Source organism: Bacillus sp. M13(2017), from assembly GCF_002218325.1.
Classification (GTDB): domain Bacteria; phylum Bacillota; class Bacilli; order Bacillales; family Bacillaceae_G; genus Bacillus_A; species Bacillus_A thuringiensis_K.
The window spans coordinates 57672-115342 of record NZ_KZ268511.1; the positions used below are offsets into that span (position 1 = coordinate 57672).

Genomic DNA, 57671 nt, shown 5'->3' on the forward strand with positions numbered 1-57671 from the left:
CGGCTCTAGGTGCAGCATACTTAGCTGGTCTTGCAGTTGGATATTGGAAAAACCAAGATGAAATTAAAGAACAGTGGCATATGGACAAACGCTTTGAGCCAACGATGGAAGCGAAAACAAGCGAAGAGCTATATGCTGGATGGAAAAAAGCAATTGAAGCAACAAAAGCTTTCAAATAATCATAAACAGTGTTATAATGGTGACAAGTTAATAATTCGGTAGGAGATTTGGAGAGACCACAACGCGCTATAGAGGCGAAATCTATAGCGGAGTTTGTGGTCTCTTTTTTCGTTATCAAAGGGAGGAATTACCATGAAATTTTCAAGTAAACAACGTAAAGACGTATTAAACGGAGTAAATAAACAAGAGTTAGATGTGATCGTAATTGGTGGAGGTATTACTGGTTCTGGTATTGCATTAGATGGAGCAACACGCGGGTTATCAACAATTGTGTTTGAAATGCAGGACTTTGCAGCAGGTACATCAAGTCGTTCAACGAAGCTTGTACACGGTGGTCTACGTTATTTAAAACAACTTGAAGTGAAAATGGTAGCAGAGGTGGGTAAAGAGCGTGCGATCGTATATGAGAACGGTCCCCATGTAACAACACCAGAGTGGATGTTACTTCCGTTCCATACAGGCGGTACGTTCGGATCATTTAGTACATCAATTGGTCTTCGTGTATACGACTTCTTAGCAGGTGTAAAACGAAGCGAGCGCAGAAAGATGTTTAACCGTGAAGAAACATTAAACAAAGAGCCTCTTGTAAAAAAAGAAGGATTAAAAGGCGGCGGTTACTACGTAGAATATCGTACAGATGATGCGCGTCTTACAATTGAAGTAATGAAAGAAGCAATTGAGCACGGCGCAAAAGCTGTTAACTACGCAAAAGTAGACAGTTTCTTATATAAAGATGGAAAAGTATGCGGTGTACGTGTAATCGATTTACTAGACGGTGAAGTATATGAAGTGTACGGTAAGAAAATTGTAAACGCAGCTGGCCCTTGGGTAGATACACTTCGTGAAAAAGATAACTCGAAAAAAGGAAAAGTACTTCAGTTATCAAAAGGTGTTCACTTAGTAATTGACCAAAAACGTTTCCCATTAGGTCAAGCAATTTACTTCGATACACCAGATAAACGTATGGTGTTCGCGATTCCTCGCGGCGGAAAAACATACGTAGGTACAACAGATACGTTCTATGATAAAGACGCAGCTGTACCACAAATGACAACAGAAGATCGCACATACATCATTAATGCGATTAACTACATGTTCCCAAGCGTGAAAATTACAGAGAAAGACATTGAATCAAGCTGGGCTGGTGTACGTCCGTTAATTTATGAAGAAGGTAAGAGTGCATCTGAAATTTCTCGTAAAGATGAAATTTGGACTTCTGAATCTGGTTTAATTACAATCGCAGGTGGTAAATTAACAGGATACCGCAAAATGGCTGAAATGGTAGTAGACTACGTAACGAACTTACTACAAAAAGAAGGTCATAGCGCATATCCGAAGAGCGACACGAAACATATGCCAATCTCTGGTGGACATGTAGATGGTTCACACGGATTCCCAGCATTCGTTGCGAAAAAAGCTGGCGAAGGTACGAAATATGGTTTAACAACAGCACAAGCAGAAGAATTCGCGAAATTCTATGGTTCTAACGTTGACGTACTATTTGACTTAGCGAAAAAACATAAAGACGAAGCGAAAGAATACAACATGCCGCTTGACGTTCTAATCCCGCTTGTATACGCAATGGATTACGAAATGACAGCAAAACCAGTTGACTTCTTCGTACGCCGCAGAGGCGCTGTATTCTTCAACATCCACTGGGTATACGAGTGGAAAGAAGCAGTAATCAACTACATGGCTGCGAAACTAGGCTGGAGCAAAGAAGAGCAAATGAAATACACAGCTGAATTAGAAAAAGCATTAACAGACGCTGTCATTCCTGTAGATCAACAAGAGCAGGCGGCTGCGTTAGCGTAAAATAGAGAAACACCTGAAGGGAACCCCTTCAGGTGTTTTTTATCTTGACTAAAAATAAATAAAATGTGTTACAATGATGATAGAGTATGTAGTATGAATTTTGCATAAAATAAAGAAGACAGAAGCCTGAGAAACTTCTGCCTTGTGTAACCTAACTTGCTATTGTGGTGGTAGTAGGTGCGGTTATAAGACAATTACATTAACGTTTTAGCCGAGAAACGCCCTTACCTTTTCCACGAAGCAGGGTGGTTCTCGCTTTTTTGTATACAGAAATTAGCCACGGACCGACGTATCTTCTACCGATGACAACGCCAGCTCCGGTTAGGATACCGTACACTAATTTAATGACAAACATCGCGATCATTTTATCACCTCCCCCCTTTTTTCAAAATGGAAGAGATGATTACCACACCTACTAGTTATAGCTTATTAAGTTACATTTCAATTGTATTATGTTTTAAAATAGGGAACAAGACAAATGAATACGGATATGAGGTGTATCATAAAAAAATTAATTACTTATGATCCTAAAATCTAGATGGTATCTCTGTATGTAATTCCGTTCACTTCAGAAATTGAGGTTGAATCGACTGAAGAGTTAGCAGAAAATCCAAAACTAAATGTAGATATTGTAAAATGACAATAAAGTTATTTAATTTAAAAGCCCAAACAAGTATAACCCCGTTCTAAATTTAGGACGGGGTTAAAAATATAGTTGTTTAATCTTGATGTAAGATACTTTACTACACTAAAAAAATATAACAATAAAGTGGTTTGGAAATTTAGGTTTTATTCAAAAAATGGCACCCGTTTGTTAAACAAGAAAATGTAGTATTCCCTATTAATCGAAAGTTGCGATCACTTGATTTAATTCATTTAAGGCCTGTGGTTCAAGTTTTAAAGTAAATGTTGATTGACCAGTACCTCCGTAAATATAATCATAATGGAAAAGTCGTTTGTCTATCACACAAGGTAAATCAAGACCTACCATACGAACACTTCCTACCTGAAAGCCTGTAACTTTTTGAACTTCCTCTGGAGATGCTAATTTCACTTTACTACAACCTAAAATATTAGCTATTTTCTCAAAATTAATTTTACTACGGCTTCCAGATACAATTAACCCAAAGAAGCCTTTATCGGTTTTTAGTATCATCGTTGGAGCTGTTTGCCCAACTTCAATCCCAAAATACTCTGAGCCCTCTTGTCTTGAGTGTATCGGTTTTTCGTGTTGAATTATTGCATATGTATAGTTGCTTTTCTCTAAAATTTCTTGCAATTCCTCCATAAGAAACACCTCCAACATTAATTTTAACATAGAAAATTGCGGTAATATTTAAAAGGCGAACTCTTAAATTAAATGAGTTCTCTTTTTAATTTAGCGGAGGATACACCCTGCTCAAAGAAAATTACCTAGAAGCTTTTGGATGATGAATTTGATAAAAACATTTATGAAGATCCAGAACTACTAGAGCACTACGATAAAACCCTTATCACAAACTGAAAGAGCGCCTTGGGAGAGAGGCGCTCTTTCAGTGAATGTATTGTAACGACTATTCGGTTTATTATATGTAAGTGGCTGGAAAGTGTTTTATAAAAAAACGTTATTGCCATCCGTATTTTTTTATACATTTATAAAACTTTTCTATACAGTGCGTCGTCTAATATATGGGAAGGAGGAAATGATGTGGATGAATTAACGGTAGAAGCGTTTGAAATAGAAGATAAGGAACTCCTTATCGATGAAATCATGAACAAGTATGGACAAGAAGTCCTGCAGCTTGTGTATTCATATGTAAACAATAAAGAAATCGCTGAGGATGTAACGCAAGATATATTTGTGAAATGTTATAAGTCTCTTCATACATACAAAGGGAAGTCGAATGTGAAAACGTGGTTATGGAGAATTGCGATTAATCAATGTAAGGACTATATAAAAAGTTGGTATAACAAAAAGGTGATCGTGACAGAGGATGAATCTGCTTATATGGGGGTTCAAAATGATAGTGTCGAACAAACTGTTATGCAAAATGCGGAGGATCGTGAGCTCGCTTCTGCGGTAATGAATTTACCGATAAAATACCGAGAAGTCATTTATCTATTTTATTATGAAGAATTATCAATTAAAGAGATTGCTACTGTAATAGACGTGAAAGAAAACACGATAAAAACGAGACTGAAAAAAGCGAAGGAGCTTTTGAAGAAAGGATTGGAGGGATAATCAAATGGAAGATCGATTAAAAGGCTTGCGAAAATCAATGGAGAACACAACGTTTAAACATTTGAGTTTTTCTGATCAACACCAGAAGCAGGTGCGCGAAAAAATTAAGCAATCGTCCGAAAAGGAAGAAGATATCCTTTTAGCAGTGTTACAACTTCTTATGAATGAAAAAACAGGTTATGAATTGATGCAGTTACTAAGAGGGAGAGGGATTCAAAAATTCGAAGGTGATGAAGGGTCTCTATACACTTTATTACATCGTCTAGAACAGAATCGCTTTATCCAATCTAGCTGGGATCACGCGGGAGCTAAATATTATCAATTAAATGATAAAGGAAATAAAATGCTGCGAAAGGCAGAGAAGAATGCTACGAAGGCACGATTTATATTAAAAGGATTAGTACAGGAGTGAGAAAAAATTGAACAAAAAAGGGGAGCGTTTTTTAAAGGAAGTTACGAACCATATTAAATCAAAAGAAGCGAAGGACTTGGTGGTAACGGAACTAGAATTTCACTTAAAACAGACGAAGAATATGTGGATAGGGAAAGGGTTAAGTGAGGCAGTTGCGGAAGATAAGGCCGTTGAACAAATGGGAAGTCCGGTCAAACTTGGCGAAGAACTTAACAAACTGTATAAACCAAAGGTGGATTGGTTTTTAATTGGTTTATTAGTGGCTGCGATGGGGTTAGGGTTTTTGCCGGTTATAACTTTTGGACATGCTGACTTATTCATGAATAAGGTGATATTTGTTATTCTCGGTGTTGTAACAGCTGTTGGGATAATGCTGATTGATTATCGGAAGTTAGAGAGGTTTGGATGGTTGTTTTATACAATTGGGGTACTGATCTTATTAATGATAAAATGTTTTCCGACTGGTTACGTGATTGGAGAGGCAATCATAAAAATTGGTCCCATCACAATTGACTGTTTAATGACGATACCATTCTTCTTTCTGGCTTGGGCTTCTTTTTTCAATAATAGTAGGTTAAAGCTTATGCATCTTCTCATGTTGTACGTATTTTCTTTATATCTATTTTCAACTACATCAATTCTTTTACCAATTTTCATCTATATTACGATGGTATTTGTTATGCTTTGGTGGAGTAAGTTAGGAAAGAAAACGGCATGGCTCATTACGATTTTACCTATTGTACCATTGATTATTAGGGATCTACTTTCCTGGTCTGCTGTAAAAGAATACCGTATGGCCAGAATTTTAGGAATGTTAAATCCAGAGCATGATCTATGGTATTTACGTTTAAAAGAGGCGATGTCTTCAGCAGGTTGGTTTGGTACATATGAAAATATAAAGTCTATCCGTGCTGCCCATACTGATTTTGTATTTGCAAGTTTGACTTACTATTATGGATATGTACTTGCGCTAGTTCTTGTCGTGATTCTTTCTCTTTTTGCAGTAAGAATAATGAACATAGCTTATAAAATAAATGATGGTTATGGTAAATTGCTTCTCGTTGGCGGAGTGACTCTTTTTGTAATCCATTTTATTTGTAACGTTGGCATGACCCTCGGGATATTACCACGTGTTTCTATATCATTACCTTTTATTAGCTACGGATTGATACCAACTCTGTTTCATGCATTTATAATGGGGATTGTGCTGAGTGTATATCGTCGTAAAGATATGTCGTTTAGAATGAGAAAAACACCTTGAATCATCAAGGTGTTTTCGTTATAAGCTCAAAACTTTCCGAATTAGCCCCAAGTATAAAAGGACTAACCTCGCCAACGCTATAAAGTTGCAATTCATGCATTGCGCGTGTGCAAGCAGTGTAGAACAATCTACGAATGCTCTCATCGCTGTACACATCTTTAGAAGCATCGTAAATAATAACAGCATCAAATTCAATACCTTTCGCTAAGTAAGCAGGGATCACGACAATGCCTTGCTCATACTCGGCTGAGTTACTCTTCACGAGTTTAATATTATCGATATGATTAAGTGCTTCGTATGCAGCGGCGCTTTCAGCTGCGGATTTACATATAATTGCGATTGTATTGTGCTGCTCTTTTTGTAGTTCAGCAACTTTGGCAGTAATATGTTCGTGCAGTTCGCTCTCATTCGCTACTTTCGTCACTGTGGGTTTCTCGCCGTCACGTTCAAAGGCGTGAATGTTCTTGCCTTCCGGTACGAGAGCGCGTGTGAATTCAATAATCGGTTTTGTGGAGCGATAGCTACGAGTTAAGTTAATGCCGTTTGTTTCGTCTGGACCGTATAAATTTGTAAGTGTATCGAAATTAACTGTTTCACTCGCATGAGCAAATATCGCTTGGTTAAAGTCGCCGAGTACTGTCATTCTCGCGGCAGGGAAGAGACGTTTTAAAAACTCGAACTGAAACGGCGAGTAATCTTGCGCTTCGTCTACGAGTACGTGTTTAATCGATCTGTTCGTTTGGAAGCCTTCAATTAACTCTTTTAAAAGTAAAAATGGCGTCGCATCCTCGTAATATAGCTTTCCTTCATCAAGCATGTTTACTGTTAATGAGCAAATGTCATCCCATTCTTTCGGTTTTTCCCCAGTAACCCATGATGCATCTGTGAAGAGTTGTTTATATATGCCTGTGAAATTGATGAAACGTAAAGTTTGAACACCTTTACGAAGGGGCTTCAATTTTTTACGGACAATCATACGTCCAAGTACTTTCGTTTCTTTCTCAAAATCATGGAAGGAGTTGTCGTCAAACTCGCCCTTTTTCTGTAAATATTTATAAGCCTTTTGGTATTCATCTTTACTAAGTAATTCAATTTCCTCTTCTACCCAAGGTTTTTTCAGTTCTGTTTTTTCAATCTCATCTATTTGTTTATTTAGCCAATCTGTTAACTTTTCAATTCGATTATGGAAGCGGAGGGAGGAATCAGTATTGTAAAACTGCTCTGTAATTTCTTTAGCAGAGACAATTAACTTTCCTCTAAATTTCATTCCTTTAAATAGCATGCCTGAAGATTCAAGAGATTGTCTGTACGTTCTAATCATCTCGAAAAATTGAGTAGATGCTTTAAATCGAATGCTCGCATTTCTCGTTTTATAGATAGGGCTATTCGTTTCAGTTAACATATATTCTAATTGTTCATAAGGATCTTCAACGTCAAATGACTTACTTAGTCTATGGTTTAAATATTCTTGAAATGTCACTTGCTGCATATTTTCTTCACCAAGTTCAGGTAGTACGTTAGAAACGTAGCTATTAAACATAGAGTTAGGGGAGAAGAGAATAATTTGATCCGCTTTTAGCCATTCGCGATATTTATATAGTAAGTAGGCGATTCGTTGCAGGGCAGCTGACGTTTTACCACTACCAGCAGCTCCTTGCACGATAAGAAGTCGGCCTTCATCGTGACGGATAATTTCATTTTGCTCGCGCTGAATTGTAGCGACGATGCTTTGCATATGTTTGTTCGTACCTTTTCCGAGCGCTTGTTGCAAGATTTCATCACCAATTGTAAGGCTCGTATCGAACATAGAATCAATCTCGCCATTTTGAATAATGTATTGTAATTTTTTCTCCACATTACCGTGGATTACGCCGCCTGGTGTACTGTATTCAGCCGGTCCTGGTGGATAATCGTAGTACACACTCGAAATAGGTGCGCGCCAGTCATATATAAGAAAGTTTTCTCCGCTTGCATCAGTAAGTGTAGCGACGCCGATATAAATTTGATCTGCGGCAGATTCTCCTTCTTCTTTAAAATCAATTCTTCCGAAATAAGGTGCTTTATGCATACGTCTTAATGCGGCAAGTCGATTAAAGGTGTGCTTATGGGTAATTTGTGTAACAGCTAGTGACTGAGCTTGTTGTCTTAAGTTGATAACTGTTTCAAGGTAATCATCAAAAGTATCAGTATTCACTTTTACGTCATCCCAAAAGTGTTTACGAATATTGATTACTTCTGCCCGGCGTCTGCCAGTTTCGTTTTCCAGTTTATCAATTTGCTGCGTAATCGTTTCGATTACGGTATCCAATCGTTTTTGCTCTAAATCAAGTTTTTTATTCATACGGTAAGCACTCCTTTAAAAGTGAAAAATAGAGGTTGACTGAAGATGTGTTTTGGTGTACAATTAAGATACGGATAAATACGTTCTTTGCATTTTGTAAAACGTGTTTCTGTACTAATTTAACATAGTTTTTTCATTTAATCAATGATAATAAGATAAACCTTGGTTCCGTGTGGCGTGAATCGAGGTTTTTTTGTTTTTCTTTAAGGGAGAATTGTAATTTTATTAAGGAGAATGTAAGTAAACCAAAGCAGAAAATCAGGAATAGGGGGATACTGATGGAAAAATATTTTGAGGAAGCACATCGTTTTTGTTCTCGTAATAGGAAGCACTTAGAAAAGGATGTTATATGTGGTTGTTTCTATTGTTTAGAAATTTTCCATCCAGAAAAAATTACAGAGTGGTGGGATGATGATAACACAGCAGTTTGTCCGCATTGCGGGATTGACTCTATTATCGGAGAAAGTTCTGGATGTAAAATAACAGAAACGTTTTTAAGTGAAATGCATAAAAGATGGTTTTAGTTAAATGAATGACAAAATAAACTTTCGTTAATGAAGAGGATACATAAAAAAAGCTCGGGCTAATCCCGAGCTTTTCATTATTTCTTTTCGTCTTTCTTAGCGTCAGCTTTTTTCTCTTCGAAAAGATCTTTTAAATCTTTATCGTCAACTTTTACGTCAGCTTTTTTGATTTCTTTCATCATAAGATCATTCATGAATGCAGCATCTTGTGCTTTCTTCTGAACTAGATCTTTTTTGATGTCGCCTTTTACTTCATCAAATGGTTTTTGTTCTTTAATGTCTGTTACTTTAATGATGTGGTAACCGAATTGTGATTTTACAGGCTCGCTTACTTCATCTTTTTTCAGTTTATAAGCAGCATCTTCGAATTCTTTAACCATTTTACCAGCAGTAAAGTAGCCAAGGTCTCCACCTTTTTCTTTTGAACCAGTATCTTCAGAGTATTGTTTCGCTAACTCTTCGAAAGATTTACCTTGTCCAAGTTCTTCTTTTACCTTTTTCGCAGTAGCTTCATCTTTTACAAGGATGTGGCTTGCTTTAATTTCAGGCTTGTAGTTTTCTTTTAGTTCTTTATCAGTGATTGTTTTCTCGATAGCTTTTTCTTGAGCTAATTGAGCACGCACACCAGTTTTTATAGTTTCTTCTTTAATACCTTGTTGTTTTAATAGTGTATCGAATTGATCACCGTATTGTTTTTTCATTTCATCGAACTTTTTGTCTACATCTTTGTCTTCAACTTTGTAGTTTTTAATAAGTACTTTTTCCATAACCATGTTGTTTAGTACTTGTTTACCAGCTTGTGTCTTCATTTGATCGTAGAATTCTTCTTTTGTAATGTCACCAGCTTTAGATGTAACGATTTTGTCTGATGATGATGTTCCACATGCTGATAATGCGATTACACTTGTTGCGGCTAAGGCAAGCATAGCTTTCTTCATTCAATAAACACTCCTACTATTATGTATTTTTAATTTATCCTACACCAATGAATTTTGATTCATAAGAGCCCGATTAAGTCTCACTGATACTTTTGCTTTTTTATATTGGTAAAGCGCGCTTAACAGGGCTTACCGTGGCTGAGGATAAAGTTTTGATGAATGTTTTGTTCTATAGTATAAGCAATATGTACAAAATTTAATATATCATATTTCGAACCGTTTTCATATTGATAAAGAAAAATTAACTAGCACGTGTCAGATTTTGAAAGTGTGCCATATTGGGCGCATGCCGCATATACAGAATAGAGGAGGGGATGGGGATGAATTCTCAACTTATTTTATTACTTGTACTGTTTATTTTATTGGTTATTGTAGGTATAATTTGCTTATAGAGGAAAAAAGTGAGGAAGGGGCTTTCCTTCCTCACTTTCCATGAAATATAATTTCTATATAACTAGAAATTAATAAAATTGTTATACATACATTAATAACCCGAAAGACACCGGGCTGGCGGCTCGCAGCTATTTGTTTTCGTTCACACAGTGTATGTGTCATGAAATTCGTGTAAAATATAACAAGAAGTGCGAATGCGACAAAAACAACTGTTATAAGTGTCATGAGGCGAGACCTCCTTTTGGCTAAAATACATATACATATATTGTATCACACGATATTTTGTTCGTGTTACAAAATTCAGAAATAGAAGACTTTGTGTTAGAAAGTGAGGGAGAAAATGGACGTTGTTAGAAGATTAGAACAAGCTGAATACTATGTAGACCTACTATTTAAAATGATTGATGAAGAGAAGTGTCCATTTTATTCTTTGATCATAAAGAAAAAAGCTCGTAAGAAAGATATTGAACGTATACTAAATCTTTGTGAAAAACTGAACGAGCAATATGTAGTGGAGAAAGCAGAAGGGCTTCTTTTGTTCGATGCGCTGTTAGATCAATTTGAAAAAGCGCTTCCACATCAGCTCGAAGTACACGAAACTGCGGAAGCGCTAGCAAAACAAGGTTTATTTAAGCCGCTTATGAATGAATTCTTAAGCATGATTGCGAAAAAATAAATAGATTATTTCTTAACTAACTTTTGATCGGATTCTGTAAAGTTCTCTTCAATATCTTCTAATGATTTCTCAAAAATATCGATAAAGTCTTGTCCGTAAATATTACGCAGGATTGCAATCAGTTCGATATTTTCTGGGAACTTCCCATAAAAATTACGAAGTGCAAGAGCTCCATTAAACACTGAATTATTTTCAGGATCATACTCCTCCATTAAGCGAAGTAGTAATTCTTCCCCTTTGTCTGTAATTTCAATGTACGTATTTCGTTTATCATCTTCCTTTTTTGAGAATACAAGATAGCCGCGTTCTTCCAGCTTTTTAGAGAAGTTAAACGCCGTTGATACGTGCATAACTCCAAACTTAGCAATCTCAGAAATAGAAGCCCCTTTTAAATGATAAGCGATTGTTAAAATATGATGTTCATTAATATTTAAATCGTAAGGTTTAATCCACTGCTGCCAATCTTTCTCTACACATTTCCATAACGCTTTCGATAATTGAGCAATGCGTTGGCTGAAAATCATCGCTTCTTTTACCGAGTAATCTTTTTCTCCACTTTTCATTTACTCACCCACTTTAACATTCTTTTTTCATTACTATCTATTATGCCAGTAAAATAAAAATTAATAAAGTCTTTTTGTGAGAATTGTGAAAATTTTTCGGAAAAATGACATTCTATACAAATCATGCATAACTATGGAAGCGTTTTATGAGTCGTGAATACATACGTTGTCCTTACATGTTAAGTGATAACATATATTGTAAATGCATAAAAACACGGCATATCTATACGATATGCCGTGTCAAGGTCAATTTATATAAAAAATATTTGTTATATGCAAAAAACTAAGCAGGAATTTGTTTACGCTTTTTCTGGAACAGCTTCTTGTAGTTTCTCAATTGACTTTTGGATGTCCAAAATTTCTTTCTCAATATGGCGCTTGTTTTGAGAAATATCTTGCTTCCAGTTAGAAAGTGTATCGTGCATATCGTCTTTTAATTCTTGAAACACTTCTTTACCTTCTGAAGCAGTTTCAACGATTTGACGTTTTAATAATTTCGTATCAGCTGTAATATCAGCTAAAGTCTTTTTAATATCATTTCCTTTTTCTTTTAACTTGCCGCGCATGTCTTTACCAGAAGAAGGAGTTGAGAAAAGAACAGCTAGTCCAGCAACTGCTCCGCCGCAAATAACACCTGTAATAAAGGATTTAGCTTTTGACATAAAAGGAGACCTCCTTATTTTTTGTTCGTATTCATGATGGAAAAAATATGCATATCTTTCTTATCTGTGCTATGCACAAACAATCATCCCTGAGCATTTTAAGTGAAGAAACAAGCCATGCGGAATTTGATGACTTCAGGGAAGTGGCTTGTTATGTATTACGCCTTCTTATAGTGTCATTATTTCACACTATTTGCAATTGTACTTGCGATGTTTTGTAAATTTTCCATAGTGTATTCATTTTGATGTGATTTCCAAACAGCACCGAAACCATCTTTTTCACCGTAGCGTGGAATTAAATGAAGGTGGAAGTGGAACACAGTTTGTCCAGCTTTTTCACCGTTATTGTTAAGTAGGTTAAAGCCAACTGGATTAAACTCTGCTTTAATCGCATTTGCGATTTTTGGAACGACAGAAAAAATGTGTGATGCGATTTCTGGCGTTAACGCAAAAATGTCTTGTTTGTGAACTTTCGGAATAACAAGAGTATGTCCTTTTGTTACTTGACTAATATCTAAAAATGCAAGCACATGTTCATCTTCGTATACTTTTGAGCAAGGGATTTGCCCGTCAATGATTTTACAAAAAATACAATTGTCTGCTGTATGATTCATTGATCTCATCCTTTCAAATATCCTTAGCCGTATTTTACCATAATTACATAAGAGAACAAACACGAAAAACAGGAAGCTGACTCAGCTTCCTGTTTTCTGAAGAGGGATTGAAAAAGCATTATCGTAATTTACGTTTCGCAGACACCTCATTTATTTAAGAAATGCACGGTAAATCGGCTAAAGTTTCTGCCGTAGACACCCCATTTTCAAGTGAAATGAATTGCAATCTTTTTTAAAATGAAATTGTTTATTTTTTAAAACAGTATATGCTCTTTCAGAGACACCCCGTTTCGAAAATGAAACAAATGATCTGGTTATGTGTAAATTTCATTGTCCAACTTGGACACCCCATTTCATGATGACTTCACTATGTTGTTGTACTCATCAATTGGTGGTTGCTTTTTCAATGTGTTCCTTCTTCAATAATTATGATGTCCGCTTTCGGAAAAATATATGCTAATAAATTTTAAAAATTTTTTTGAGTACATGGATACTATGTAGTACGGCATAATTTTTGGTAAGATGAATATAGAATGAATACTAATGAAGAAAGTGGTGTCGTATGAGCGAGTTATTGCGTGTAGAAAATGTTACAGGAGGATATACGAAACGACCTGTATTAAAAGACGTTTCGTTCTCTGTTAATAAAGGCGAACTTGTCGGCTTAATCGGTTTAAATGGAGCTGGTAAAAGTACGACGATTAAACATATTATCGGTTTAATGGAACCGAAAAAAGGAACTGTCACAATTAATGGGAAAACAATTCGTGATGATATGACAGCGTACCGTTCCAGCTTTTCATTCATTCCAGAAACGCCGGTATTATATGATGAATTAACGTTAGAAGAGCATTTGAAATTAACAGCTATGGCGTATGGTGTTGATGAAAAACAATATGAAGAACGTGTAGGACAACTACTACAAGAGTTTCGTATGAAAAATCGTTTAAAATGGTTTCCATCTCATTTCTCAAAAGGGATGAAACAAAAAGTAATGATTATGAGCGCATTTTTAGTGGAGCCATCTCTTTACATAGTAGACGAACCTTTCGTTGGATTAGATCCGTTAGCGATTCAATCGCTTCTTCAAATGATGGACCAAATGAAAAAGAGTGGCGCGGGTATTTTAATGAGTACACATATTTTAGCGACGGCAGAGCGTTACTGTGATTCGTTCATTATTTTGCATCAAGGTGAAGTAAGGGTGAAGGGAACGTTATCTGAACTGCAATCACAGTTTCATATGCCAGGTGCAACGTTAGATGATATTTACATCGCGCTAACAAAGGAAGAAGATTATGAATAGCACAGCGTTATGGAAAGAACGATTTCGTCACTTTCTAAAAGAAGTTCGTACATATAGTAAATACGTATTTAATGATCATTTGAAATTTATTTTCGTGTTCATCATCGGTGCGGGAGCGTATTATTACCAGCAATGGTTACAAACGTTAACAACTTCGTTTCCAACTGCGCTCGTAATGGCAGTATTAATTGGACTCGTGTTAACGGCTGGATCCATTCAAACATTATTAAAAGAAGCGGATCTCGTTTACTTACTGCCAGTTGAAGAAAAGTTAAAACCTTACTTCACAAAGGCATTTCTTTTTACATTTATGATTCAGTTATACATAATCGCAATCGTAGCAGCTGCGCTTGCTCCGTTATACTTCCAACAAATGAAGCAAACAGGAGCTGGCTACATATGGATCGTACTCGCATTTGTCATTGTAAAAGCGTGGAATTTATTTGTAGCGTGGGAAAAGTCATTTTTAACAGATCAAAATATACAAAGGGCTGATTGGTTTATTCGTTTTATCCTAAACGGTTTATTTGTATATTTCCTTGTAGAACGTACTTCAGTTCTTTTCATTGGTGGAATCGTCCTTCTCATGGTTTTATACCTGGCTATCATGCATCAAATGGTAAAGGGAAAGCCGCTAAACTGGGAGTATTTAATTTCTGAAGAAGGTAAGAAGATGATGTTGCTGTACCGCATTGCGAATATGTTCGTTGATGTACCAGCATTAAAAGAAAGAGTATCTCGCCGAAAATGGCTTGATTTCATTCTTTCGATAATCGGCGAAAAGCGTACATATTTATACTTATATACGAGAACGTTTTTAAGATCAGGTAACTATTTTGGATTATATGTGCGTCTGCTCGCTCTTGGAGGAGTTATTTTGTACTTCATTCCATTTTTATACGGGCGATTTATCGTAAGTTTTATTTTCCTATACTTAATCGGTTATCAGCTATTAACTTTATGGAAACATCACCGTATGAAAATTTGGCTTGATTTGTATCCAGTAAAGGTAGATGAAAAGAAGAAAGATTTTCTTACTTTATTAAATGCGATTCTAATCATCGGGAGCGTAATCTTTACAGTTATATTTGCACTAGCAACGAAAGATTTCATGATGACAGGAATTTTACTTATCCTAAGCATATTATTTAGTATCGGTTTCGTTTACCAATACGGGGCGAAGCGCATTGAGCGTTTAAATTGAAAGGAATGAACCTATGATTACATACGAAGAGAAGGTTATAAAAGAATTGGAGCAGTGGAAAGCTACATTCATGAAAGATTCTTCTATGATGACACGGTTCTCCAAAAAAGTGCAGACGAAAGTGCAACAGCTCATTCCGGCGAAAGTACAAAAGGTACTAACAGAGACGATTCGTATGATGGTGCAAACGATCAGCGCCGGGTCAAACTTTATAAAGCCGAAGCTAAAAGAGACGACATGGTCACTGCAAAGACGTGACGATGAAGTGCGTAAAAAAATGGATGAGTACAAAAAAATAGCAGCGGCAGAAGGAGCAGGGACGGGGGCTGGCGGTATTCTCCTCGGTCTTGCTGACTTTCCGCTTTTACTTACAATTAAAATTAAATTTTTATTCGATGCAGCAACGTTGTACGGATTTGATACGAGTAAACAAGAAGAACGTCTTTTTATCCTTCACGTTTTCCAACTCGCCTTTTCAAGTGATGATCATAGAAAAGAAATATGGAAAGCAATTGAAACGTGGGATACAGAAAAAGAAAATCATATGGACTGGGAAAAGTTCCAAACAGAGTACCGAGACTATATTGATTTAGCGAAAATGCTTCAGCTCGTACCAGTAATCGGTGCCCCAGTCGGCGCATATGCGAACTATCAATTGCTGCAAAGACTTGGAGAAGTGACGATGAATTGTTATCGTATGCGATTGCTGAATAGGGATTAAAAAGAAGGCGTCCTACATGTGTAATGTGGGACGCCTTTTCTTAGAAGCCAAGTCCGATATAGTTAACTCCAACTATAATCAATACGATAAAAAGTACAATGATTAATGAAAATCCGCTCTTACCAGCTTGTCCCGCTTCACCGCCGCCATTACCCCCACTACCCCATTACCACCAAGTCCCATACGATATCCTCTTTATTGTTATATATTGCTTTTACTTTATAATTTTCGGTATTTTCCTATAAATACCTTATGTAGTACTAATTAAATTGAAAATCATTTCGTTTTGTTTTATAATTTACTTACCGACCGGTAAGTAAAAATAAGTGAGGTACAGTATGACGAAGAATTTACAAACATCGCAGAACATTGTAGAGGCATCATTTAAACTTATGGCAGAACACGGCATTGAGAAGATGAGTCTTTCCATGATTGCGAAAGAGGTAGGTATTTCAAAACCGGCTATTTACTATCATTTTTCTTCTAAAGAAGCGTTAGTTGATTTTTTATTTGAAGAGATTTTTTCTGATTATCATTTCGCAAATTACTTCGATGAAGAGCAGTATACGAAAGAAAACTTTGCAGAAAAGCTAATCACAGATGGTTTACATATGCTCTCTGAGTATGAAGGGCAAGAAGGAATACTACGCGTTATCAATGAATTTATCGTAACTGCATCGCGAAATGAAAAGTACCAGAAACGTTTATTTGAAATACAAGAGGATTTCTTACATGGTTTCCACGATTTATTGAAGAAAGGCGCGAGACTGGGCGTTGTGTTACAACATGAAACGGAAGAAAATGCTCATACGCTAGCACTCGTGATCGATAATATGAGCAACTATATGCTCATGGGATTCCAGTTAAAGTATAAAGAAATTTGGATTCGAAATGTGAAAAACGTAATGAAGGAGGAGTAAAAATGAAAATGCAAAAAAACTGGTGGCTCGGTTTTCTTGGATTTATTGGGGTTTATAAAATACCAGGTATGATTGAAGCTTTTCAAGCGGATGGAAATTGGATGAAGTTAATCGGTTTCATTTGGCTACTTTGGTTCGGATATTTTATTCCTGAGAAGAAAGAAGATTGAATTTCAATTTTCTGTAAAGTTACGTAAAATATAGATTAAGAGTATTCATATATTAGATTACTAGATTTGGAGTGGTTACATGGAGCCATTGAAAAATGAAATTCACCCTGACATGGTCAAGGTGTGGAAAGTTCGTGCTGTAATTGAAGAAGGGATCGGTATTCTCGTCATTTTAGCTTACCTTTTCCTCATGATAAAGTTTGATTGGTGGGCATGGATTTTGTATGTGATGATTGGGCTAACAGTTGTGTTCGCACCATTTTCGTACTTCTTATTCCCGAAACTACGTCAACGTTATTACAGTTATCAATTAAATGAAGAAGAGCTTGAAATTCAGCACGGTCTTTTCGTCGTAAAGCGCGTATTAGTACCGATGATTCGTGTGCAGCACGTGACAATTGAACAAGGACCGATTATGAGAAAATATGACTTAGCAGAATTACATATTTCTACAGCGGCAACTTCTCACAGCATCCCAGGCTTAACGATGTATGAAGCAGAAATGTTGAAAACAAAAATCGCAGAATTAGCGAAAGTGAGTGATGAGGATGTATAAGAGGCAGCATCCAATCACGATGTTATTGGAATTAAAAATAAGAGATTTTATACCACTCTTTATTTTCATGTTTAGCTTAAATGGAAAATTCCCGTTTTGGTACTTAATTCCCGCTGCATTTGGTTTACTCACTGTCTTTTCAGCGTTTGAAAAATGGTATTACACAACATACTGGGTTGAAAATAACGTATTACATGTGAAGCAAGGTCTCTTTGTGAAAAAGGAGAGCTACTTAAATAAAGAACGTGTTCAAACAATCAATACAAGCTCTAACGTGTTATATCAAATGCTTGGCTTAAAGAAAATCCAAATTGAAACAGCTGGTGGGGGCGATGATGCGGAGGTTAGCTTAGCCGGTATTACAGTAGAAGAGGCAACTGAGCTTATTGCTTTGCTAAATGAGCCAACTCCAGAAGTGAAAGCAGAAGGAACGCTAGGCGAAAAAACGGAACATGAAGTAGAAAAAGAAATCGTTACAGAAGAAAAACAAACGACAGAATATAAATTGACTTGGAAAGAAATTTTACTAGCCTCTGTTACATCGGGGCAGTTTGGACTATTATTCTCGTTAATCTTTTTCGTGTATCACCAAGTACAGGAGTACATTCCGAAATGGATAGAGAATAGCGTAAAGTCATATGTAATGGAGTATGATATATATGGCTGGATTTTCATGGTAGCTATTTTGCTCGTCCTTTCGTGGATTATATCTACAATCGGTTATGCGCTAAAACATGGAGATTTCACAGTGAATCGAAGAAATGATGAAGTCCGCATTTCGCAAGGATTACTTGAGAAAAAAGAACTCGTACTAAAATTGCACCGTATTCAAGGTATTACCATAAAAGAAAGTATTTTACGTCAGCCATTCGGCTATTGTGCTGTGCAAGTAGAAGTGATTCAAAGTAAGGGAACGGATGATGAAAAAGAAAAAGTTACACTGCATCCAATCATTCGAAAAGATCGAGTACAACAGTTACTCGCGCATTTACAACTACCATACGAACTGGATACAAATATTATTTCATTACCAAAAGCAGCATTACGCCGCTATCTCATTGATAGTTTAATCTTTTTCGCTATGCTCGCAATCCCGCTTACTGGAATAAGCATATACTTTGAAAAGTATTACATCATGTGGGCATTACTACCGCTCGCAATCCTTATCTTTACACTTGGCTACGCAACATTTAAAACAAATGGTTACAGTGTTAACGGAGAACAAATTACACTTGTCTATCGTAGCGTCGGAAAATATACAGGACTTATTAGAAGAAGACACGTCCAATCAATGGAGAAGACACAATCATATTTCCAGCGCCGTGCGGATTTATGTACGTATAAGTTTTCGAGTGCATCATCTAGTTACAAAATAGAGCATACGAGAGTAGAAGATGCGGAGAGAATGCAGGATTGGTATAAGAAGAAAATAAATGAGAAATAACCAGAGAGAGCTTGCCTATTATGAAGGGCAAGCTTTCTCTGGTTATAGGGAAAAGAGTGGTTTAATCCATATATCAGTACAACTACAGCACACATGTACCAATACGTATGAAAAAAGGTAATATGCTTCTGTTTTAGGAAAATATGTGGGATTTTTGATATAAATGGTATAATAAAATGGAAATAGTATTAGGAGGTTATATATGATAAGTCAGTTGAAAAGAGAAGCACTTGATGCATTAAAAGGAAGATGGGGATTAGCGGTAGGGGCAACCTTATTAATTGGAATCCTTATTGGCGTTGTTGAAATGCTAACAACAGGTATTTTCTCGATATTTTGGGGTTGGGAAGAAGCAAGTGATTCATTTACAGTAAGTATTATTGTAATGCTTGTTATAGGTCCATTAACAATAGGTGCCTATTATCTTGTTTTAAATGCAATTCGTGGGACTGATGCTAGCATTGGTCATATATTTAGATGGTTTAGCGATGGAAGTAAGTTGATGAAGTCGTTTTTAACATATTTACTAATGTATGTATACTTGACTCTATGGACATTACTTCTTATTATCCCAGGTATTATTAAATCATTTTCTTATTCTATGACATATTTTATTTTGAATGATCATCCAGAATATACAGCGAATCAAGCGATTACTGAGAGTCGTCATATGATGAATGGACATAAAATGGATTACTTTTTACTATGCTTAAGTTTCTTAGGGTGGTTCATTTTAAGTATTCTTACTGTAGGAATTGGTTTCTTATGGTTAGTACCTTATTTCTACTCGACATCGGCAGCATTTTATGAAGAGATTTCAAAAGAATATTATAAAAAAGTGAGCACTACTTTCTAATAAAACATATAAACCACCTGTTCCCTATATTCTTTAGGGGATAGGTGGTTTTCTTTTTTGAGGAATTCGTCTAATAAATAGGTATAATTCTTTTTAGGAAAAATAAAAGGAGTAACAGAAATGAAATATACTTATCTATTTTGCGAATATAAAGTGAAACTTTAATCAGTGGGGATTTTGTTCATTCCCTACTAATTATTAGTTCTCACCAATCGGGCATTTATGGGCAGCCCGCCCCCGCCTAACTCCTTTGTTCTAGCTGAATTTTGAGGTGGGAGTTTTACTGCCCGTTAATGCGGGGTAAAACATTAGAAGAAGAACCACCAGGTACATATGAAATTTGTAATATATGTTATTGGGAAGATGATCCGGTTCAATTTGAAAATCATGACTATGAAGGTGGGGCAAATGAAGTCTCGTTAAGGCAAGCACAGAAAAATTTTATTGCATATGGTGCTTGCGAGGAATGTTTTATTGGATCAGTTAGAAAACCGACTAGTGAAGGATGCTAGTTGGCAGCGAATTTGTTAAGTAAAATGTTATTACTCAATTCAATGGGGGTAATAACATTTTTTATTTAGTGCTGAAAGAATTACTGCCGTCTTAAAGTAATAAGAAGGACTAAATCGGTAAATTTTATTAATGGATATATTTTCAATAAATACAAAAGTATAGATGTATAGTCAACTTTGTGTATTTAATGTTATCATATTGAATGATATGGAAATTTTTAATAGAATAAGTAACTAAAAATTCAAAGGTAATGCAGCTTTTGTTGTATAAAGAAAATACTTAGTAGTAATCAACAATATTAAAAATAAGATTCGTATTTATATAAATTTAGTAGAAATGGGGTTTTAAAAAGGAATGAGTATAAGCATAACGCGGCAAAAGATTTTAGCAGCTGCTTCTCAAATTGTACAATGTAAAGGGGTTGCTAAATTAACCTTAGAAGCAGTGGCAAAAGAGGCGGGTTTAAGTAAAGGTGGATTATTGTATCACTTTTCAAATAAAGAAGCTTTAATAGAAGGTATGATAGTCAGAGGGGTAGAGGATTATGAAGGGGCCATTTACAATAAAGTAGCGGAAGACTCAGAGAGGAAAGGGAGATGGGTTCGCTCTTTTGTAGAGGAAAGATTAAGTAATGAGAGAAGAACAGAAGAGTTGTCTAGCAGTATGATGGCAGCACTCATGTTAAAACCTGAATTACTTGAGCCGTTACAACAATCATTTCAGCAACTGCAAAAGAATATAGAAAATGATGAGATAGATTCAGTGTGTGCAACAATTATTAGATTAGCAGCAGATGGATTATGGTATTCGGAATATTTAGGGGTTGGAAGACTAAGGCCAGAGTTAAGAGAAAAAGTGATTCAAGCTCTTATTAGTAATTCATATAAATAGAATATACGAACTATATAATTTTAAAATAATTCACCATTGCTTCTTTAATGTAGTGGTGAATTGTTTTTTTTATTAGAAAAATAGAACAATTTTATAGAGTATTGAATTATAACCGTCCAGACGGTATAGTAATATTTGGTTTAAGAGGAAAATGAAACAAAAAAAGAATAAAAGATATTTTTAGCACACTATTCGAAAGGATAGGCCGCAAAGCTTAGAGTCTACGGTAATACATATTGGTTACTAAGATCGTCTGGTTGCACATTTTTGATGCAACCGGACGATCTTTTTTTGTTATATAAATATAAAAATTTAGGAGGGAACTATGCAAATGAAAAGTACTAAAAGGCACATTTCAATGGTTTCATTAGTTTTTCTAGTATTATTTTCAGTGCTGAATGTATGGGCTCCAGTTATTCAAGCTGCTGTGATGAAAAGTCCAGTGGACGAAATTAATATTTCCCGTACTGATGGCACGACATCTGAACCGTATCAAGCCTCAGATGGAATGAAAGTAGAAGTGAAGTGGTCAGCTAAAGAAAAAATAAAAAGTGGAGATCAGTTCACAATTGATATGCCAAAAGAGTTTCGAAAAGACCTTATGAATATGAGTTTTCCCTTAAAAGATGCTGAAGGAAAAACAGTTGGTACATGTGAGATGAAAAAGGGTTTATTAACATGTACTATGGGTGATTACGTAGAAGGAAAGAATAACATTAAAGGTTCTTTATTCGTAGAATTCTACTTTGGTCTAGAAGCATATGATGGTGTTAAAGAAATTCCATTAGAATTTAACGTTGATGGTCAAATCGTCAATAAAGAAGTAAGTGTAAATAATACGACAGAGAGACCGAAGCCACAGCCCAATACGGAAAATTTATTGAAATGGGGTTCTTATAATCAAGAAGATCCTTCAATTGCTGATTGGCTTGTATATGTAAATGCAACTGGAACAGAAATGCAAGATCTTAAATTAACAGATACATTAGGACCTGGGCATGAGTTAATTACAGACAGCGTAGTATTAGAAGAGGCTGTATTTGAAGATGGTTATGCACCAACAAATATTAAGCCAGCAGATTTATCTAACATTAAAATTAATGCAACAAAGACTGGATTTACAATTGAATTTCCAGACAGTTCAAAAGGCTATATTTTAAGATATAAAACAAAGGTTACAAATCCTGCTGCAAAGCCTCATAAAAATACTGTGAAATTAGAAGGTAAAAATATTGTAACTGAAGAAAAAGTAGGACAAGTATTTGTAAGTGGTGGGGGAGGATCCGGTTCAGGTGACGATAATCCACCTAGTATTGAAAAAAATATAGTTGATGAGAATGGCAAGCTTGTAGAGAATGAGCAGCTAACACAAATGGATCAAGTTATTCAATACCAAGTTGGTACACATATACCAAAAGATCCTCTTAAATACACATCAATGGTAATTAGTGATGATTTAGAAGATGTTTTAGAAGTATTAGAGGCAAAAGTGTATGATCAAAATGGCCAAGATATTACATCTAAAGGAACGTTAAATATAGATAAACAAAGAAGTGAAGTAACATTTACGTTTGGTGAGAATTTTGACTATAAGTCATATGAAGACCAGATAATTAATCTCAGTATCAAGGCGAAAATTAAAAATGATGCAGACTTATCTTCTTACGTAGATAAGAAGATTCCTAATAAAGCGGAATTACATTTTGATGATAAAACATTAACATCAAAAGAAGTAACTATTACGCCGCCTGAAGCTCCAAAAGATGGTACAGTATCGATTCATAAAATAGATTCTGAGAATCCGAACAAAGGGTTAAAAGGTGCCGAATTTGAAGTTCGAAATAGTGCAAATGAAGTTGTTGCAAAACTAAAAACGGACGAAAAAGGTTTTTCAGTACCTCAAACTTTAGCTCCTGGGACGTATAAAGTTTATGAAACAGTAGCACCAGAAGGATATCAAAAATTAACAAGCCCAGTAGAGGTTACACTTCAAGCTGGAGAAACAAAAACAATTGAAATTAAAAATACTATGCAAAAGGGTCAAATTGAAGTAAAGAAAATTGATTCGGAAAATGGTGAAAAACCATTAGCAAATGCAGAGTTTGATATAGTAAAAGACGGTGTAGTAGTCGAACATATTGTTACAGATAAAGATGGTAAGGCAACTTCTAAACCGTTAGCACTAGGAAAATATATTTTAAAAGAAACGAAAGCGCCTGAAGGCTACCAATTAAAAGAAATAGAGTTCGAAGTAAATGTAACAGGGGACGGCATATTTCCAATACAAGTGGAAAATGCAATGATAGACAAAGGTAATATAGAAATTACAAAAGTGGACAAAGAAAACGGGGCAGTATTAGCGAGTGTCGAATTTGAAGTCCAAGATGAGAAAGATGGAGTAGTAAGAAAAGTAGTAACAGATAAAGATGGAAAAGCAAACGTTTCAGATTTATCAGTAGGAAAGTACAAATTAGTAGAGACGAAAAGCTTACCGGGTTATAAAAAGCTAACAGAACCAGTACCATTTGAAATAAAAAAAGGTATGACAAAAGCTTTAGCAATAAAAGTAGAAAATGAGCAGTTAGACAAAGGCTCAGTAGAAATTACAAAAATAGATAAAGATAGTCAAAAAGTATTAGAAGGCGTAGTCTTCGAAGTGCAAGATGAGCAAGGCAAAGTAGTAACAGAAGTAAAAACAGATAAAGATGGTAAAGCAAAAATCTCTGATTTATCAGTAGGGAAGTACAAATTAGTAGAGACGAAAAGTTTACCAGGCTACAAAAAGCTAACAGATTCAGTATCATTCGAAATTACAAAAGGTATGACAACGGTCCTATCGTTGAAAGTAGAAAATGAACAGTTAGATAAAGGTTCAGTAGAAATTACAAAAGTAGATAAAGACAGCAAAAAAGTATTAAAAGGCGTAGTCTTTGAAGTGCAAGATGAAGCTGGAACAGTAGTAAAGGAAGTAAAAACAGATAAAGATGGTAAAGCAAAAATCTCAGATCTATCAGTAGGAAAGTACAAATTAGTAGAGAAAGAAAGTTTACCAGGTTATAAGAAACTAACAGATCCAGTATCATTTGAAATAAAAAAAGGCATGACCGAAGTTCTATCATTAAAAATAGAAAATGAAATGGTAGATACGGGAAATATAGAAATTACAAAGATAGATAAAGATAATAAAGCACCGTTAGCGGGAGTAACATTCATCGTCCAAGATGAAAAGGGTAATGAAGTTACAAAAGTAACGACAGATAAAGATGGAAAAGCAAATGTTTCAGATTTACCTGTAGGAAAGTATGAATTAGTAGAGGTAGAAAGTTTACCTGGTTATAAAAAGTTAGAAAAACCAATATCATTTGAAATAAAAAAAGGCATGACCGAAGTCCTATCATTAAAAGTAGAAAATGAAATGGTGGATACAGGGAATGTAGAGATAACAAAAATAGATAAAGATAGTAAAGCTCCATTAGAAAATGTTGTATTTGAAGTACGTGATTTAAAAGGAAAAGTAGTTGCGAAAGTAAAAACGGATAAAGAAGGAAAAGCAAACGTTTCAGATTTATCTATCGGGAAGTATGAGTTGGTAGAAGTAGAAACACCGGCAGGATACAAACCACTAGAAAAGCCAATTTCATTCGAAATTGAAAAGGGTAGAGTAACAGCGCTAAAGCTAACAGTAGAAAATGAATTAGTGGATACAGGAAATGTAGAAATTACAAAAGTAGACAAAGAAACGAAAGATGCTTTAGCTGATGCAGTCTTTGAAATTCAAGATGAAGCAGGACAAGTAGTCGCTAAAATAACGACAGATAAAAAAGGACAAGCACAAGCTACTAATTTATCAGTTGGCACATACAAGTTAGTAGAAGTAAAAGCACCAAAAGGATATAAACAATTAGTAGATCCGATTACTTTCCAAATTGAAAAAGGCATGACAAAATCTCTTGCTTTAACAGTAGAAAATGAAATGTTAGACAAGGGAAATGTAGAAATCACAAAAGTAGATAAAGATAGTCAAAAAGTATTAGCAGGTGTAGTCTTCGAAGTACAAGACGAACAAGGCAAAGTAGTAACAGAAGTAACGACAGATAAAGAAGGAAAAGCAACAATTTCAGATTTATCAGTAGGAAAGTATAAATTAGTAGAAAAAGAAAGCTTACCAGGCTACAAAAAATTAACAGAACCAGTATCGTTTGAAATTAAAAAAGGTATGACGAAAGTTTTATCATTGAAAGTAGAGAACGAACAGTTAGACAAAGGTTCAGTAGAGATTACAAAAGTGGACAAAGAAAGTGGCGCAGTATTAGCGGGCGTAACATTCGAAGTGCAAGATGAAAAAGATAAAGTAGTAACGAAAGTAACAACAGATAAAGAAGGAAAAACAACAATTTCAGATTTATCAGTAGGAAAATATAAGCTAGTAGAGGTAGAAAGCTTACCAGGATATAAAAAACTAGCGAAACCAGTATCATTCGAAATCAAAAAAGGTATGACAGAAGTCTTATCACTAAAAGTAGAGAATGAACTAGTAGACAAAGGCTCAGTAGAAATCACAAAAGTAGATAAAGATAGTCAAAAAGTATTAGAAGGCGTAGTCTTCGAAGTACAAGACGAACAAGGCAAAGTAGTAACGGAAGTAAAAACAGATAAAAATGGTAAAGCAAAAATCTCAGACTTATCTGTAGGAAAGTACAAATTAATAGAAAAAGAAAGTTTACCAGGTTACAAAAAATTAACAGAACCAGTATCATTCGAAATTAAAAAGGGTATGACAGAAGTTCTATCATTAAAAGTAGAGAATGAACAGTTAGACAAAGGTTCAGTAGAAATTACAAAAGTAGATAAAGATAGTCAAAAAGTATTAGAAGGCGTAGTTTTCGAAGTACAGGACGAACAAGGTAAAGTAGTAACGGAAGTAAAAACAGATAAAAATGGTAAAGCAAAAATCTCAGACTTATCTGTAGGAAAGTACAAATTAGTAGAGAAAGAAAGCTTACCAGGCTACAAAAAATTAACAGAACCAGTATCGTTTGGAATTAAAAAGGGTATGACAGAAGTTCTATCATTAAAAATAGAAAATGAAATGGTAGATACGGGAAATGTAGAAATTACAAAAATAGATAAAGATAATAAGGCACCGTTAGCAGGTGTAGTCTTTGAAGTACAAGACGACAAAGGCAAAGTAGTAACGAAAGTAACGACAGATAAAGCTGGAAAAGCAATAGTTGCAGATTTATCAGTAGGAAAGTACAAGCTAGTAGAAGTAGAGAGTTTACCAGGCTACAAAAAATTAGAAAAGCCTGTACTATTTGAAATTACAAAAGGTATGACAAAATCTTTAGCGTTCACTGTAGAAAATGAAATGGTAGATACGGGGAATGTAGAAATCACAAAAATAGATAAAGACAGTAAAGCACCATTAGAAAATGTTGTATTTGAAGTACGTGACTCAAAAGGCAAAGTAGTTGCGAAAGTAACAACGGATAAAGAAGGAAAAGCAGACGTTTCAGATTTATCTATTGGAAAGTATGAGTTAGTAGAAGTAGAAACACCAGCAGGCTACAAACCACTAGAAAAGCCAGTTTCATTCGAAATCAAAAAAGGTATGACGAAAGTCTTATCATTGAAAGTAGAGAATGAACAGTTAGACAAAGGTTCAGTAGAAATTACAAAAATGGCTGCTGAAAGCAAGGAAGTCTTATCAGGAGCTGTGTTTGAAGTTCATGATGAAAAGGGAAAAGTAGTAGTGAAAGTAACAACAGATAAAGATGGAAAGGCAAAAATCGCAGATCTATCTGTAGGTAACTACACACTAGTAGAAGTAGAAGCACCAAAAGGATATGAAAAATTAACTAATCCAATTCCATTTGAAATTACAAATGGAATGATAAATGCAGTTCAATTAGAAGTATTAAACAAATTGAATCATTTAGCACCACCAGATCCAGAAACACCAGATCCAGAAAATCCTGGAACACCAGATCCAGAAAATCCTGGAACACCAGATCCAGAAAATCCTGGAACACCGGATCCAGAAAATCCTGGAATACCAGATCCAGAAAATCCTGGAACACCAGATCCAGAAAATCCTGGAACACCAAATTCAGAGAAACCTGGAACCCCGAATTCAGAAAATCCTGGAACACCAGATCCAGAGAAACCTGGAACACAAAATCCAGAAAAACCTGAAAAAGAATTACCGAAGACAGGGCAGAAAATGCCTGTGGAACCATATATGGGAGCACTTCTTGTAATGATGAGTTTTGGATTACTCGTATTAGGTAGAAAACAGCAGAGATAATAAATGTGAAAAGGTATCCTCAAAGTATTTGAGGATACCTTTTTTAGCATAAAAAAAGGCATCTAGCAAAAGTACTAGATGCAAATAAAAACACAAGGGAAGACAAAATTCTTCCCTTTTCCCGTATGTAATTATATCAAAAAATTTATAAAAAACTAGCTATATTTCAAATATAATTTTTAAAAAAGTTATATACATAAATAATTGCAATACACGCAGTTTTATCTTTCTGAAAAATCTATTTCTTTATTTTTGAATATTAAGACTAATGTTGATAAATCTTCAGATAATTAGAAAAAATACCCGAAAGGATATATAATATTGCTTAATAAATAATTTTAATGAATTACGTATATTTCATTTGGTGTATTAATTGAATATCATAATTTTAAATTTTATTAAGCAAGAATCTCGGTTACTTATTGCATTTCTAACATAGGGTGAGATAGAAAAATACAATAGTGTGGAGGTTTTTATAATGACGTTTGTTCTTAGTAAAATGAGTGGCTTTAGCATAGAAGAAAAGGTACATGAATTTGAATCTAAAGGATTCCTTGAAATCTCAAATGAAATCTTTTTACAAGAGGAAGAGAATCATCGTTTATTAACACAAGCACAGTTAGATTATTATAATTTGGAAGATGATGCGTACGGTGAATGCCGTGCTAGATCTTATTCAAGGTATATAAAGTATGTTGATTCACCAGATTATATTTTAGATAATAGTAATGATTACTTCCAATCTAAAGAATATAACTATGACGATGGCGGGAAAGTTAGACAGTTCAATAGCATAAATGATAGCTTTTTATGTAATCCTTTAATTCAAAATATCGTGCGTTTCGATACTGAATTTGCATTTAAAACAAATATAATAGATACAAGTAAAGACTTAATTATAGGTTTACATCAAGTAAGATATAAAGCTACTAAAGAAAGACCATCTTTTAGTTCACCTATTTGGTTACATAAAGATGATGAACCAGTAGTGTTTTTACACCTTATGAATTTAAGTAATACAGCTATTGGCGGAGATAATTTAATAGCTAATTCTCCTCGGGAAATTAATCAGTTTATAAGTTTGAAGGAGCCTTTAGAAACTTTAGTATTTGGACAAAAGGTCTTCCATGCCGTAACGCCACTTGGAACAGAATGTAGTACGGAGGCTTTTCGCGATATTTTATTAGTAACATTTTCTTATAAGGAGACAAAATGAGAGAGAATAAAATAATTATGATTTCTGGAGCCAATAGCGGTATAGGTTATGCTTGTATAAAATACTTTTTAGAAAAATCATTTCATGTAATAGCGCTTGATATTAATAATAATAATTTAATAGATTATATGAAAACAGATATGCCTTTGAAAGTAGTGCAAATTGATTTAAGTAATAGCGGAGCGATTCATAATCTTTTTACTCAATTAGATTTAGAAAAGCTTTCTCCTGATATATTAATAAATGCAGCTGGTATTCGAGAGATAACACCTGTTTTACATTTATCCGATGATATGTTTAAAAAAGTAATTGATGTAAATTTAGTAGCCCCATTTATCCTTTCTAGGGAAGTAGCGAAGCGATGGTGTGAATCGAAAATAAAAGGTTGTATTGTGAATATAGCATCGGTTTCTGGATTAATGGCTGAACCAGAGCGAGCTGCTTATGTTGCATCAAAGCATGCTTTAATCGGATTAACTAAACAGATGGCTATGGAATTTGGGAAGCAAAATATAAGGGTAAATAGCATTTCTCCTGGTGTTATTAGAACTGAACTTACAGAAGAATACTTTAGTAATAAAGCCTTGATGTCTATGATAAAAAGTAATCAATCTTTAGATACTTGGGGGTTGCCGCAGGATATTGTTTCATGTATTGAGTACTTGATTTCTGATCAGGCCCGCTTTATTACTGGTTCTAATTTTGTAATTGATGGTGGTTGGACTGCTGGGAAAAATTTATAATTGAGTGTTTTTGAGGAAAAGCACCTGTCCTTTTTTAGGCTGGTGTTTTTCTCACTATAAACCGAGTTTTTATTGGAGGGGGATTAATTTGCTTCAAAAAAGTTTTAAGCAAGAGAAAACGGTACCGGCCTTAAAGATGATAGCGTCAATGGTTATCTTTGGATCAGTTGGATTTTTTTCGGTTCAAACAAACTTACCTTCGTTTGAATTAGTGTTTGTAAGGTGTATTTTTGCGACAATATTTTTAAGTGTATGCTGGTTGCTTACAGGGCAATATAAACAAGATAAATGGGAACGAAAAGAAGTTATTCAAGTTTTAATATGTGGCTTTTTCTTAGTATTTAATTGGGTTTTCTTATTTAAAGCCTTTGAAAATATGTCAGTTACAATTGCTATCTCAGTTTATCATCTTGCACCAGTAATTGTACTGTTAATTGGAAGTATCGTCTTTAAAGAAAAATTAACATTAATATCTATCATTTCAATAGTTGTGTGTTTTGCAGGAGCTTTATTAATTGCTGGTATCGATGGAAGCTTCTCTGTCGGCTCATTAATGTCTTCAGGTATGATATGGGGATTTCTTGCAGCTCTCTTTTATGCATTTACAACTTTATTTGGTAAAGGGATTAACAAAATGAGTGCGTATGCAATGACATTTTTACAAACATTCTTGGGGATATTTCTTTTAATACCATTTATAGATTTAGATGCTTTTAGTGGCCTCACTCAAAGTAATTGGACATATATTATAGCTACTGGTTTTATTCACACAGGGATAGTATATTATCTGTTTTTTGATAGTCTACGTTATTTATCTACAAAAACAATCTCAATATTAGTTTTTTTAGATCCGGCAGTGGCAATATTATTAGATACTGTACTTACTGGATTCCGTCCAACTTTAATGCAAATAACAGGAATTCTTTTTATTTTTATTGGCATGACTTTAACATTAAAAAAATCTAAAGATAAAAAACTGAGCCAAAAAGAAAATCAAATTGAAAGCGATGCTAGTATATCTCAACAATAATGAAATATATTGTGCATAAAACGATAAACCTTGCATGAATTATGTAAGGTTTATTTTAGTTCAAAATAATTCATATTTATAATATATAATTTTCAAAACTGAGGTATGTGTTTCTTTAATATGCTTTTGATTCATATTTTTTGATAATATATAAGTAATAAATTCATAGAATTGGAGTGATGAGATGCAGCCGTTAGAAAGAGAGATTCATTCTAATATGCTGAAAGTGTGGCGAATTCACGCTTTAATTGGGGCGGCAGTTATACTAACAGTCGTAATTGCGTATTTCTTTTTTATGATTAATTTTAACTGGTGGGGCTGGTTGTTTGGACTATTAGTAACAGGAGCCATTATATTTATTCCACTTGATTATTTTATGTTTCCAAATTTACGTCAGCGCTATTATAGTTACAGATTAAATGAAGAAGAGATTGAGATTCAAAAGGGAATGTTCGTTGTAAAACGCGTACTTATTCCGATGATCCGTGTGCAGCACGTAACGATTGAGCAAGGGCCAATCATGAGAAAGTATAATTTAGCAGAATTACATATTTCAACAGCCGCAACTTCCCATAGTATCCCAGGTTTAACGAAAGAAGAAGCAGAACAGCTGAAAAGACAAATTGGAGAACTTGCGAAAGTGAGTGATGAGGATGTATAAGAGGCAACATCCGATTACGATATTGTTAGGTATTAGGGTTGCGAGTTTGTTGCCACTTATTATTCTTGTTTTATTTAAACCTGATGAACAAGTGGAACCTTGGTATTTATTTTATCTTTTTCTTCTGGTTGTTTTATTCATCATGGCTATTTTTTCAGCAATTAAATGGTATTTTAAAGTGTACTGGATTGAGAATAATATTTTACATATAAAGCACGGTGTTTTTGTAAAGAAGGAAAGTTATTTAAATAAAGAACGTGTGCAAAATGTTAGTACGTCTTCTAACGTTATTTATCAGATGCTTGGACTTATGAAGTTAAATATAGAAGTAGCGGGTGGTGGTAGTGAACCAGAAGTGATGTTGGCTGGTATTAAAGAAGACGAGGCAAAACATTTAATCGCTTTATTACATAAGAAAGAAACTACTGTAAAAGAAGAAATAGAAGAGGAAGAAAGCAAGACGGTTTATCAGTTAACAGCGAAAGAGGTTTTAGCAGCAGCGATTACCTCTGGTCGGTTCGGACTAGTGTTTTCTGGACTAGTACTTCTTTACACAAAGTTTGATTTTATTCTTCCTGAAGGATTCACAAGTAAAGTAGAAGCGTATGTGATGGGAAACGGTGTTTATAAACTAATTGTAATAGCATTAATTTTAATGGCAATTTCATGGATTATTTCCACGGCTGGATATGTGTTGAAATATGCAAACTTTAAAATTGAGCGAAAAGGGGAAGAAATTCGTATCGTTCAAGGTTTATTTGAAAAGAAAGAGTTTGTCTTAAAATTGCACCGAATTCAAGCGATTACTGTAAAAGAATGTATGCTTCGCCAGCCATTTGGTTATTGCGCTGTTGAAGTGGAAGCAATTCACAGTATTGGAGCAGCAAGTAATGAAGTGATGCTGCATCCGTTTATGAAGAAAAAAGATGTACGGCAACTGCTCACATATTTAGAGTTACCTTATGAAATTGAAGCGGAGATCGTTCACTTACCAAAAACAGCGTTGCGTCGTTATTTCATTATGGGCTGGTTAATAAGTATCATACTAACAGTTTTAATTGCCAGCGTTAGTATATATTTAAAACAATATATTGCATTGTTTGTTATTTTACCGTTATTTATCGTATTTTCGTTACTTGCGTATGCTAGATATAAAAGCGGCGGTTATGAATTAAGAGAAAATCAACTAACGGTTGTATATCGTGATTTTTCGAAATATACAGGAATAATGCGAAGAAGACATGTTCAAGCAGTAGGTTATAATCAATCGTATTTTCAAAGAAAGGATGAATTATGTACAACTCTTGTAGCGGTAGCGGGGTTATGAAGTAAAGCATATGAGAAAAAAAGATTCACTTCGTATATATAATTGGTACAAAGAAAAAGGAAACACCGGTGTGTAATGGTGTTTCCTTTTTATGTCATGATTTGTCGATAAGTCGATATATTCGAAGAATCGCTGATATAATTCGAGTTGCGCTGATATATTCGAAAAATCGCCGATATAATTTCACATACCGAGAATTCCGAACTCCAAACTCCAAAAAATTAAACTAACACATTAAAAGTAGTCACAAAAGATGGACGTGAGAAAATACTCTTTTGCTGTTCCGCATGTGGATGTGCCGGAGCTTGTCCTTCTGCTTGCGTGGAACGTTTTTTATGAGCGTTTTCGAATGAACGTGATTCTGTCCAGTCTTTAAAGTTTTGCTCTGTTTCCCACATCGTTAAGATAACATATGTATCGTTACTTAATGGGCGTAGAACACGGATCGCTTGGAATCCTGGTTCGTTTTCGATAAGGCCTGCGCGGTTTTTAAAGCGGTTTTCAAATACAGGGCGACCTTCGTCTGTGACAGAAATGTTGTTACAAACGATATAGCCAGGTTGTCCTTTAAATTCACCGACAGCATCTAGTACGTCATACTTAAGTGAGCCTTCTACAGATTCTTCTGTATTTTCTTTATAAAACATATTTTTTTCATCATTTTTTGCAGTGAAATGTGCTTGTTCTAGAGGTGTTTCATATGAAATAATAGCCTTCATTTTAATGCCCCCTTAATAGTTTGTTTCTATTATATCAACTCTCTTAAAAAACTTCGAAGATAATATACATAAAGATACTTCTTTTTCAAATAATAAATGTACCATCATTTGGAAAGAAGGACGATGTATGAAGAAAGTAAAGTGGACTTTATTAGGCGGCGTCGCAACGTTCGTAGTAGCGATTGTACTCTATAAACTTATCGTGTTAGCTGGTGGCTATATGATGGATGAAAAGCAGCTCGTTTTCCACTCTTCATCACGTATCGTTGACCAGAAAGGGAAAGAAATTACGAAATTATACGTAGAAAATAGAGAGCTCGTACCGATCGAGCAAATTCCGAAGTATGTGCAACAGGCATTTGTTGCGGTGGAAGATTCTCGTTTTTATGAGCATCAAGGAATTGATTATCCCTCTATATTCCGTGCTCTTTATAAAGATACGTTAGCTGGAGAAAAGGTAGAGGGCGGTAGTACCATTACGCAGCAACTCGCTAAAAACGTCTTTTTAACTCGTGAAAAAACATTTACGCGCAAATTGAAGGAAGTCGCAATTTCTCTTCAATTAGAGCAAAAATATACGAAGCAACAAATTCTTGAAATGTATATGAACCATATTTATTTTGGTCATGGGGCTTACGGTATTCAAGCAGCAGCAAAGTTATATTTTAATAAAAATGTTGAGGATTTAACAGTAGAGGAAGGGGCAATGCTTGCAGGCCTTCCGAAGTCACCAAACGGATATTCACCGTACTATTCTGCAGAGAAGAGTAAGGAACGCCGCGATCTAGTATTGTCACTTATGCATAAACAAGGCTATTTGACTGCCGAAGATAGCGTACGTTATCAAGGAAAGACGATTGCTTTATATAAAAACTTAGACGAAAATGAGCTCGCATATATGCCGTATATTGATATGGTCATAGATGAAGCAGCTCGTTTATACGGATTGTCTCATCAAGAAGTACTTCGCGGAGGATATACGTTTGTCGTACCTATGGATGAAAAAATTCAAAAGGTAGCGTATAACCAGTTTCAAGATGCAAGGAATTTTCCTGGGAAAGAAGAAGGGGCACAAGGTGCATTTTTATTAATGGATAATCGTACGGGAGGGATTAAAGCGGCGATTGGGGGAAGAAAGTACGTCCCGAGAGGATTTAATCGTGTTTTTGCCAAAAGGCAGCCCGGATCTGTTTTAAAACCACTTATCGTTTATGCACCAGCACTAGAAACGAAAAAGTATAATCCGTATTCTTTATTAACGAATGAAAGAAATTCTTTTGAAGGGTATGAACCTCGAAATTATAATCATGAGTATTCAAAAGAAATGACGATGTATGATGCGATTTTAGAGTCGGCAAACGTACCGGCAGTTTCTTTATTAAATGAGTTAGGGGTAGAAGAAGGAAAGCAATATTTAGAAAAAGGAAATGTCCATATTGCAGATGCTGGTTTAAGTACAGCGCTTGGCGGATTGAAAAATGGCGTTTCAACATTTGATCTTGTAAAAATGTATCGTTCATTTTTAGCAAATGGAAATATTATCGAGCCGCACGTTATTGATAAAGTATTAAATAGACACGGTGCAGTCATTGGGGAATCTCCAAAAGTAGAGACGAAAATCTTCTCGAAGCAGACAGCATGGTATATGACGAAAATGTTAGAAGGAGTTGTGAAGGAGGGGACAGCGAGAGCAGGTGTATATAACGGTGCGCTAGCTGGAAAAACGGGTACAACTTCATTGCCAAATGACGATAAGGGAGCAAGAGATATGTGGTTCGTCGGCTATACACCGAACTTAGTAGGCGCTGTTTGGATTGGTTATGACCGTACGGATAAGGAACATCAGTTGCAAGGAGAAAGTGCATCTGCGACAAAATTGTTTAAGAAAATTTTAACGAAGGCAAATGTAGAACATAAAGAGAAGTTTATGAAGCCTGAAGGTGTGGAAACAATCGGTGCTCCGATTCGGCTGCGCAAAATTGAAGATGTAAAAATGAAACTATCATTTAGCCCTTTCGGTTTATTTAAAGCAAAATTAAGTTGGACGCCACTTCCAGATAACAGAATTATGTACCGAATCTATAGAGTGGAGAACGGAATTCATACGCATGTTAGCACTGTAAATGGTGCTGGAGAATATGAGGAAAAGTTCGTTAACATATTTTCAAAACCGAGCTTTTACGTTGTACCATATAATTCACAAACGAATCGCGAAGGAGAAAAGTCAAAAGTAGCTAAACCATAGTTTTTCTCTGTGTTATAATAAGAATGTTGTGAAAATAGTAAGCGTTTTTACGAATGTTTGTGTCAATTTAATGAACAACGTACATAATATTATGCATTTTGTTTTTACAAGCTGTATAGTAAAAAAAGATAAATATCGAACGTATTCGAAGCATTGGTAAGGAAGGGAGCAAGGGTCTTGGTAAGAACTATAAATGAGACATTTTTAAAAGCATGTAGGGGGAAACGTACTGATTATGTACCAGCATGGTATATGCGTCAGGCAGGTCGTTCGCAGCCGGAATATAGAAAGATAAAAGAAAAGTATTCTTTATTTGAAATTACACACAATCCAGAGTTATGTGCTTACGTTACAAAATTGCCGGTTGATCAATATAACGTAGACGCAGCAATTCTTTATAAAGATATTATGTCACCACTACCTGCAATTGGTGTGGATGTAGAAATTAAATCAGGTATTGGCCCAGTTATCGATAACCCAATCCGTTCTTTACAAGACGTAGAAAAACTAGGGGAAATCAATCCAGAAGATGATGTACCGTACATACTAGATACAATTCGTTTATTAACGACAGAAATGTTAGACGTACCGTTAATCGGTTTTTCAGGAGCTCCATTTACATTAGCGAGCTATATGATTGAAGGCGGTCCATCTCGTAACTACCATAATACGAAAGCGTTCATGTATGCAGAGCCAAAAGCTTGGTTTGCTTTAATGGATAAGCTAGCAGATATGGTTATCACATATTTAAAAGCGCAAATTAACGCAGGAGCAAAAGCAGTTCAAATTTTCGATTCTTGGGTTGGAACAGTAAATGTAGCAGATTATCGCGTATTTATTAAACCAGCAATGGAGCGTATTTTTGCAGAAGTTCGTAAGATGGGTGTACCGATGATTATGCACGGCGTAGGAGCTGCACACTTAGTGAATGAGTGGCACGACTTACCGCTTGATGTAGTCGGCTTAGACTGGCGCTTACCGATTGAAGAAGCACGTGCACGCGGCGTTCTTAAGGCGGTACAAGGAAATATGGACCCTTCATTCTTACTTGCACCATGGTCTGTTATTGAAGAACATGTAAAAGGTATTTTAGATCAAGGGATGAAACAGCCGGGTTATATCTTTAACTTAGGTCACGGTGTGTTCCCAGAAGTAAATCCAGATACATTAAAACGTTTAACTACATTTATTCATGAATATTCTAAAGGGAAGTTAGCGAAGTAAAGGAGAATTGCTGTATGAAAAAGAAAATTGGTTTGCTTGTAATGGCATACGGAACGCCATATAAAGAAGAAGATATTGAACGTTACTATACACATATTCGCAGAGGAAGAAAGCCAAGTCCTGAAATGTTGGAAGATTTAACAGAGCGTTACCGTGCAATTGGTGGTATTTCTCCTTTAGCTACTATTACATTAGAGCAAGCTAAGAAGTTAGAGAAGCGCTTAAATGAAGTACAAGATGAAGTAGAGTACCATATGTATCTTGGCTTAAAACATATTGAACCGTTTATTGAAGATGCAGTGAAAGATATGCATAACGACGGAATACAAGATGCAATCGCACTTGTTCTTGCACCTCATTATTCTACGTTTAGCGTGAAATCATACGTTGGACGAGCACAAGAAGAAGCTGAGAAACTTGGAAACTTAACAATTCATGGCATTGATAGCTGGTATAAAGAGCCGAAATTCATCCAGTACTGGGTTGATGCAGTGAAAGGTATATATAACGGTATGTCAGATGCAGAGCGTGAAAAAGCAGTATTAATTGTATCTGCACATAGCTTACCAGAGAAAATTATTGCAATGGGCGATCCATATCCAGATCAATTAAATGAAACAGCGGATTATATCGCGCGCGGAGCTGAAGTAGCAAACTATGCAGTAGGCTGGCAAAGTGCAGGAAACACACCAGATCCTTGGATTGGTCCAGATGTACAAGATTTAACGAGAGAACTAAATGAAAAGCACGGTTATACTTCATTCGTATATGCACCAGTTGGATTTGTTGCGGAACATTTAGAAGTTTTATATGACAACGACTTTGAGTGTAAAGTTGTAACGGATGAAATTGGTGCGAAATATTATCGTCCAGAAATGCCAAATGCATCGGACGCATTTATTGATTGTTTAACAGATGTTGTATTAAAGAAAAAAGAATCTGTACTGTAAGAAGAAAGGGGGAGCCTGCTTGAGGAAAAAAGTTGTGATCGTCGGCGGAGGTATTACTGGATTAACAGCAATGTATAACTTACAAAAAAATATTCATGAAAAAAACTTGCCGATTGATACATTACTTATAGAAGCATCGGGTAAACTTGGCGGAAAAATTCAAACCGTTCGAAAAGATGGATTTACAATTGAGCGCGGACCGGATTCTTTCTTAGCACGAAAAGAAAGTGCAGCTAGATTAGTGAAAGAATTAGGCCTTGGCGATGAACTTGTAAATAATCAAGCCGGTCAATCATTTATCCTCGTAAACAATCGATTACATAAAATGCCGAATGGATCAATGATGGGAATTCCAACGCAAATTACGCCGTTTTTATTTTCCGGGCTGTTCTCCCCAATTGGTAAACTAAGAGCTGGTTTTGATCTATTAATGCCAAGGTCAAAGCCAGTATCTGACCAATCACTCGGACAATTCTTCAGACATCGTCTTGGAAACGAAGTGGTTGAAAACTTAATAGAACCGTTACTATCGGGTATTTATGCAGGGGATATTGATGAAATGAGCTTAATGTCAACATTCCCGCAAATGTATCAGATTGAGCAGAAACATCGCAGCATTTCACTCGGTATGCGTACGCTCGCTCCGAAAGAAGAGAAAGCTGAACCGAAAAAAGGAATCTTCCAAACAGTGAAAACAGGTTTAGAATCTATCGTTGAATCTCTTGAAGCAAAGATGCATGAAGGTACGATAATAAAGGGAACTCGCATTGAAAAAGTTGCAAAACAGGGTGATGGTTATACGATTACTCTTAGTAACGGAAAAGAAATAGAAGCAGACGCTATCGTAGTGGCAACTTCGCATAAAGTATTGCCGTCCATGTTTGCTCAATACAAGCAGTTTCGTTTCTTTCGTAATATTCCATCCACATCCGTTGCGAATGTCGCACTTGCTTTCCAAAAGTCTGCAATCCAGCGCGATATTAATGGTACAGGATTTGTCGTATCACGAAATAGCGATTACACCATTACAGCATGTACGTGGACGCATAAAAAATGGCCACATACAACGCCAGAAGGAAAAACACTCCTTCGCTGTTACGTTGGACGTGCTGGTGATGAAGCGGTTGTAGAACAAACTGAAGAAGAGCTCGTTCAGCTCGTACTAGAAGATTTAAGAAAGACGATGGATATTACAGAGGATCCAGAGTTTACAATCGTAAGCCGCTGGAAAGAAGCGATGCCTCAATATACAGTAGGCCATAACGAGCGAATGAAAAAGCTCACAACATTTATGGAGAAAGAGTTGCCTGGTATATACTTGGCAGGTAGCTCCTATGCTGGTGCTGGACTTCCAGATTGTATTAATCAAGGTGAGGAAGCTGCAAAGCGTGTATTATCTCATTTGGAGAAAGTAATAGATGCTGAATTAATCGCACAATAAACGAAACGCCTTCAATCATATTGAAGGCGTTTCGTTTATTATATAAAATACTTATTCGCCAATAAACATATATAAGTTATTTGGCTTTATAACAGCATCTCCTGCATAAATAACCCATTCTGTTAAGTTATCAAAATCTAAATGATAACTATTTCCTTCACTCATATCTTCTATGAAATATGGTTCATTAATGAGTATTCCTTGAATGAAATCTTCCGTAATGTTTTGCATTTCAAACCACATATGTTCACTTTTTCCTTCTTCGTAGGAGACACCAAACTTAGCAAGGAAACGAAAATCTTCATTTGATTGTTCAATGTGAAAAATGTTGCTGAAATACCCAAAAGTATTTTTCGCATTGTAAGCCATACGATCGGTTTCACTATTTGTTTTATAGAACATGAGCCCTGTAGCTTCCTCGTGTTCTTTGAAAAAACTTTCAATATATTCTTCTGAAGTATTAAATTTGAATAAGAGAACGGATGGAGATTGATGGTATTCATCTCGGGCATCCATTCCGCCTAAGAATGCATTTTGTGAATCTATTGGTTGTAGACTCACTTCCTCATCTTCGATTGAAGATAATTGGTCCATACTCGTTTTATGCCCTATATAAGATAATCCTTTTTCCCACGGAACAGCGACTGTATGTATAGAACCTTGCTGACTATGCGCGATAACGATAGGCTCATTCATAGGGACTTGTCCATTCTCAACGGCATTATTAGCAAATGTTTGAAAGAGATCGCTAATGCCGTAGTAGGAAGAAATGCGATTTGGAATAATTAACTCTATTTCAGTTACGCCTGCTCTTAAAAGACCATGTGTATGAAACCAATATTGCGTAGGCTCACCGTCTTTATCGTCTTCATAAACGGAATGAATAACGTATAAGTCAGGAATGTCAGGTAATAATTCATTTTCAACGTGATATTCAATATAGCTTCTAGATATCACTTTCATTGCTGCACTTGAATCGATTACAAATAACAAATCTGGGGCGAGATTCCATAAGAACTGTAACTGCTGGAAAAAGCAGTCCAGTACATCGCCTACAAATAGCGTACGAGTGAAAATTTCAGTGCCGAAAGCTGCATCTTCAAAATTACGATCTACGATTGTAGTATCTTGTCTATTGTACATTTTATATCCTTCTGGATCGTTCGGTTCATCAATATGCAGTTCATACGGTATGACTGTTTCACCCATATGTAATTCAACAATAAGGCTTGTCTCATCACTATAAACAATTTTTAAATCATCAACTTTAGTAGCGATCGTTTCTAGTCGCTGTTTTAACTGCTCAATTGTAATTCTAGTTGGTATAACGGCAATCATATCTGAAAAATGACGTTCTAATGTTCCATTCATAGCTGCGCGGTATGTTTCTGTTTGCACTTCCATCCAATCACTCCTATTCAAATGAATCCATTTTACATGCCAATTAAATGTCGATATTTTCTGTTTTCTCTCTCTAACATTATAGAGTGTATTTGTAGAAGGTGTAAAATTATTATTTTGTATTATAGTTTGAAAGCTTGTAAATTAAATAAATCTTTTGTAAAATTTGTCGAAATATAGTTCTATATAACGAATCATTTGTTATGATAGAAATGCTGAGAAAATATGAAATAGAGAGAGGAAAATGGCTGTGAAGAAATTGTTAAGTGTCTTTTTATCATTCTTGCTATTGCTTTCATTTACTGGAACTTTAGCGCAAGCAGAAGAAACTGCTTCTATGTCAGTAGAAAAAGCAATTCAAGTATTTAAGCAGCAAGGGAAAATGAAGGGGATAGTAGAAGGATATATTGTTGGATATACGCAAAGTTCTTCTAAATATACGAAGGATCCAGCTAAGTTTGATGATACAAACGTAGCAATTGCAGATTCGCCAAACGAAACGAATCCAGACAAAATCATGCCCGTTCAGTTACCGAAAGGTGATGTGAGAACGGCAGTGAATGTAAAAGATCACCCTGAAAATATCGGGAAGAAAGTTAGTTTGACTGGGACCCTTGAATTATATTTTAGTAACCCAGGTCTAAAATCAGTAACAGCTTATAAGTTTCAAGGTGAAGGACAAAACCGTGTTAGCGATGTAGTAGCTTCACCGAATGGTGGAGAAGTTGCTAAAGGAACAGCGGTAACATTAACGACGAATATAGAAGGCGCAACAATCTACTATACGTTAGATGGCTCTAATCCTACTAATAAAAGTGTTCGTTATAATGGACAAATTATAGTGAATGAAAATAGTGTAGTGAAAGCAATCGCAGAAAAAGAAGGACTTACTCCTTCAGCAATTTCGACATTTTCATTTATTATCGTAAATAATGAACAGGTTCGTATTCATGACATTCAAGGAAAATCACATATGTCTCCTTACAACGGGAAGAAAGTATACAATGTGGAAGGCGTTGTCACAGCGCTTGATAAAAATGGCTTTTATATAGAAGATAATCAACCAGATAATGATCCAGCTACTTCAGAAGGTATGTACGTATATAAAAAAGATGCGAATGTAGCAGTAGGAGATCTTATTCAAGTTGATGGAGTAGTAGAAGAATATGTTGGACCAGGATATGCAGAGCGATTTGAAACAGACTTAACGACGACAGAAATTAAGGCGAGTCGCGTTGCTGTAGTCGCAAAAGATCAACCTTTACCAGCACCGATCATATTTGGAGAAAACGGTGTGAAAATCCCGGACCAGATTATTGATAATGATGCATTTGGTTTATTTGATCCAACTGAAGATGCAATCGACTTCTATGAAAGTATAGAAGGCATGCGTGTTACGATGCCAACACCAAAAATCATTACACCTCAGAAAAACGGAAATTTATATGTAACAGTAAAAAATGGTGGAGATAAAATAGTAACACAATATGGAACACCTCTATTAGATGAAAATCAATTAAACCCAGAGCGCCTTTCTGTAAAAGTACCTCGCGATTATGTAGCAAAAGTAGGAGATACTTTCACTGGAGATATAACAGGGGTAGTCGGATATGATTACGGTTCGTTCCGCATTTCGCCAATAACGGAATTACCATCTGTAGTGGATGGTGGATTTAAGCAAGTAGGCGCAAATATTCAGCCTCGTCTTGATAAGTTAACAGTTGCTACATATAACATTGAAAACTTCTCGGCGAATAAAAAAGAAACAACAGATGAAAAGGTAAAAGCGTTAGCATATTCTATTAAATACAATTTAAAAATGCCAGATATTATCGGTGTAGAGGAAATGCAAGATAATAACGGATCAATTAATGACGGTACAACAGATGCGTCATTAAGCGCAAAACGTATCATTGATGCAGTTCTAGAAATTCGCGGGCCAAAGTATGAGTATGTAGAAATCGCTCCAAACAATAATCAAGACGGAGGAGCACCAGGAGCGAATATTCGCGTCGGTTTCTTCTATAATCCATCACGCGTGAAATTAGCGACGGTACCGAAGTTACTTGATAAAAATGTCGTTCGTATTGGAGACGAAAATCCATTATTTGAAAGTACACGTAAACCGTTAGCGGCAGAATTTACGTTCCAAGGACAAAACATTGTTGTCGTTGCAAATCACTTAAACTCAAAAATAGGAGATGCAACGCCATTTGGAAAAGTGCAGCCGCTCGTATTAAAAAGTGAAGACAAACGAATTCAGTTAGCGCAAGAAGTAAATCATTTCGTACAAGGAATTCAGAAAAAGAATACGAATGCACCAGTTGTCGTGTTAGGTGATATGAACGATTTCGAATTCTCTAAACCACTAAAAACACTAGAGGGAACAATCTTAAAAGATATGTTAAACACAGTACCGAAAGAGAATCGTTACACGTACATTCACGAAGGAAATGCGCAAGTGTTAGATCATATTTTAGTAACAAACAACATCGCACCGCACACAATTGTAGATCCAGTGCACTTAAACTCAAACATAATGAAAGAGCACGGACGTGTAAGTGACCACGACCCAGTACTTGCTCAAATTGATTTGAAGAAGGCTTCTTAAAGTGGGGAACGCTTAGGTGACTAAGCGTTCTTTTTTTGCATCGTTATAGAATAGTATAAAGAGATGATTCCTTTTTTTGTAATCTAATGATAAAATTGATTGAATATTTAGTTTTTAACAAGGGGGACAACAATGCAGTTACAAATAAATGGAAAGGTAATGAATCAGTTTGCAATTTTTTTTAGTACGATCATCATGCTTCAGTTTGTAGCTGATATAACAGGACTTACAAGCAATCTAGATATTACGTATAACTTAATACATACAGCAGCTTCTTATATAACATTTAGTTTGGCGGTTATTTTCACTTTAATAGGTGCAAGAAGAGAATTAAGTAAATATGCAATTGTTTCATTATGTTTAGTTGTAGGTATTAAAGCGATTTATTTTGTAGCGGTCGTTATTTTATGGGGGGTGGCTGGTACACCGTAAGTGAATAGTAAATAAACCCTAATTTCCAATATAGTAAGGAAATTAGGGTTTTATTATACTTGAAACGCTTTTCTACACCGCTCTCTTTTTTGCAGTCTTCTTTTATATTTTTTTCTATCCCGCTTTACTCCTTGTATATACATAAGTAAGCTAACGAAAAGGAAGAAAGCACATTGCGTCATTAAAATATATGGTGACATGCCTTGCAATGGTTGTTTCGGATCATATAAATGAAAAGGTGCTCCGCCTATTGAAGGAAGTATTGTATTTAGCAGGACGTACGGAATGGAGGCGGCTGCAAATGGAAAGAGAATTGCCATATAGTCTTTTTGTGACCATACAGATGCAGCAAGTCCTAAAAGGGCCATTAAACCTGCAAATAAAAAATTAATTCCGATATATACAGTAATGTAAGTGAGAGGCGCATCAAAATATAGGTTTGCGAACATTCCATCAGCATTTATGATGCCTGACCCAACCGTAGGTGTTCCGTCTGGAATGGTTAATTTGCAAAATAATAACGATAAGATGAATGGAAGTGTATAAAGAAATCCTCCGCAAAAAAACGTAACGATATATTTCGCTACGGAATAAGGAAATATAGAAATCCCCTTACTCACAAACGGTTTAAAACCATCGGACTTATCCGAATTGTAACTTGTACTAAAGGGGAAACTCGCAATAACTGGCATTAATAATAAATAAACATCCATTTCATTGTCGCGAAATCCAATCCATTTTAAATCTGTTGATATAGGACCATTTGCTGCGTCTCCTAAATAACGAATTACATAATAATAGTGATAAATGCAAATAAGAACGAATCCACTAAGCATCATAATGAAAGAAATACGACTACAAAAAGCTTGCTTTATATTTAAACGAAGTGCACGCATCATGAATGAAAAAGCCTCCACTGTTTTGATAAACTTTTCTATTTTCTATATTACTATTAATTGTAAAGATTTTCTTGTTTTTTTATTTGATTATTTAAAAAAGAGGAATTTTGTTGTTGTGAAGTAAGGTTAGCTGGAATTAATTTTTTCTAAAATATGGTTGACAATTAAGTATTACATTTGTAATCTTAATTGTAGATTACGAATGTAATACTTAGGAGTGAAACATACGATGACAAATCAATTACCTAAAATATCTGAAGCAGAATTAGAAATTATGAAAGTACTTTGGTCGAATTCTCCACAAACAGCGAATGAAATTATAGAAGAACTGGAAGATACAATGGAATGGAAACCAAAAACAATCCGCACATTAATTAATCGATTAGTACAAAAGGAAGCCGTTTCTTACCATCAAGATAAAGGGCGAATGTATGCTTATTATCCGTTAGTATCACAAGATAATTATTTGCAAGTGGAAACGAAATCTTTACTAAAGCGTTTTTGCGGTGCAGCGTTTAAACCATTACTTGTTAATTTCTTAAAAGAGGAGAAATTATCTTCAGAAGATATTAATGAATTAAAACGCATTTTAGATGAGAAGACAGAGGAGAATAAGAGGAAGGGTCGATAAAAATGATAAACACGCTTATAAATGTATACCTTCCTCATTTTTTTGATTGGCTTATAGAAACGTCACTTATGGCTAGCATATTAGTTGGATTTATTTTATGTATAAAAGTTCTATTTAGAAATAAATTAACCCCCCGGTGGCAATATATGCTGTGGATCGTATTAATGATAAGACTCCTTTTACCGTGGTCGCCAGATAGCTCTTATAGCATTTACTCATTACTTTCCTATCGTTCTAGTGTATCGGAAGTGATTCCAAAAAATATGCCGGCTACTGAGAATATAGTGAACATAGAAAGCGACCGTAAAGTGGAATTGGAATCAAATCCTAAAATGGTGACAAAAACTAGCGAACCGGAAGTAGAAGTCAGTTTGGAAAAACAGACTACATTTTCTTTATACAAACTTGCTTTGTATGTTTGGCTAGCTGGGGTAATCATATTAGCAACCATCACGTTTCTTACAAATAGACGGTTATATTCGTACATAAAGAAACAACCGGATATTACGGATGAACAGGTCATTACAGTGTTTGATCGCTGTAAGCAGTCTATGAAAATGAAGAAGGCAGTTTCATTACGTCTAGCAGGAAAGATTGCGAGCCCAACTGTGTTTAGTTTCTTTCGTCCGAAAGTATTACTATCAAAAAAACATATGAAAGTATTAAATGAGCAACAATTACAATATGTCTTTTACCATGAGTTAGCTCATATTAAGAGAAAAGATGTAGCTGTAAATTGGATTATGTACAGTTTAATCCTATTAAATTGGTTCAATCCGATTCTTTGGTACGCCTATTTTTGTATGCGAGAAGATCAAGAATTGGCATGTGATGCATATGCGCTTACTTTCATAGATAAAGAGGAGCAAATTGCATACGGACATACAATTATTACCCTTTTAGAACACTATTCCTATCAAGTACCAAGCCTAGCAAATTTAAGTAGAAATAAACGAACACTAAAAAGGAGAATCGTTATGATTAAAAAATTCCAAAAGAAATCGTATCGTCTTTCTTTACTTGGAGTGATTGCTATAGTTGCTATTGCATCCCTTTTTTTATTCAATGCACGTGCAACGGAAGGGAAAGAAAAGCAAGAGGATAAAGTGGAGCAGTCAAAGGATGCTTTCCAAAATGCTGTAGATATGCTGTTTGGTACAGAAGAAAATGCGAAAAAAGAATATAGGTATTCAGCAAGAGTGTATGAAAATAAGACAGATTATTTATATTTAGCTGAAAAGGCTTTAACAAAAGATGAGTTTCAACAGTACATAAAATTGTATAAAGAAATTATTAATATACAGAAAAAAGGTGCTCCGAGAGATTCTGACTACGAGTCAATATTTTTTAGGGAAGAACGTTTAACAGAAGCTGATCGTGAAAAATTATATGCACTTTATGATCAATCAAAACCGTTTAATGACAAAGTGGAAGAATCTTTAAATTACACGGTAAAGGAAGCGCAGGAACATGTAGATTTTCAAATTAAGAAGCCAACTTACACAATTGAAGGCTACGATCTAAAGGAGGAAAAGGTAAGTTGTTTTATTAAGAGAAGACCTGAGTTAATTATTGAATTAGAGTATACAAACGGAAAAGGAAACTATACAACTTATCAATCACAAGTATTTGGAGAAAGTAAAGATCCGTTCCATGCTTTATTTGTTGTAGAAGAAAATATTGAACAGTACGAATTAGAAGGTAATCAAATATTCTATGCGACTCATAACTCAGATAGGAATTTACAAGGTATGAAGATGATTGTTCCTGCAAAAGGGAAAGATAGTGCATATCAAATTGTTATTATTAATCATAGTTTAGAGAACCCAGGAGAAGCAGTATTCGATAAAAATGTAAATAAAGAAGAATTAGAGAAAATTATGCTTTCTATGTTGAAATAGTAAAAAGGTGTTCTTAAGATGTATATCTCTAGAACATCTTTTCCTTTTCTCTTTTCTTCTGATAAACTATGGAAAGTATGATATACAATGACTGAAATTTTTTTATACTGGAAATAATAAAAAGAGAACTTGTATAGAATGTAAGCGTGTGGTAATATCAAAGATGTACCGATTGACTATATTATCCAATTGGTCATTTTTGGAGGTGATGATGTGGCAATAGATCGAAAACGTTCTATTATTGAGGCTGCAACAAAGTCTTTTTCAGCGTTCGGTTATAAAGCAACAACGATGGATCAAGTAGCGAAGTTAGCGAATGTAGGAAAAGGAACGATTTATACTTTTTTCAAAAATAAAGAAGAGCTATTTGGTGAAATTATTTCTAATTTAATTACAGAAATGAAGCAAGTTGCAGAAAATGCAATTCGTTCAGATGTTTCATTTTTTGAAAATGTACATAGAGCATTATATAGCATCTTGGAATTTAGAAAAGAACATCAGCTCATGATTAAATTAATTCAAGAAGAGCGCGATATGGGAACGAAAGAAGTACAAGAAGTTATGCAACAAGTTGATGTGGAAATCGTTTCTGTTATTCAATCGTATTTAAAGATTGCGATTGAAAAAGGTGAAATTAGCAAATGTGATCCGGAAATTACAGCATTTATTATGCTTCGTCTATATGTATCGCTTATTTTTGATTGGGAAAAAAATCACAAACCGCTAGAAAAAGAAAAAATTGCAGAATTATTTGAACTTTATTTATTAAAAGGATTGTCAAATTAAGATAATCCTTTTAATATTATAAAATATGACTAAATGAACAAAACGGTCATATATTTAATTTAAGGAGGGAAAATAATTTCATATTGAGTAAAAGTTGCATAGTATAAATTCGGGGATAAGGCATATGTATGAATAAATATAGCCTTTTTATTTGGGTGAAAATGACTAAATGAACATTTTAGTCATTTGAAAGAGGGGGAGTAAAGATGAAATGGAATCAGTTACTTCGGAAAGAGTTTACTGAAATTATAAAAAGTAAAAAAATATTAATTCCAATTATCGCGGTTTTATTCGTACCAATTTTATATGCAGGTATGTTTTTATGGGCTTTTTGGGATCCATATAAACAGTTAGATGATTTACCAGTTGCGGTAGTCAATTTAGATAAAGGTGCAGTATTTGATGGGAAACCAATTGAGGTCGGAAAAGGGCTCGTTGATAACTTAAAAGATAATACAAGTTTCAAATGGGAATTTGTAAGTGAAAAAGAAGCGAAAAAAGGAATGGAAGGTAGAAAGTATTACATGTTAGTGCGCATTCCAGATGACTTCTCAAGTAACGCTACAACATTATTAAAAGATGATCCAAAACCATTAAACTTAGAATACATTCCAAACGAAAGTTTAAACTTCCTATCTTCACAAATTGGCGGAACAGCCATTGAAAAAATTAAAGGTGAAGTATCAAGTACGTTAACGAAAACATATGCAGAGAAAATGTTTGATTCCATTCAAGACGTCTCAAAAGGATTAGCAGATGGAGCGGAAGGTGCAAATAAACTACACGACGGATCAAGTGAGCTGCATGATGGTTCAAGTAAAGTGACAGATGGCCTTCATACACTGCAAGGGAAGTCTGGGGAGATGAAGGATGGGGTTGGAAAACTATTTGATGGATCAGGGAAAGTGACAGCAGGTTTAAATACGTTAAATAGCAAAAACGGTGAAATGCAAATAGGTATCGGGAAATTAGTGGATGGATCAGGAAAAGTAACAGATGGTTTACATGCACTAAATAGTAATACAGGTATCGGAAAATTAGTAGATGGCTCCGGAAAAGTAACAGACGGTTTACATGCACTAAATAGCAATGCAGGTATTGGGAAATTAGTAGACGGATCGGGCAAAGTAACAGACGGTTTAAATACGTTAAATAGTAAAACGGGTGAGTTGCGTGATGGATCTGAGAAAGTGACCGGTGGCTTGAACAAATTAATAAGTAAATCCGGTGAATTAAAAACAGGAACAACGGACCTATCAAATGGTATGGGAAAACTTGTTGAAGGGCAAAGCCAATTAGAGGAAGGTTCTCAAGCGATCCAAAAGGGATTGCAAGAGTTAAATAGTAACGTACAAAAGTCTGCTGCAGGCTTAGAGGAAATGCAGTCGAAAGTTCCTTCTATATTGAATACAGTAAATGAAAAAATAGATGGAGCTGGGGAGAATGTAAATCAGTTAAATGAACTTACGCAATCAACAGCAGGAGATGCTAAAACTGCAGCGCAAGATGTAGCGAATTTACAAAAGCAAATTGAAAGTTTACCAAAAGAATATCAAGAGCAGTTACAGCCATTCGTAACAAGTGCTGTAAAAAGTACAGCGACAGTTCAGCAAAAAGCTGCCGGAGTAGCAGGTGGAACAAATAAATTAAATGAAGAAGTGAAACAATTAAAAGGTGAAATACATCAAACAACAAATGGGTTGCAAAAAAACTTACCAAATCCAGCAGGGATAAAAACTCTAGCAGGTGGTATTGAGAAACTAACGAGCGCACAAAATGAATTTGTTAGTAAGTTTCATGGATTTGGTGAGGGATTAGATAATGCAAAAATAGGTGCCGATAAATTAAAAGATGGATCAGTTCAATTAATTGATGGAGTAACGCAATTACAAAGTGGCTCTGGAAAAGTGACAGCAGGATTAGGTCAATTATCTGCAGGAGTAAATCAATTAGCAGATGGGTCTGGTCAAGTAACAGGCGGTTTAGGAACATTATCTGTAGGAGTATCCAAATTAGCAGATGGGTCTGGTCAAGTAACAGGCGGTTTAGGGACATTATCTGTAGGTGTAACGAAATTAGCAGATGGCTCAAGCCAAGTAACAGGTGGTTTAGGAACATTATCTGTAGGAGCAAACCAAATGGCAGGTGGAGTAAATCAATTAGCAGATGGCTCCGGTCAAGTAACAACAGGCTTAGGTGCATTATCAACTGGCTCAACCCAGCTAATCGACGGCGTAAATAAACTAGCAGACGGATCAGGAAAAGTAACTGATGGACTAGTGAAAGTAAATGATGGTTCAGGTGAACTTGCAGAGAAACTTGGCGAAGGGGCAGAGAAAACTGGTGAAGTAAAAGGAACGGAGAAAACGTATGATATGTTTGCAAGCCCTGTAAAAGTGAAAACGGAGAAAATGGCGGAAGTTCCAAACTACGGGACTGGATTTACGCCGTATTTCTTATCACTTGGTTTATTTGTTGGGGCATTATTATTATCAATCGTATATCCATTACGTGATACAGTCGGTGTTCCAAAATCAGGGTTTAGCTGGTTTATTAGTAAGTTCGGTGTTTTACTATCAGTCGGTATTATTCAAGCGATAGTAGCAGATATTATATTACTATTCGGATTAGGTGTAGAAGTACAAAGTATTCCGTATTTCATACTCTTTAGCATCGTTACAAGTTTAGCGTTTATCGCGTTAATTCAATGTTTAGTAACAGCATTCGGTGATGCAGGGCGTTTCATTGCTATCATCACATTAATTATTCAGCTTACAACAAGTGCTGGAACATTCCCATTAGAGTTGATTCCGAAGTTTTTACAACCATTCAATGCGTGGTTACCGATGACATACTCTGTATCAGGATTGAAAGCAGTCGTATCAAGTGGAGACTTTAATTTCATGTGGCAAAACATAGGAATGCTCATGATCTTTATCGTTGTATTATCACTTGGAACGATCGCTTCCTTAACTTTGATGCACAAACGAAAATTTAAAAATGTTGCTGAAAATCAATCGGTTGAAGCGTAAAAAAAAGCACCTTTTTGGTGCTTTTTTATTTTAATAGAGGGCATCTTTTCCTTAGTTCATCTATAAATCTTTCTAAAACCTATAAAAACGAAAGAAAAGGAATTTCAACAATTTACAGAGAAACATAGGGTAGAGGAGTTGATATGATGAAAGGCAATCTTACTTATTATTTTATCCTAAATCCGCTAATAATCTTTCTTGTTTATGCCCTTTCACCTATATTGTTTGATAAAGAAGTATATACAAGTATGAAAGATGCATTTGGAATACTTACGTTCTACTATGTGTTAATGGGTGGATATTACTTTATTGATATTTTAAGTGAAAAGATAAAGAAAAAAAGTGATGGAGGATAAAAAATGACTGGAAGTGAAATGAAATTCCGTAATACGACCATTCGTAACTTTTTCGATAAAGAGGATCGCTTAAAATCGATTCCAGGTTAAAAGAAGAAAAAACTAGTATTGTTAGAGCATTTAATTAGCAAGTTAAATGCTGAAAATCAATATACAGAAAAAGAAATTAATACATTTATAAAACAATATCATGATGATTTTTGTACAATTAGACGTGAATTTATTGTACAGGGGTTTATGGATAGAGAGGATAATATGTACCGTATAAACGGGAGAGAAGTTTGGACGAAGTGGGAGGAGTTAAAATAATGAATCAGCGAGGGGATCCCCGCTGATTATAAGCCTGTGCTAGTCTTGCTGTTTCTTTGTAGTAAGTCTATGAACGCTTCAACATTCGAACTTGTAATGTATCCAAGCGTTATATATTCATCTTCATAGTAAAATATTATTTTTTTGTCAAAGATTCTTCTCTTCGTTTCTATAGATAGAATTTTTTCATAATCAAATTCGGCAATGAATGTGTTTTTATATTGGCTAAAAAAGAGAAGTCTTTGATTAGTAGCAAGTAACATGCCAGGATACGGGACTTTATGCGTAATCATATAGCCAGTAAGTGAACATTTTAAAGTAGATAAAACCTTTTCTTCTTTATGTAATAGTTGTTTTGCAGCTGTTAAGATTGGATTCATTGCATACATTCCTTTTATTTTGATGTATGAATATTGTATCAAGAGTAAAAAGATTCTCAATATGCAATATTGCATATTGGACGTTTTATAGTTTTAATATTATTTTTAAAAAGAAAAAGTACGAGGTGATTCAATGATACGGTTAGTAAAAGAGACTGATGCAGAAGCAATTATGGATATTAGAAAAGAAATCATATTATCGGAAACTACTACAAAATTTTTTATAGTATCTCCAAAGAAATTACAAAATGATACGAATGCAGAAAGAGAAAAGATACGGAAAATTAATGAGAAAGGCAATCTTTACATAGTTTATGAAGTAGATAAAAAAGTGGTTGGCTTTTTACTTTTCAATCGATATGAATTAGACCGCTTACGACATGCAGGTACAATGGGAATGGGAATTAAAGAGGCGTACTGTAATCAAGGCATTGGTACGAAGTTAATTGAATTTCTTATTCGTTGGGCTAAAGAGCAGAAAGGTTTAGAGAAAATTTGCTTAGGCGTAGTTTCTATTAATGATAGGGCGATTAAGGTGTATAAACGTATGGGATTTGTAGAGGAAGGCAGACAAAGAAAGCAAATAAAGTATGAAGATGGATCATATGGAGATGACGTATTGATGGGGTTTTATATTGAATAAAGGATATATGGTATTAAGAAAAGGAATGTACCTAACGTAAATTTCTAAAAGCAGTATATTGCTCCTGCATTAACAGACTTTTTCCTATGTATAATATTAATATAGTAAAATCATAACAACCGATATTGCAGTTTCCAATAATATACTATATAATCAATTTAAGAAAACGTTTTCATGCAAAGGGGGAGAATTTCGTGTCGACTATAGAGGACGTGGCGAAATTAGCGGGGTTATCAAGGACAACGGTTTCTAGGGTGATTAATAATCATCCATATGTTTCAGATGAGAAGAAAAAAAGGGTTCAATTAGCAATGAAGCATTTAGGCTTCGTTCCTAATTCTGCGGCGAGAAGGCTTCGTAAACAAAAAACGGAAACAATTGCGGTGCTAGTTCCAAGGATTACAAATCCTTTCTTCAGTAGATTTATTGAAGCAATCGAGATTGCTGCTTCTGAACATAAATATAAACTGATTATTTGTCAAACAAGATATTTACCGGAAAAAGAGATGGAGTATTTACAATTATTATCTACGAAACAAGTAGATGGGATTATTCTATGTTCACTAGAAAATCCGTGGGAAGATGTAGAGCCATACTTACAGCACGGTCCAATCGTGTTGTGTAATGAATATATTGAGGAAGCAAATATTCCAACAGTGAAGTTTGATCATGCGCAAGGAGCATACATAGCTGCGAAGCATGTGTTAGATCAAGGATATCGTAATCTTATTTTTTGCCGTGGTAACGAAACCAAAGTCGTTAGCCAGCAGCGAAAAATGGGCTTTTTACGTGCAATAACTGAGAAGAGCCGCCAAGTAGAAGCGATTGACTTTCTTGAAAACGCTTTCTCTTGGGAAGATGGAAAACGAATATTCCATGAAGTATTAAAGGACAAAAAAAATCCTACCGCGATTTTGGCAGGAGGCGATGAGGTAGCAGCTGGAATTATCTCAGAGGCGAAACGCCATAACTGGAGCATTCCAGATGATCTTGCTGTTATCGGTTTTGATAATCAAATATTATCGCAGATTACAGAACCAGGTATTACGACAATTGAACAGCCAATTGATGAAATGGCCCGAAAAGTTGTCGACCTAATGATGGATAAAATCCATACGAAAAATTATCGAAAAAAAGAATTGTATGAGTTTGAACTGGAGCTCTTGGTGAAAGGTTCAACGATGAAGGATAAGATGTTATTAGCCTAGTAGACTATGTCTGCTAGGTTTTTTTATGTTCACAAACTACTATTCTTCGTGAACGCAATCGTCACATTTGTTATGGTATGCTTCGTGCTGCTCATCAATTTCTTTCCCGCAGTGTGCGCAAGTTTTCGTCGGTAAATTTCTGAAAAACTCCATTGGTTGATCGATCATGTCAATCCCTCCATTTCCATTTCTTACTATCATTGTATTAGTACAAAAAATAAAAGTCAACAACTGTTTTATAACAAAATTGAAAATTAATGAAAAAGTTTAGGAAATGGATTATAGTTAACAATGTAGGATGTAAGTAAAACATGCATTTCTACTCGGTTTTAGAAAGGATGGATACATATGAAAATGACTGTTGTCGGCTTTTGGGGCGGCTTTCCAGAAGCGGGAGAAGCAACGTCGGGGTATTTGTTTGAACACGATGGTTTTCGTTTACTTGTAGACTGTGGTAGTGGTGTACTAGCACAGCTTCAAAAATATATAACACCATCTCATATAGATGCAGTTGTACTGTCACACTATCATCATGATCATGTTGCGGATATCGGGGTATTGCAATATGCGAGATTAATTATGAGCGGGGCGAAGGGGCAACTACCGGAATTACCAATATACGGCCATACCTTTGACGAGAATGGATTCCATTCTTTAACGCATGAACCACATACGAAAGGAATCGCGTACAATCCAGAAGAAACACTTCAAGTTGGACCGTTCTCGATTTCATTCTTAAAAACTGTTCATCCTGTTACATGCTTTGCGATGCGTATTACAGCTGGAGATGATGCTGTAGTATACAGCGCTGATTCAAGTTATATTCCTGAATTCATTCCATTCACGAAAGATGCTGATCTTTTCATTTGTGAGTGTAATATGTATGCACATCAAGAGGCTGCAAAAGCAGGGCATATGAATAGTACAGAAGTAGCAAGTATTGCGAAAGATGCAAATGTAAAAGAACTTTTATTAACGCACTTACCGCATACAGGCAACCCAGCTGATTTAGTAACAGAAGCAAAACAAATTTTCAGTGGCCATATTACGCTAGCGCATAGTGGCTACGTATGGAACTCATGAGGTGATACGATGTTATTTATTGATAATAAAGGAATTACAGACCCTAGAATAAACTTAGCAATTGAAGAATATTGTGTGAAGAATTTAGATATTAACGAAACATATTTACTGTTTTACATTAATGAGCCTTCGATAATCATTGGTAAAAACCAAAACACAGTAGAAGAAATTAATGCAGATTACGTAAAAGAAAAAGGTATTCATGTCGTTCGTCGTCTATCAGGTGGAGGCGCAGTATATCATGATTTAGGAAACTTAAACTTCAGTTTTATTACGAAAGATGATGGAGACAGTTTCAGCAACTTCAAAAAATTCACAGAGCCTGTAACGAAAGCGCTTAGTAAATTAGGTGTAAATGCAGAACTAAGTGGTCGTAACGACATTTTAGCTGAAGGTAGAAAAATTTCAGGTAACGCGCAGTTCTCAACGAAAGGTCGTATGTTCAGTCACGGTACGTTACTATTTGACTCTGAAATCGATCACGTCGTATCAGCATTAAAAGTAAAAATGGATAAGATTCAATCAAAAGGTATTAAATCAATCCGTAGCCGCGTTGCGAACATTACAGAGTTCCTAAACGAAGAAATGACGACAGAAGAGTTTAGACAACTTCTTCTAGAAACAATTTTCGAAGGAGAAACAGAAATCCCAACGTATGAATTAACAGAAGAGGATTGGAAAGAGATCCACAAACTTTCTGAAGAACGCTACCAAAATTGGGATTGGAACTACGGAAAATCACCGAAGTTCAACTTACAACATTCACACCGCTTCCCAGTTGGACAAGTTGACGTTCGTCTTGAGGTGAAAAAAGGAACAGTAACAGAATGCAAAATTTACGGTGACTTCTTCGGTTCACTAGATGTGCATGATATCGAAGAGCGTCTAACAGGCGTTCAATTCGATAAAGATGCATTCACTGTAGCTTTAGAAGGCGTAGATATCGCACGCTACTTCGGTAACATTACAACAGAAGATTTCTTACATTTATTCTTCTAAAAATGAGGGAGGCTGCCATAATGGGTAGCCTCTTTCTTTTTGTGTAGATTGTCAGATTTTGTCGGTAAGTCGATATAACTGGAAAATCGCTGATATAAATGGAGTTGCGCTGATATATTTGAAAAATCGCCGATATAAATCGAGCTGCGCTGATATATTTGAAAAATCGCCGATATAAATCGAGCTGCACTGATATAACTGAAAAATTGCTCATATAATTTCATTTACCACAAAACATAAAATCACAGGACATTTGCCTCTTATAAAGGAATATATATATTCAAAAGGAGGAGAATCGAAATGAAAAGGGTAATGTACGTTGTATTATTACTCAGCTTCGTCGTCGGAATGACAGCGTGTAGCAGTGGATTGCCCTCAAGTCGTACAATTTTGTCTATCGGAAAACCAGCGGAGGATAATGTTATATATTTTACGCATACAGATAACAAACGAAAGATACATGATATACAAGACATGTTTCAAAATAAGAAGTGGAAAAGAAATGAAACATTCAGCACTGTTAATAAAACACCAGATGTCGTCTTATCAATAGATGAAGACAACAAAGGGTTACCGGCATTATATGTTACCGTGTATTTTCATGAAAATGGAGCGGACGTTTTGAATTTGTATGGGGAGTATACGAGCTTAAATAAAGAGGAACTTGAAAATCTCAGAAAAAAGATGAGTGCATATTATCCTAAAATGATTTTTGGTCTAGTGTTATAAATTACTTGTAAATAAAATCCCCTTATTTTTCCAAAGTAAACTAAGAGAAGGTGATCTGTCTATATGCAGTTAATAGAATATCACTTGCCACTTTAATTTTCTTTTAATATAATTAATTTAGAATTTTTAAATATTCTAAATTTTATAAAGGTGGGGTTTTTGTGAATCTCGTTCAATCTTTGGCTGAAACGGCAAAAAAGAAGGGGGAAAAACCGGCTTATATATTTATGGATCAGTCGGTCTCATATGACCAATTAAACAAAATGGTCACAAGGTTTTCTAGCAATTTAGCAGAAATGGGCATTGGAAAAGGGGACAATGTCGCATTAGTTGTTGGGAACTCACCACATTTTTTGGTCGGTTTATACGGAACAATGAAAGCCGGAGCAACTGTTATTCCAGTTAATCCAATTTATACAGCAGACGAAATGCATTATATTTTACAAAATGGAGATGTAAAAACAATCATCGTACTCGACGTCCTTCTACCTGTTATACAATCTCTTACAACAAGACTTCCTTCATTAGAAAACATCATCATATGTGAAACCTCATCAGATTTTAACCATACAGAAACCGAAAAAATGAAAACGTTTACTAGTTTTGTGGGGACTGGAGATACAACTTACGAAGGTCCTGAACTAGATGAAGAAGATGTAGCGGTTATTCTATACACTTCGGGCACAACTGGAAAACCGAAAGGCGCTATGTTAACACATAAAAATTTATATAGTAATGCGAACGATGTGGCGTCGTATTTACAATATACGGCTGATGACCGCGTTGTTGCGGCACTGCCTATGTTCCATGTATTCTGTTTAACAGTTGCGGTAAATGCACCGATTGTGAACGGGGCAACGATTTTAATGTTACCGAAATTTAGTCCGAAAGAAGTATTCCGTATTTGTCGCACGTACGAACCAACGATCTTTGCTGGCGTACCGACGATGTACAATTATTTATATTTATTTGAAGAAGCAAGTGCAGAAGATGTGAAGACGCTTCGCCTTTGTATTTCCGGTGGTGCATCGATGCCTGTTGCTCTTCTGCAAAACTTTGAAAAACGTTTTAACGTTATTGTTTCAGAAGGATACGGTTTATCAGAAGCATCACCAGTTACTTGTTTCAATCCGCTAGATCGTCCTCGTAAACCAGGATCAATTGGCACAAATATTTGGCATGTAGAAAATAAAATTGTAAATGAACTTGGGGAAGAAGTACCTGTCG

At 35.4% G+C, this 57671-nt stretch carries 51 protein-coding genes, 5 pseudogenes and 1 riboswitch (2 of these 57 cut by a window edge); of the genes and pseudogenes, 42 read left to right on the forward strand and 14 right to left on the reverse strand.

What is annotated here, in order from left to right:
• A protein-coding gene (glpK, locus tag CGQ22_RS22520) for a glycerol kinase GlpK (protein ID WP_000760009.1) crosses the window boundary here: on the forward strand, nucleotides 1–179 show its 3' end. The gene continues 1312 nt to the left of window position 1, outside the view; the window shows 179 of its 1491 coding nt (coding positions 1313–1491); the start codon falls outside the window, past its left edge; its stop codon occupies nucleotides 177–179.
• A 133-nt stretch (nucleotides 180–312) separates the two neighbouring features.
• Nucleotides 313–1995: an aerobic glycerol-3-phosphate dehydrogenase gene (gene glpD, locus CGQ22_RS22525; protein WP_000672831.1), complete on the forward strand. Its 1683-nt coding sequence runs from the start codon at nucleotides 313–315 to the stop codon at nucleotides 1993–1995.
• A 199-nt stretch (nucleotides 1996–2194) separates the two neighbouring features.
• On the opposite strand, the gene CGQ22_RS32125 is transcribed toward glpD, so the two are convergent.
• The gene (locus CGQ22_RS32125) at nucleotides 2195–2359 is read right to left on the reverse strand and encodes a hypothetical protein (RefSeq protein ID WP_089149386.1); all 165 of its coding nucleotides are present in this window, start codon (nucleotides 2357–2359) and stop codon (nucleotides 2195–2197) included.
• A gap of 138 nt (nucleotides 2360–2497) precedes the next feature.
• Here CGQ22_RS32125 and CGQ22_RS33015 point away from each other — a divergent pair.
• Nucleotides 2498–2626 (forward strand): annotated as a pseudogene (locus CGQ22_RS33015) (DUF2283 domain-containing protein); the annotation flags it as partial.
• 210 nt (nucleotides 2627–2836) lie between these two features.
• On the opposite strand, the gene CGQ22_RS22535 reads toward CGQ22_RS33015, so the two are convergent.
• Nucleotides 2837–3283: an aminoacyl-tRNA deacylase gene (locus CGQ22_RS22535; RefSeq protein WP_046945949.1), complete on the reverse strand. Its 447-nt coding sequence runs from the start codon at nucleotides 3281–3283 to the stop codon at nucleotides 2837–2839.
• A 399-nt stretch (nucleotides 3284–3682) separates the two neighbouring features.
• Between CGQ22_RS22535 and CGQ22_RS22540 the strand changes: the two genes are divergently transcribed.
• The 3 genes from CGQ22_RS22540 to CGQ22_RS22550 are packed head-to-tail and all read left to right on the forward strand — an operon-like array spanning nucleotide 3683 to nucleotide 5889.
• Nucleotides 3683–4216: a sigma-70 family RNA polymerase sigma factor gene (locus CGQ22_RS22540; RefSeq protein WP_000344022.1), complete on the forward strand. Its 534-nt coding sequence runs from the start codon at nucleotides 3683–3685 to the stop codon at nucleotides 4214–4216.
• A gap of 4 nt (nucleotides 4217–4220) precedes the next feature.
• Entirely contained in the window at nucleotides 4221–4628 is a 408-nt protein-coding gene (locus tag CGQ22_RS22545; protein WP_000390149.1) for a PadR family transcriptional regulator, read from the forward strand.
• Nucleotides 4629–4635: 7 nt separating this feature from the next.
• Nucleotides 4636–5889, forward strand: coding sequence for an FtsW/RodA/SpoVE family cell cycle protein (locus CGQ22_RS22550; protein ID WP_089149387.1), 1254 nt, complete (start codon nucleotides 4636–4638; stop codon nucleotides 5887–5889).
• Nucleotides 5890–5893: 4 nt separating this feature from the next.
• Here the strand turns inward: CGQ22_RS22550 and helD are convergent, their stop codons facing one another.
• Nucleotides 5894–8230 carry an RNA polymerase recycling motor HelD gene (gene helD / locus CGQ22_RS22555; protein ID WP_089149388.1) on the reverse strand — a complete coding sequence of 779 codons (2337 nt, stop codon included), beginning with the start codon at nucleotides 8228–8230 and terminating at the stop codon, nucleotides 5894–5896.
• 278 nt (nucleotides 8231–8508) lie between these two features.
• Here helD and CGQ22_RS22560 point away from each other — a divergent pair, with 278 nt between their 5' ends.
• Nucleotides 8509–8754: a hypothetical protein gene (locus CGQ22_RS22560; protein WP_000417114.1), complete on the forward strand. Its 246-nt coding sequence runs from the start codon at nucleotides 8509–8511 to the stop codon at nucleotides 8752–8754.
• A 77-nt stretch (nucleotides 8755–8831) separates the two neighbouring features.
• Here the strand turns inward: CGQ22_RS22560 and prsA are convergent, their stop codons facing one another.
• Nucleotides 8832–9692 (reverse strand): peptidylprolyl isomerase PrsA, encoded by an 861-nt coding sequence (prsA, locus tag CGQ22_RS22565; protein ID WP_000710057.1) that lies wholly within the window; start codon nucleotides 9690–9692, stop codon nucleotides 8832–8834.
• A gap of 423 nt (nucleotides 9693–10115) precedes the next feature.
• Nucleotides 10116–10310 (reverse strand): hypothetical protein, encoded by a 195-nt coding sequence (locus CGQ22_RS22575; RefSeq protein WP_000172690.1) that lies wholly within the window; start codon nucleotides 10308–10310, stop codon nucleotides 10116–10118.
• 115 nt (nucleotides 10311–10425) lie between these two features.
• On the opposite strand from CGQ22_RS22575, the gene CGQ22_RS22580 reads away from it, so the two are divergent.
• The gene (locus CGQ22_RS22580; protein WP_000383655.1) at nucleotides 10426–10761 is read left to right on the forward strand and encodes a DUF1878 family protein; all 336 of its coding nucleotides are present in this window, start codon (nucleotides 10426–10428) and stop codon (nucleotides 10759–10761) included.
• Between the two features lie 5 nt (nucleotides 10762–10766).
• Here CGQ22_RS22580 and CGQ22_RS22585 read toward each other — a convergent pair whose 3' ends face one another.
• The 3 genes from CGQ22_RS22585 to CGQ22_RS22595 all read right to left on the reverse strand — a co-directional run bounded on the left by CGQ22_RS22585 (nucleotide 10767) and on the right by CGQ22_RS22595 (nucleotide 12600).
• A complete protein-coding gene (locus CGQ22_RS22585) occupies nucleotides 10767–11324 on the reverse strand; it encodes an HTH-type transcriptional regulator Hpr (RefSeq protein WP_000834924.1) in 558 nt (185 codons plus the stop codon).
• Between the two features lie 299 nt (nucleotides 11325–11623).
• Nucleotides 11624–11986, reverse strand: a complete 363-nt coding sequence (locus tag CGQ22_RS22590; RefSeq protein WP_000030300.1) for a YtxH domain-containing protein — start codon at nucleotides 11984–11986, stop codon at nucleotides 11624–11626.
• Between the two features lie 179 nt (nucleotides 11987–12165).
• On the reverse strand, nucleotides 12166–12600 hold the full coding sequence (locus tag CGQ22_RS22595) for an HIT family protein (protein WP_001016835.1): 435 nt from the start codon (nucleotides 12598–12600) through the stop codon (nucleotides 12166–12168).
• 562 nt (nucleotides 12601–13162) lie between these two features.
• On the opposite strand from CGQ22_RS22595, the gene ecsA reads away from it, so the two are divergent.
• From ecsA to ecsC, 3 genes are read left to right on the forward strand one after another with little or no spacing between them, the layout of a single operon-like run.
• Nucleotides 13163–13906 (forward strand): ABC transporter ATP-binding protein EcsA, encoded by a 744-nt coding sequence (gene ecsA, locus CGQ22_RS22605; protein ID WP_089149389.1) that lies wholly within the window; start codon nucleotides 13163–13165, stop codon nucleotides 13904–13906.
• On the forward strand, nucleotides 13899–15110 hold the full coding sequence (gene ecsB / locus CGQ22_RS22610) for an ABC transporter permease EcsB (RefSeq protein ID WP_046945946.1): 1212 nt from the start codon (nucleotides 13899–13901) through the stop codon (nucleotides 15108–15110). Before ecsA ends, ecsB begins: the two co-directional genes overlap by 8 nt.
• A 13-nt stretch (nucleotides 15111–15123) precedes the next feature.
• Nucleotides 15124–15831 carry an ecs operon protein EcsC gene (gene ecsC, locus CGQ22_RS22615; RefSeq protein ID WP_000634142.1) on the forward strand — a complete coding sequence of 236 codons (708 nt, stop codon included), beginning with the start codon at nucleotides 15124–15126 and terminating at the stop codon, nucleotides 15829–15831.
• Between the two features lie 40 nt (nucleotides 15832–15871).
• Here the strand turns inward: ecsC and CGQ22_RS22620 are convergent.
• Nucleotides 15872–16014, reverse strand: a pseudogene (locus CGQ22_RS22620) (YjcZ family sporulation protein).
• A gap of 155 nt (nucleotides 16015–16169) precedes the next feature.
• On the opposite strand from CGQ22_RS22620, the gene CGQ22_RS22625 reads away from it, so the two are divergent.
• From CGQ22_RS22625 to CGQ22_RS22685, 13 genes and pseudogenes are all read left to right on the forward strand, one after another.
• Nucleotides 16170–16751, forward strand: coding sequence for a TetR/AcrR family transcriptional regulator (locus CGQ22_RS22625; protein ID WP_061883865.1), 582 nt, complete (start codon nucleotides 16170–16172; stop codon nucleotides 16749–16751).
• Between the two features lie 2 nt (nucleotides 16752–16753).
• Nucleotides 16754–16921: a hypothetical protein gene (locus CGQ22_RS32130; RefSeq protein ID WP_000783813.1), complete on the forward strand. Its 168-nt coding sequence runs from the start codon at nucleotides 16754–16756 to the stop codon at nucleotides 16919–16921.
• Nucleotides 16922–17000: 79 nt separating this feature from the next.
• Nucleotides 17001–17477: a PH domain-containing protein gene (locus CGQ22_RS22635; RefSeq protein ID WP_000433536.1), complete on the forward strand. Its 477-nt coding sequence runs from the start codon at nucleotides 17001–17003 to the stop codon at nucleotides 17475–17477.
• A complete protein-coding gene (locus tag CGQ22_RS22640) occupies nucleotides 17470–18921 on the forward strand; it encodes a PH domain-containing protein (protein WP_000278177.1) in 1452 nt (483 codons plus the stop codon). The genes CGQ22_RS22635 and CGQ22_RS22640 overlap by 8 nt, the downstream gene beginning before the upstream one ends.
• A 202-nt stretch (nucleotides 18922–19123) precedes the next feature.
• The gene (locus CGQ22_RS22645) at nucleotides 19124–19777 is read left to right on the forward strand and encodes a DUF975 family protein (RefSeq protein ID WP_000625406.1); all 654 of its coding nucleotides are present in this window, start codon (nucleotides 19124–19126) and stop codon (nucleotides 19775–19777) included.
• A 293-nt stretch (nucleotides 19778–20070) separates the two neighbouring features.
• Nucleotides 20071–20308, forward strand: a pseudogene (locus tag CGQ22_RS22650) (CPCC family cysteine-rich protein).
• 336 nt (nucleotides 20309–20644) lie between these two features.
• Entirely contained in the window at nucleotides 20645–21181 is a 537-nt protein-coding gene (locus CGQ22_RS22655; protein ID WP_000028009.1) for a TetR/AcrR family transcriptional regulator, read from the forward strand.
• 172 nt (nucleotides 21182–21353) lie between these two features.
• Nucleotides 21354–21446, forward strand: a riboswitch (cyclic di-GMP riboswitch).
• Nucleotides 21447–21506: 60 nt separating this feature from the next.
• Nucleotides 21507–27488 carry a SpaA isopeptide-forming pilin-related protein gene (locus CGQ22_RS22660; protein ID WP_089149390.1) on the forward strand — a complete coding sequence of 1994 codons (5982 nt, stop codon included), beginning with the start codon at nucleotides 21507–21509 and terminating at the stop codon, nucleotides 27486–27488.
• Between the two features lie 478 nt (nucleotides 27489–27966).
• Nucleotides 27967–28704 carry a 2OG-Fe dioxygenase family protein gene (locus CGQ22_RS22665; RefSeq protein WP_000144819.1) on the forward strand — a complete coding sequence of 246 codons (738 nt, stop codon included), beginning with the start codon at nucleotides 27967–27969 and terminating at the stop codon, nucleotides 28702–28704.
• Nucleotides 28701–29447 (forward strand): SDR family NAD(P)-dependent oxidoreductase, encoded by a 747-nt coding sequence (locus tag CGQ22_RS22670; protein ID WP_139032720.1) that lies wholly within the window; start codon nucleotides 28701–28703, stop codon nucleotides 29445–29447. Before CGQ22_RS22665 ends, CGQ22_RS22670 begins: the two co-directional genes overlap by 4 nt.
• A gap of 88 nt (nucleotides 29448–29535) precedes the next feature.
• Nucleotides 29536–30477 (forward strand): DMT family transporter, encoded by a 942-nt coding sequence (locus CGQ22_RS22675; RefSeq protein WP_000939631.1) that lies wholly within the window; start codon nucleotides 29536–29538, stop codon nucleotides 30475–30477.
• 184 nt (nucleotides 30478–30661) lie between these two features.
• Nucleotides 30662–31138 (forward strand): PH domain-containing protein, encoded by a 477-nt coding sequence (locus CGQ22_RS22680; RefSeq protein WP_061883866.1) that lies wholly within the window; start codon nucleotides 30662–30664, stop codon nucleotides 31136–31138.
• Nucleotides 31131–32541, forward strand: a pseudogene (locus tag CGQ22_RS22685) (PH domain-containing protein). The gene CGQ22_RS22680 and the pseudogene CGQ22_RS22685 overlap by 8 nt, the downstream one beginning before the upstream one ends.
• A gap of 145 nt (nucleotides 32542–32686) precedes the next feature.
• Here CGQ22_RS22685 and hmoB read toward each other — a convergent pair.
• Nucleotides 32687–33184: a heme-degrading monooxygenase HmoB gene (gene hmoB, locus CGQ22_RS22690; protein ID WP_089149391.1), complete on the reverse strand. Its 498-nt coding sequence runs from the start codon at nucleotides 33182–33184 to the stop codon at nucleotides 32687–32689.
• Between the two features lie 127 nt (nucleotides 33185–33311).
• On the opposite strand from hmoB, the gene CGQ22_RS22695 reads away from it, so the two are divergent.
• The 4 genes from CGQ22_RS22695 to hemY all read left to right on the forward strand — a co-directional run bounded on the left by CGQ22_RS22695 (nucleotide 33312) and on the right by hemY (nucleotide 39044).
• Complete coding sequence (locus tag CGQ22_RS22695; RefSeq protein WP_000756299.1) at nucleotides 33312–35429, forward strand: transglycosylase domain-containing protein; 2118 nt, start codon at nucleotides 33312–33314, stop codon at nucleotides 35427–35429.
• Between the two features lie 177 nt (nucleotides 35430–35606).
• Nucleotides 35607–36653 carry a uroporphyrinogen decarboxylase gene (gene hemE, locus CGQ22_RS22700; protein WP_089149392.1) on the forward strand — a complete coding sequence of 349 codons (1047 nt, stop codon included), beginning with the start codon at nucleotides 35607–35609 and terminating at the stop codon, nucleotides 36651–36653.
• Between the two features lie 14 nt (nucleotides 36654–36667).
• Nucleotides 36668–37603: a ferrochelatase gene (hemH, locus tag CGQ22_RS22705; RefSeq protein ID WP_000726775.1), complete on the forward strand. Its 936-nt coding sequence runs from the start codon at nucleotides 36668–36670 to the stop codon at nucleotides 37601–37603.
• A 19-nt stretch (nucleotides 37604–37622) separates the two neighbouring features.
• Nucleotides 37623–39044 carry a protoporphyrinogen oxidase gene (gene hemY, locus CGQ22_RS22710; protein ID WP_001228098.1) on the forward strand — a complete coding sequence of 474 codons (1422 nt, stop codon included), beginning with the start codon at nucleotides 37623–37625 and terminating at the stop codon, nucleotides 39042–39044.
• A 51-nt stretch (nucleotides 39045–39095) separates the two neighbouring features.
• Here hemY and CGQ22_RS22715 read toward each other — a convergent pair whose 3' ends face one another.
• Nucleotides 39096–40448 carry a DUF4026 domain-containing protein gene (locus CGQ22_RS22715; RefSeq protein ID WP_000453723.1) on the reverse strand — a complete coding sequence of 451 codons (1353 nt, stop codon included), beginning with the start codon at nucleotides 40446–40448 and terminating at the stop codon, nucleotides 39096–39098.
• A 241-nt stretch (nucleotides 40449–40689) separates the two neighbouring features.
• Between CGQ22_RS22715 and CGQ22_RS22720 the strand changes: the two genes are divergently transcribed.
• Entirely contained in the window at nucleotides 40690–43056 is a 2367-nt protein-coding gene (locus CGQ22_RS22720; RefSeq protein ID WP_089149393.1) for a DUF6359 domain-containing protein, read from the forward strand.
• A gap of 132 nt (nucleotides 43057–43188) precedes the next feature.
• Nucleotides 43189–43488: a hypothetical protein gene (locus CGQ22_RS22725; protein ID WP_001176845.1), complete on the forward strand. Its 300-nt coding sequence runs from the start codon at nucleotides 43189–43191 to the stop codon at nucleotides 43486–43488.
• A 53-nt stretch (nucleotides 43489–43541) separates the two neighbouring features.
• Here CGQ22_RS22725 and CGQ22_RS22730 read toward each other — a convergent pair whose 3' ends face one another.
• Nucleotides 43542–44387: a hypothetical protein gene (locus tag CGQ22_RS22730; RefSeq protein WP_000984166.1), complete on the reverse strand. Its 846-nt coding sequence runs from the start codon at nucleotides 44385–44387 to the stop codon at nucleotides 43542–43544.
• A gap of 229 nt (nucleotides 44388–44616) precedes the next feature.
• On the opposite strand from CGQ22_RS22730, the gene CGQ22_RS22735 reads away from it, so the two are divergent.
• From CGQ22_RS22735 to CGQ22_RS22760, 6 genes and pseudogenes are all read left to right on the forward strand, one after another.
• Nucleotides 44617–45018: a BlaI/MecI/CopY family transcriptional regulator gene (locus CGQ22_RS22735; protein ID WP_089149394.1), complete on the forward strand. Its 402-nt coding sequence runs from the start codon at nucleotides 44617–44619 to the stop codon at nucleotides 45016–45018.
• Between the two features lie 2 nt (nucleotides 45019–45020).
• Nucleotides 45021–46919: a M56 family metallopeptidase gene (locus tag CGQ22_RS22740; protein ID WP_089149395.1), complete on the forward strand. Its 1899-nt coding sequence runs from the start codon at nucleotides 45021–45023 to the stop codon at nucleotides 46917–46919.
• 213 nt (nucleotides 46920–47132) lie between these two features.
• A complete protein-coding gene (locus CGQ22_RS22745) occupies nucleotides 47133–47705 on the forward strand; it encodes a TetR/AcrR family transcriptional regulator (RefSeq protein WP_061883872.1) in 573 nt (190 codons plus the stop codon).
• A 206-nt stretch (nucleotides 47706–47911) separates the two neighbouring features.
• Nucleotides 47912–50737 carry a YhgE/Pip domain-containing protein gene (locus CGQ22_RS22750; RefSeq protein WP_089149396.1) on the forward strand — a complete coding sequence of 942 codons (2826 nt, stop codon included), beginning with the start codon at nucleotides 47912–47914 and terminating at the stop codon, nucleotides 50735–50737.
• A 143-nt stretch (nucleotides 50738–50880) separates the two neighbouring features.
• Nucleotides 50881–51093 (forward strand): hypothetical protein, encoded by a 213-nt coding sequence (locus CGQ22_RS22755; RefSeq protein ID WP_002163884.1) that lies wholly within the window; start codon nucleotides 50881–50883, stop codon nucleotides 51091–51093.
• Nucleotides 51094–51096: 3 nt separating this feature from the next.
• A pseudogene (locus tag CGQ22_RS22760) lies at nucleotides 51097–51402 on the forward strand (DUF2087 domain-containing protein).
• Between the two features lie 26 nt (nucleotides 51403–51428).
• Here the strand turns inward: CGQ22_RS22760 and CGQ22_RS22765 are convergent.
• Nucleotides 51429–51782 (reverse strand): PH domain-containing protein, encoded by a 354-nt coding sequence (locus CGQ22_RS22765; protein ID WP_001068226.1) that lies wholly within the window; start codon nucleotides 51780–51782, stop codon nucleotides 51429–51431.
• A 133-nt stretch (nucleotides 51783–51915) separates the two neighbouring features.
• On the opposite strand from CGQ22_RS22765, the gene CGQ22_RS22770 reads away from it, so the two are divergent.
• Entirely contained in the window at nucleotides 51916–52425 is a 510-nt protein-coding gene (locus CGQ22_RS22770; protein WP_000620464.1) for a GNAT family N-acetyltransferase, read from the forward strand.
• A gap of 194 nt (nucleotides 52426–52619) precedes the next feature.
• The gene (locus tag CGQ22_RS22775; RefSeq protein ID WP_000103715.1) at nucleotides 52620–53633 is read left to right on the forward strand and encodes a LacI family DNA-binding transcriptional regulator; all 1014 of its coding nucleotides are present in this window, start codon (nucleotides 52620–52622) and stop codon (nucleotides 53631–53633) included.
• A 39-nt stretch (nucleotides 53634–53672) separates the two neighbouring features.
• On the opposite strand, the gene yhfH is transcribed toward CGQ22_RS22775, so the two are convergent.
• A complete protein-coding gene (yhfH, locus tag CGQ22_RS22780; RefSeq protein WP_000567010.1) occupies nucleotides 53673–53801 on the reverse strand; it encodes a protein YhfH in 129 nt (42 codons plus the stop codon).
• A 180-nt stretch (nucleotides 53802–53981) separates the two neighbouring features.
• Between yhfH and CGQ22_RS22785 the strand changes: the two genes are divergently transcribed.
• The 4 genes from CGQ22_RS22785 to CGQ22_RS22805 form a co-directional block, all read left to right on the forward strand.
• Nucleotides 53982–54716, forward strand: coding sequence for an MBL fold metallo-hydrolase (locus CGQ22_RS22785; RefSeq protein ID WP_000784679.1), 735 nt, complete (start codon nucleotides 53982–53984; stop codon nucleotides 54714–54716).
• Nucleotides 54717–54725: 9 nt separating this feature from the next.
• A complete protein-coding gene (lplA, locus tag CGQ22_RS22790) occupies nucleotides 54726–55715 on the forward strand; it encodes a lipoate--protein ligase (RefSeq protein WP_000897281.1) in 990 nt (329 codons plus the stop codon).
• Nucleotides 55716–56015: 300 nt separating this feature from the next.
• The gene (locus tag CGQ22_RS22800) at nucleotides 56016–56444 is read left to right on the forward strand and encodes an electron transport complex subunit RsxD (protein WP_046945935.1); all 429 of its coding nucleotides are present in this window, start codon (nucleotides 56016–56018) and stop codon (nucleotides 56442–56444) included.
• Between the two features lie 161 nt (nucleotides 56445–56605).
• Nucleotides 56606–57671, forward strand: partial view of a fatty acid--CoA ligase family protein gene (locus CGQ22_RS22805; protein ID WP_001055200.1) — the 5' portion only. The gene runs 467 nt beyond the window's last position; 1066 of the gene's 1533 nt are visible here — the first part of the coding sequence; the start codon lies at nucleotides 56606–56608; its stop codon lies off the right edge, out of view.

Bases quoted from the DNA above. Each gene is read 5' to 3' on its own strand.
- CGQ22_RS22625 (WP_061883865.1), top strand. From the start codon at position 16,170: ATGACGAAGAATTTACAAACATCGCAGAACATTGTAGAGGCATCATTT.
- glpD (WP_000672831.1), top strand. From the start codon at position 313: ATGAAATTTTCAAGTAAACAACGTAAAGACGTATTAAACGGAGTAAAT.
- CGQ22_RS22695 (WP_000756299.1), top strand. From the start codon at position 33,312: ATGAAGAAAGTAAAGTGGACTTTATTAGGCGGCGTCGCAACGTTCGTA.
- CGQ22_RS22725 (WP_001176845.1), top strand. From the start codon at position 43,189: ATGCAGTTACAAATAAATGGAAAGGTAATGAATCAGTTTGCAATTTTT.
- CGQ22_RS22800 (WP_046945935.1), top strand. From the start codon at position 56,016: ATGAAAAGGGTAATGTACGTTGTATTATTACTCAGCTTCGTCGTCGGA.
- hmoB (WP_089149391.1), bottom strand. From the start codon at position 33,184: ATGAAGGCTATTATTTCATATGAAACACCTCTAGAACAAGCACATTTC.
- CGQ22_RS22680 (WP_061883866.1), top strand. From the start codon at position 30,662: ATGCAGCCGTTAGAAAGAGAGATTCATTCTAATATGCTGAAAGTGTGG.
- CGQ22_RS22655 (WP_000028009.1), top strand. From the start codon at position 20,645: ATGAGTATAAGCATAACGCGGCAAAAGATTTTAGCAGCTGCTTCTCAA.
- CGQ22_RS22580 (WP_000383655.1), top strand. From the start codon at position 10,426: ATGGACGTTGTTAGAAGATTAGAACAAGCTGAATACTATGTAGACCTA.
- CGQ22_RS22670 (WP_139032720.1), top strand. From the start codon at position 28,701: ATGAGAGAGAATAAAATAATTATGATTTCTGGAGCCAATAGCGGTATA.
- lplA (WP_000897281.1), top strand. From the start codon at position 54,726: ATGTTATTTATTGATAATAAAGGAATTACAGACCCTAGAATAAACTTA.
- CGQ22_RS22660 (WP_089149390.1), top strand. From the start codon at position 21,507: ATGCAAATGAAAAGTACTAAAAGGCACATTTCAATGGTTTCATTAGTT.
- ecsA (WP_089149389.1), top strand. From the start codon at position 13,163: ATGAGCGAGTTATTGCGTGTAGAAAATGTTACAGGAGGATATACGAAA.
- ecsC (WP_000634142.1), top strand. From the start codon at position 15,124: ATGATTACATACGAAGAGAAGGTTATAAAAGAATTGGAGCAGTGGAAA.
- CGQ22_RS22740 (WP_089149395.1), top strand. From the start codon at position 45,021: ATGATAAACACGCTTATAAATGTATACCTTCCTCATTTTTTTGATTGG.
- CGQ22_RS22560 (WP_000417114.1), top strand. From the start codon at position 8,509: ATGGAAAAATATTTTGAGGAAGCACATCGTTTTTGTTCTCGTAATAGG.
- hemH (WP_000726775.1), top strand. From the start codon at position 36,668: ATGAAAAAGAAAATTGGTTTGCTTGTAATGGCATACGGAACGCCATAT.
- CGQ22_RS22720 (WP_089149393.1), top strand. From the start codon at position 40,690: ATGGCTGTGAAGAAATTGTTAAGTGTCTTTTTATCATTCTTGCTATTG.
- CGQ22_RS22585 (WP_000834924.1), bottom strand. From the start codon at position 11,324: ATGAAAAGTGGAGAAAAAGATTACTCGGTAAAAGAAGCGATGATTTTC.
- CGQ22_RS22590 (WP_000030300.1), bottom strand. From the start codon at position 11,986: ATGTCAAAAGCTAAATCCTTTATTACAGGTGTTATTTGCGGCGGAGCA.
- yhfH (WP_000567010.1), bottom strand. From the start codon at position 53,801: ATGATCGATCAACCAATGGAGTTTTTCAGAAATTTACCGACGAAAACT.
- CGQ22_RS22765 (WP_001068226.1), bottom strand. From the start codon at position 51,782: ATGAATCCAATCTTAACAGCTGCAAAACAACTATTACATAAAGAAGAA.
- CGQ22_RS22640 (WP_000278177.1), top strand. From the start codon at position 17,470: ATGTATAAGAGGCAGCATCCAATCACGATGTTATTGGAATTAAAAATA.
- CGQ22_RS32130 (WP_000783813.1), top strand. From the start codon at position 16,754: ATGAAAATGCAAAAAAACTGGTGGCTCGGTTTTCTTGGATTTATTGGG.
- CGQ22_RS22645 (WP_000625406.1), top strand. From the start codon at position 19,124: ATGATAAGTCAGTTGAAAAGAGAAGCACTTGATGCATTAAAAGGAAGA.
- CGQ22_RS22595 (WP_001016835.1), bottom strand. From the start codon at position 12,600: ATGAATCATACAGCAGACAATTGTATTTTTTGTAAAATCATTGACGGG.
- CGQ22_RS22715 (WP_000453723.1), bottom strand. From the start codon at position 40,448: ATGGAAGTGCAAACAGAAACATACCGCGCAGCTATGAATGGAACATTA.
- CGQ22_RS22535 (WP_046945949.1), bottom strand. From the start codon at position 3,283: ATGGAGGAATTGCAAGAAATTTTAGAGAAAAGCAACTATACATATGCA.
- CGQ22_RS22575 (WP_000172690.1), bottom strand. From the start codon at position 10,310: ATGACACTTATAACAGTTGTTTTTGTCGCATTCGCACTTCTTGTTATA.
- CGQ22_RS22770 (WP_000620464.1), top strand. From the start codon at position 51,916: ATGATACGGTTAGTAAAAGAGACTGATGCAGAAGCAATTATGGATATT.
- prsA (WP_000710057.1), bottom strand. From the start codon at position 9,692: ATGAAGAAAGCTATGCTTGCCTTAGCCGCAACAAGTGTAATCGCATTA.
- CGQ22_RS32125 (WP_089149386.1), bottom strand. From the start codon at position 2,359: ATGATCGCGATGTTTGTCATTAAATTAGTGTACGGTATCCTAACCGGA.
- CGQ22_RS22755 (WP_002163884.1), top strand. From the start codon at position 50,881: ATGATGAAAGGCAATCTTACTTATTATTTTATCCTAAATCCGCTAATA.
- CGQ22_RS22785 (WP_000784679.1), top strand. From the start codon at position 53,982: ATGAAAATGACTGTTGTCGGCTTTTGGGGCGGCTTTCCAGAAGCGGGA.
- CGQ22_RS22665 (WP_000144819.1), top strand. From the start codon at position 27,967: ATGACGTTTGTTCTTAGTAAAATGAGTGGCTTTAGCATAGAAGAAAAG.
- helD (WP_089149388.1), bottom strand. From the start codon at position 8,230: ATGAATAAAAAACTTGATTTAGAGCAAAAACGATTGGATACCGTAATC.
- CGQ22_RS22730 (WP_000984166.1), bottom strand. From the start codon at position 44,387: ATGATGCGTGCACTTCGTTTAAATATAAAGCAAGCTTTTTGTAGTCGT.
- CGQ22_RS22635 (WP_000433536.1), top strand. From the start codon at position 17,001: ATGGAGCCATTGAAAAATGAAATTCACCCTGACATGGTCAAGGTGTGG.
- CGQ22_RS22545 (WP_000390149.1), top strand. From the start codon at position 4,221: ATGGAAGATCGATTAAAAGGCTTGCGAAAATCAATGGAGAACACAACG.
- CGQ22_RS22750 (WP_089149396.1), top strand. From the start codon at position 47,912: ATGAAATGGAATCAGTTACTTCGGAAAGAGTTTACTGAAATTATAAAA.
- ecsB (WP_046945946.1), top strand. From the start codon at position 13,899: ATGAATAGCACAGCGTTATGGAAAGAACGATTTCGTCACTTTCTAAAA.
- CGQ22_RS22735 (WP_089149394.1), top strand. From the start codon at position 44,617: ATGACAAATCAATTACCTAAAATATCTGAAGCAGAATTAGAAATTATG.